Consider the following 57,671-nt stretch of genomic DNA (forward strand, 5'->3'; position numbering starts at 1 on the left):
TGCCTGCTGGCCGCCGCGATCACCTTCCCGCTCACCTGGGGCTGGTTCACCTTCACCTCGGACAGCGGCTCCGGCCCCGGCTACGAGATGCGGATCTGGGGCTTCAAGATCATCGGCTTCGACTCGCTGAACGTCCTGGGCTGGCTGATGTTCCACGGCCTGGACATCGCCGCCGTCCTCGTCATCCCCGGCGCCTCCTACTTCCTGTGGCGCCGGATGAAGGACCGCGGCGCCATCACCGGCCAGCGCTTCGCCTACGACCTGCTGCCGCTGATCTGCCTGATCGTGATCTCCGTGACCGGGCTGCTGCTCACCTTCTCGTCGATCTTCCTGCACGGCGGCGGCTACGAGTTCCTCGCGATCCTGCACATGGTGTCGGTGGTGTTCACCCTCATCTACATCCCGTTCGGGAAGTTCTTCCACATCGTCCAGCGCCCGGCCGCCGTCGGCATGCAGCTCTTCAAGTACACGGCCCGCCAGGACGAGCAGGTCTTCGCCTGCAAGCGCTGCGGCGAGCCGATCGACACCACCCCGTACGTCGAGAACCTGCGCGGCACCATGCAGGACCTGGGGCTCGACTTCAACGCCTTCGTCGAATACTGCCCGCGCTGCAAGCGGGTGCTGCGCGGCAACGCCTACCTGACCCACGTCAAGAAGGGCTTCAAGTGACCGCGACCGACCCCGCCAAGGCCGCGTCCCGGCCCGTGCACCTCTCCATCGACCCGTCGATCGCCCCGCCCGGCACCCGCAACTTCCGCGACGCGGGCGGCATCCCGGCCGACCGGTGGCACGCCGACCAGAACGGCGAGACCCTCGTCCCCACCCACTGCTGCTTCTGCGGCGTGCAGTGCGGGATGTACCTGCGCGTGGACAAGGGCGGCAAGGTCTTCGGCGTCGAGCCCCGCAACCACGACATCAACCGGATGCGGCTGTGCCCCAAGGGCATCAACGCCTACCAGCAGGTCAACCACCCCGACCGGCTGACCGCCCCGCTGATGCGCCGCTCGCGGGACGAGGAGTTCAAGGAGGCATCCTGGGAGGAGGCCCTCGACTTCACCGTCTCCGAGATCCGGCGCATCCAGGAGGCGTACGGCAACGACGCCTTCGGCCTGCTCGGCGGCGCCAGCCTGTTCTCCGAGAAGACCTACCTGGTCGGCAAGTTCGGCCGGGTCGCGCTCAAGACCCGGCACGTCGACTACAACGGCCGGCTCTGCATGGTCAGCGCGGCCGGCGCCAACAAGCTGGCCTTCGGCATCGACCGGGCCGCGAACCCCTTCTCCGACATCCTCCTCACCGACTGCTTGCTGATCGCCGGGTCGAACGTGGGGGAGTGCTTCCCGGTGATGACCCAGTACGTCTGGGGCGCCCGGGACCGGGGGGCTTCGCTGATCGTCATCGACCCCCGCGAGACGGCCATCGCCCGCACCGCCGACGTCCATGTGGCCCTCAAGCCCGGCACGGATTCCGCCTTCTTCAACGCCGTCCTGCACGTGGTCGTCGCCGAGGGCCTCACCGACGAGGCCTACCTCGCCGCCAACACCACCGGCTGGGACGAGGTCAAGAAGACCGTCCAGGACTACCCGCCCGCCCGCTCCGCCGCGATCTGCGGGATCCCCGAGGAGCAGATCGTCCAGGTGGCCCGGATGTTCGGCGGCGCCGACAAGGCCATGGCCTTCCATGCGCGCGGGGTGGAGCACCACTCCCAGGGCGTCGAGAACTGCCTGTCCGTCATCAACTTGTGCGTGGCCACCGGGAACCTCGGCAAGCCCGGTGCCGGCTACGGAACCATCACCGGCCAGGGCAACGGTCAGGGCGGCCGCGAGCACGGACAGAAAGCCGACCTCCTGCCCGGCGGCCGCTCCATCATGAACGAGGAACACCGCCGCCAGATCTGCCGGATCTGGGGCATCGAGGAGTCCGAACTGCCACCCGCCGGAACCTCCATGATGGAGATGGTCTGGCAGATGCAACGCCAGGAGATCCGCGGCCTCATCGGCATCTGCAACAACCCCTTCGTCTCGCTCCCCAACTACGGGTCGGTCAAGCAGGGCTACGACACCCTCGAATTCCACGCACAGTTCGACTTCTTCCTCTCCGAGACCGCGACCAACGCGCACGTGGTCTTCCCCGTCACCGTCTGGGCCGAGGACGAGGGCGTCATGGCCAACACCGAGGCACGCGTCGTCAAGCACAACAAGGCCCAGGAGCCACCCGCCGGAGTGCGCACCGACACCTGGGTGATGTGCGAGCTCGCCAAACGGCTCGGCGCCGGCGACAAGTTCGACTTCCCCGACTCCCGCGCGGTGTTCGAGGAGCTCCGCATCGCCTCCGCCGGAACGGTCAACGACTACTACGGCATCACCTACGAACGCCTGGAGGAGACCGGCGGCATCATGTGGCCCTGCCCCTCCACGGATCATCCGGGCACCCCCCGGCTGTTCGAGGGCGGCAAGACCTTCCACCCCGACGGGAAGGTCCACCTGCAGGTCGTGGAGTGGCACGCGCCCATGGACCCCTATACCGAGGAGTACCCCCTCTCCCTCACCACCGGCCGCACCGTCGCCCACTTCCTCTCCGGCAACCAGACCCGCCGCCTGGGCGCCCTCGTCGAACAGACCCCGCGCCCCTGGGTGGAGGTCCACCCCTCGCACGGCTTCCGCAGCGGAGACCCGGTCCGGGTCGTCACCCGCCGCGGCAGCGAGGTCTTCCCGGCCCTGGTCACCGAGGCGATCCGCCCCGACACCGTCTTCATCCCGTACCACTGGCCCGTACCGACGGCCGCGAACGCCCTGACCATCGACGCCCTCGACCCCCGCTCGAAGATCCCCGAGTACAAGGTCTGCGCCGCCCGGATCGAGGCCGCCGAGCGGGTCGACCAGGTCCCCGCGCCGCCCACCGCCCCGGGCCACGAGGCCTATCCGGAGGCCCAGGCCTCCCGCACCGACCCCCTGCCCCCCACGTCCCCGCAGGGCCGTGGCACGGCGGAGAGGAGCTGACCCGCCATGATGGGCCGCACCATCTTCATCGACCCGGGTCGCTGCATCGGCTGCCAGGCCTGCGTCTCCGCCTGCCGCGAATGCGACTCCCACCGCGGCAAGTCGATGATCCACCTGGACTACACCGAGCCCGGCATGTCCGTCGCCTCCCTTCCGACCGTCTGCATGCACTGCGAGGACCCGGTCGCGCCCTGCGCCGAGGTCTGCCCGGCCGACGCGATCCTGGTGACCGCCGACGGAGTCGTCCAACAGGCCGACACCACCCGCTGCATCGGCTGCGCCAACTGCGTCAACGCCTGCCCCTTCGGCGTACCGAAGATCGACCTCCAGGCGAAGCTGCAGATGAAGTGCAACCTCTGCTACGACCGCACCGCCTACGGACTGGCCCCCATGTGCGCCACCGTCTGCCCCACCGGCGCCCTCTTCTACGGAACCCTCGAAGAGCTCCAGGCCGAGCGCCCCGGCGTCCAGGTCGCCGACTCCTTCGTCTTCGGCGACGTCGTCGTCTCCACCGGCGTGGCGATGGTCGTCCCCGCCGACAAGGTCCAGTGGCCCGTCCCGGGCGGCCTCCCCATCGTCGAGGTGAACGGAGTCGATGTCCGATGAGCCTGACCGAGCAGCCCCCTCCCGCACCGGGTGAGGACGAGGCCGCCGACCAGCTGCGCGACCGGATCAGCGCCGACTCCCTCACCACCCGGCGCGACTACCTGAGGATCGTCGCCACCGTCTCCGGCGGCCTGGCCATCGGCGGAGTCGGCGTCGCCGCCGGCATCCTGCACCGGCACGGCGACAGCGAGACCCTGCCCCAGCCCAAGAAGGTCACCGACCAGCTGGCGCCGGGCGAGTCCGTGGCCTTCCGCTTCCCCGGCGACGAGGACCGGGCCCTGGCCGTACGGCTGGCCGACGGCTCCCTCGTCGGCTACTCCGCCGTCTGCACCCACCTGGCCTGCGCCGTGCTCTGGCGCGAGGACCGGGGCCTCGACGGGGAGCTGTACTGCCCCTGCCACGAGGGCGTCTTCGACGTCCGTACCGGCGAGGTGACCGCGGGCCCGCCGCCCCGCCCCCTCCCCATGGTCTTCCTGACCGAGCAGGCCGACGGCAGTGTCTGGGCCATCGCCACCGCCCGGTCGGGAGAGCCGGCCAAGGACGCCCTGTGCCGGCAGTTCGGCGATTCCCGCCCCGAGACGACCCGCCAGCTGGGCTGCCCCGGAGCGAATCGCGCCACCGCGAACGAAAGCGGGCGGACGTGAGCGACGCACAGCTGCCTCCGCGCCCCGACTACCAGCCGGGGAGCGCCCAGCCCCGGCTGAACCGGCCGGTGCGCGAGCGGTATCCGCAGATCCGCTCCACCAGCGGCTACGGGGACCCGCGGATCCGGCACACGGGCCCCGGCCCGGGCGCCGGCACCGAACAGGAGCCGGAGCGGTCCTCGAAGCTCAACGCCCGTCTGGCCCTGGCCCTCACCGTGCTCATCGGCCAGCTCTGGGCGCTGACCGTGACCGTCAACGAGTGGATGAAGGGCAACACCGGCACGGCCTGGTGGGGTGCGGGATTTCTGATCCTGTCCTTCCTCGTCGTGATCGGGCTGTGGCTCCTCGACCCGAAGGACCGGTGACCATGTCCATACCCACGCCCACCCCGTCGACGGTGCGCTCGCACCGTCTGGAGACCTACAAGCCCGGCGCCACCATCGGGGACTGGCGGCCCGAGGACGACGACTTCTGGCAGTCCACCGGCCGCAAGGTCGCCCAGCGCAACCTCTGGGTCTCGATCCCCGCGCTGATGCTCGGCTTCGTGGTCTGGCAGGTCTGGTCGGTCACCGTGGTCAAGCTGAACGACGTCGGCTTCGGCTTCTCCAAGTCGCAGCTGTTCTGGCTGACCGCCATCCCCGGCATCACCGGCGGCACCTTCCGGATCCTGTACACCTTCATCGGACCGATCTTCGGCGAGCGGAAGTTCACCGCCTTCAGCACGATCGTCCTGGTCGTGCCGATGCTCTGGCTGGGCTTCGCGCTCCAGGACACCGGCACCCCCTACTGGGAGCTGGCGCTGATCGCGGCCGTCTGCGGGATCGGCGGCGCGAACTTCGCCTCCTCGATGGCCAACATCGGCTTCTTCTTCCCCAAGCGGGAGAAGGGCAGCGCCAACGGCCTCAACGGCGGGCTCGGCAACCTCGGCGTGAGCGTGGTCCAGCTGGTCGCCCCGCTGGTGGTCACCGCGGCCGTCCTGGGCGCCCCGGCGGGCGGTCCCCAGCACGACGCCAAGGAGAACACCGACATCTGGCTGCAGAACGGCGCCTTCCTGTGGGTGCCGCTGCTGGTGATCATGGCGTTGCTCGCCTGGTTCCTGATGAACGACCTCAGGGTGGCCGCGGCCCCCTTCAGCCAGCAGAAGATCATCTTCAAGCGCAAGCACAACTGGCTGATGACCTGGCTCTACGTCGGCACCTTCGGGTCCTTCATCGGCTTCGCCGCGGGCCTGCCCCTGCTGATCAAGAACAACTTCGAGGCGCAGGGCTACCAGGCCACCACCTATGCCTGGATCGGCCCCTTCATCGGCGCGCTCATGCGCTGGGCCGGCGGCTGGCTCTCCGACAAGATCGGCGGAGCGAGGGTCACCCTGCTGTCGTTCGTCGGGATGGCCGCCGCCCTGGTCGTGGTGATCTTCGCGCTGCCCTCCGGCGGCGACCAGGGCAGCTTCTGGGCCTTCTTCATCGGCTTCCTGGTGGCCTTCGCCTTCTCCGGCCTCGGCAACGGCTCGACCTTCCGGCAGATCCCGGTGATCTTCCGGGACCAGCACATGCGGGAGGCCCAGGGCCTGGGCCCCGAAGCGCAGGCCGCCGCGCTGAAGCAGTCGGAGATGGAGGCGGGCGCCGTCACCGGCTTCTCCTCCGCCATCGCCGCCTACGGCTTCTTCTTCATCCCCGCGATGTTCGCGGCCATGGCGGTCACCCACGCCCTGTGGATGTTCATCGGCTTCTACGCCACCTGTCTGGCGGTGTGCTGGTGGTTCTACGCCCGCAAGGGCGCCGAGGCTCCCAGCTGAGCGGGGTCCGGGGCGGCCGCGGCCGTACCCTGGAGGCATGAGCACCGCCCCCGCCTCCGACCCGCAGCCCGAGCCTGCCGCGAAGCCCAAGCCCAGGCTGGTCTTCGACGACCCGCTGGACCAGCAGTCCTCGGACGACACCGACCGGGGCTGGGGCGAGCGGCCGCCCGCCGGCGGAAGCGCGGCCGACCTGGCCCGCTTCCTCGACGAGAAGCCCCCGCACCACATCTGAGCCGCCGGACCTCCCGGTCCGGCAGCCGGGGCTAGAAGCCGTCGCGCGAACCGGGTGCCCCGGAGCCGCCGCCCGCCGCGCGCTGCGCGACCAGGGCGTCCCGGATCTCCTTGAGAACCTCCAGCTCGGTGACCTCCAGGGTCTCCTGCACGCCCTCCTTGGCCTTGCGGCGGGCCTCCACCTTGGCGAGGTACTTCGCCATCGGCAGCACCATCAGGAAGTAGACGACCGCTGCGGTGATCAGGAAGGTCAGCGTGGCGTTGAGGACGGAACCCCAGAGGAGCTCCACGCCCGTGGGCTGGCCGTCCGGGCCGATGGTGCAGGGGTTCTTGATGCAGGTCTTGTAGACGTCCAGGTTCTTGGTGCCGATCGCGCCGATCACCGGGCCGATGATGCCCTTCACGAGCGAGTTCACGATGTTCGTGAACGCGGCGCCGATGACCACGGCGACCGCCAGGTCGACCACGTTGCCGCGCATCAGGAAGGCCTTGAAGCCCGCCAGGACGCTCTCCTTCTTCTTCTCGCTCACCACTGAGCCTTTCTTCACATGTGCAGAACACGGAGCCAACGGTTCCGAAAGCTACGGCAGTTTGGGCCCGGCGTGTCCAATCGAAGCCCACCTTGAGGCGACTTGACTGCTCGCGTGTGCGAATCAACACAGCGTCACCGCCAGCCGGGTCGTCGCGCCCGCGCCCACGAGTTCCCGTGCGGTGTCGCGGGGCACGGACAGGACCACCAGTGCCCCACCGTCCCCAACACCCTGGTCCGGATCGGGTACTTCGGCAACCCGGGCCCCCGCGGCCACCACCCTCGGCGGTTCGGCCCGCTCCGCCGCCACCACGTCGACCCGGTCCCCGGGCCGCAGCAGCCGCACCGTCGCCGCGTCCGCGATGCGCACCGGCGCCGACACCATGCGCACCGCCGCGGGCGGCGCCGCACCCCGGGCCACCCTCACCTCCGGCGGCGCGGCGCCCCGCGAGGCCTGTGCCTCCGTCCCGCCGACGGCCAGCGCCGCCGCGACCACGGCCAGCCCGGCCGAGGCGGCCCGCCGCCTGCGCCGCAGCGCCCTGCGCAGCCGGCCCCCGCCCCGCCCGACGCGCAGCGGGGGAAACGAGGGGACATGGCGCGCGGGGGGACACGTAGAGGAGAGCGCCGAAGAGGACGCGGACGTACGGGACATGAGGTCCACCACCAAACCGAGTGAGTCGCGATGCCCGGGCCCGACGCCCGGACACATCTCACGATCCGGCCTCCCGCGGAATCCCGCTCCGCCCTGTGGACGACCCCCGGCCTGTGGACAACCCCGTCACCCGCAGGAGTTACCGGGCGGCCCGGACCCGCCGCAGCGCGGCCACCGGGTCGGCGGCCCGCGCGATCGACCGGCCCACCACGACGTGCGAGGCCCCGGTCGCGAAGGCCGCCTCGGGCGTCCCCGGCCGGGCGTGCCCGCCCGCTTCGCCGTCGGGCCCCAACGTCACGCCCGGCGTGACGATCAGCCGGTCCGGCCCCAGCAGTTCGCGCAGCATCCCGGCCTCCCGCGGCGAAGCGATGACCCCGTCGCATCCCGCGCGCACCGCCAGCCGGGCCAGCCGCAGCACCTGCTCCTCGGTGTCCGCGTCGACGCCGATGTCGGCGAGGTCGCTCCCGGTCATGCTGGTCACCACCGTCAGCGCGAGCACCCGCAGCCGCGGGAACTCCCGGGCCGCCTCCACCGCCGCGGCCATGATCCCTGTACCGCCCATGGCGTGCACCGTCACCATGGACGCGCCCAGCGCGCCGGCGGCCCGCACGGCGCCGGCGACGGAGTTCGGGATCTCGAAGAGCTTCAGGTCGAGGAAGACCTCGTGCCCCCGCCCGACGAGATCCCGTGCGAGTCCGGGACCGGCGGCGGTCAGGAGCTCCAGGCCGACCTTGTAGAAGCCGCAGGCGTCGCCGAGGCGCTCGACGAGCGCCTCGGCGGCCGGCCGGTTGTCGAAGTCGAGGGCGACGATGACCCTGCGGTGCGCATCGGCGAGGGGGGAGTCCGTGTTCACTCCGCCATTGTCGAGGCGATCTCGATCCCGAGGGCCGTCAGCAGCCGGTCGGCGAGGTCCTCCGCGAAGGTCTCGGAGCCGGTGAGCGCGGCCCGGATCCCCTCGGGGTCGGCGCTCAGCCCGGCGGCGGACGCCCACGCGAGCGCCCCCGCCAGGGCCGGCTCGACGGGGTACCGGTCGAGCGGTATCTCGTAGTCCTCGGCAGTGTCCCGGTTCAGCAGCGCCGTCCAGCGCGCCCCGGCCGGGGTGACGGCCTCGACGAAGCCGACGTCGCTGTCGAGGTACGCCACCGTGAACACCGGGGCCCCGGTACGCCGCGCGAGGTGGGCGCCGCCGCCGGCCGGCCCGTCCGCGTAGTACACCGCCGCCCAGCCGTCGCCCAGTTCCGCATCACCGTCGACCTCGAAACCGACCTCCGCGCCGAACTCCCGAAGCTCCGCCACCGTGGAGTGTGCGACGGCCATCCCCCCAAAATTTCCCATGGCCGCAGGTTAGGGGGCGGCACCGACAACAACGGCGGCAGCGGCCGCTACGGCAGTTCGATGCCCAGGTCCCAGCCGTCGTGCGCGTGCGTGCACAGGCAGGCGCGGGATTCCGTCTCCGGGAGCGCGGCCACCGCGTCGAAGAGCACCTCGCGCAGCCGGCCGACGTTCTCGCCGAACACCTTCAGGACCTCCGTGTGGGACACGCCCTCACCGGTCTCGGCGCCCGCGTCCAGGTCCGTGACCAGCGCCATCGACGTGTAGCAGAGCCCCAGCTCGCGCGCGAGGACCGCCTCGGGGTGCCCCGTCATACCGACCACCGACCAGCCCGCCGCCGCGTGCCACCGCGATTCGGCGCGCGTCGAGAACCGCGGCCCCTCGATGACGACCATCGTGCCGCCGTCCACCGGCTCCCAGTCCCGCCCCCGCGCCGCCGCCAGCGCCACGGACCGCCCCACCGGGCAGTACGGGTCCGCGAAGGTGGTGTGCACGACGTTCGGAACGGACCCGTCCGGCAGCGGCTCCCCGTCGAAGAAGGTCTGGGCGCGGGACTTCGTACGGTCGACCAGCTGGTCGGGAACGAGCAGCGTGCCCGGTCCGTACTCGGCCCGCAGGCCGCCGACCGCGCACGGGCCCAGCACCTGGCGGACGCCGACCGAGCGCAGCGCCCACAGGTTGGCCCGGTAGTTGATCTTGTGGGGCGGGACGGTGTGGCTGCGCCCGTGCCGCGGCAGGAAGGCCACCTGGCGGCCGGCCAGCTCGCCCACGTACAGCGAGTCGCTCGGGGGCCCGTACGGGGTCTCCACCTGGATTTCGGAGACGTCCTCCAGGAAGGAGTAGAAGCCCGAGCCGCCGATGACACCGATCTCTGCGTTCACCATGCCGCCACCCTAACCGGGCATGCCAAAGGCCCCGCTGCCCGGTCAGGGCGGGCGGGGCCTCGGGAAGGAGCGGTCAGGCGGCCGACGTGGAGCTGCTGCCCGTGCTCGACGACGTCGAGGAGGACGAAGCGGCGGGAGCGGCAGCGGTCGACGTCGAGGACGACGAGGAGCTCGAGGCCGGCTTCGAGGCAGGGGTGCTGCTCGACGAAGCGCCACGGCTGTCGTTCCGGTAGAAACCGGAGCCCTTGAAGACGATGCCGACCGCGGAGAACACCTTCTTCAGGCGTCCGTCACAGCTCGGGCACACGGTCAGTGCGTCATCGGTGAACTTCTGCACGGCCTCAAGGCCCTCACCGCACTCGGTGCACTGGTACTGGTAGGTCGGCACGAATTTCCTCCTGGCACTCTCACTCAATGAGTGCTAACGACGCTCCATGGTGACGTATTCCGGGCGATCAGTCCACCGTCACCGGCACGCGGTGACCCATCCCACGCTCGTTCACCCGGGTACGGGAGGCGGGCGCGGCCGCCGGCGCGGTGGCCGGGGCGGAGGAGTTCACGATGCGGCTCGGGGCCTTCGGCGCCAGCTTCGCACGCAGGGCCACCAGCGTGACCAGCGCGAGCGCGGTCGCCGCCATGGGCACCAGGAAGCCGTACGAGGACCCGTGCGCGTCCGTCAGGCGGCCGGCCAGGGTCACGGCGCCGGCCTGCCCGAAGGCGACCGCTCCGGTGAGCCAGGTGAAGGCCTCGGTCCGGGACGCGGCGGGGATCAGCTGCTCGATCATCGTGTAGCCGGTGATCAGCGCAGGGGCGATGCACAGGCCGACGACCAGGCCGAGCGCGCCCAGCAGGACCGCGGAGTGCACGGCCCACAGGACCGAGGCCGCGGCGGTGAGGCCGACGTAGCCGAGCATCAGACGGCGGCGCGGGCCGATCTTCCAGGCGATGGCGCCCATCGCGATGCCGGCGATCATGTTGCCGGCCGCGAAGACGCCGTAGAGCAGGCCGTTGGCGCCCGGGTTGCCGATCTCCTCGGAGAAGGCGGCGAGCGAGACCTGCATGCCGCCGAAGACGGCGCCGATGCCGACGAAGGCGACGATCAGGACGCGCAGGCCCGGGAAGGACAGGGCGGAGGCGTGCTTCTCGCCGTTGGCCGCGCGGGCGACCGGCTTCGGCTGGGTGCCGCGCTGGGCGGCGAAGAGCAGGCCGCCGACGATCGTCAGCGTCGCCTCGGTGATGAGGCCGGCCGACGGGTGGATCGCGGTGCACAGGAAGGTCGCCAGCACCGGGCCCACCACGAAGGTGAACTCGTCGGTGACGGACTCGAACGCGGCCGCGGTCGGCAGCAGCGGGGAGCCCTCCAGCTTGGCGGCCCAGCGGGACCGGACCATGGGGCCGACCTGCGGGACGGAGGCACCGGCGGGGATCGCGGCGAGCGCGAGCGCCCACAGCGGCGCGCCGAGCAGGGCGAGCGCGGTCAGGGCGCTCACGGCGGCGGCGTGTGCGAGGACGACCGGCACCAGGACGCGGCTCTGGCCGATCCGGTCGGCGAGCTTGCCCATCTGCGGGGCGAAGATCGCCATGGAGACGCCGGTGACGGCGGCGACGATGCCGGCGCTGCCGAAGGATCCGGTGGTGTGCTGGACGAGAAGGACGATGCTGATCGTCAGCATCGCGAAGGGCTGCCGGGCCGCGAAGCCGGGGAGCAGGAAGCTGAGGGCGCCGGGCGTGCGCAGGAGCTGCCCGTAGCCGGGGCGGGCGGACGAGTCGGTCGTGACCGCGGATGTCACGGCCTTGCCTTTCCGCTGCCTGGTAGAGCGTCCCCGTCTGCGGACGGTGCTTCGCCTTGTGAGCGGCCGCACCCGTACATGTGGGAGCCCCGAGAGCTGTCCTCTTGCGCAGAACCGAGTGATACCTGGGCGCCCACTGCGGGAGGGTGCCACGGCCGCTTTGCGGTCGCGCCAGCTCTGCGTCAGGCAGAGTTGGTTCGATCTGTTGTGCCTTCATCATACAGGGAGGGGCACTAGCACGCCCTGTGATTACGGTGACAGGGGGTGTCTTCACCTGCGATTAACGGGAGCTTCGCATTTGAGGCCTGTGTAAATGCGGGCAAAATCGGGCAGACGCCACCGAAAATGGCCGAATTAGAACGCCGCTCTAACGCATTCCGGCCAATCGGTGGCCGATTTCCCCCCGCCTCGCCCTGCCCGAATCCGTCACCTGTGCAGCCGGGTGGACCCGTTCCCGCCCGTCCCCAGCCAACCCGCCAGCTTGCCGCCCCGGGCCACCGCCCGCAGCCGCGCCTCGGCCGCGTCCCGCACCTGGTCCGTGGCCACCACCAGCAGGTCGTCCCCGCGCCGCAGCACGGTCGACGGCGCCGGTACGAAGCTCTTCGCGTCCCGGACCACCAGCGTCACCGAGGCCCCCGGTGGCAGCCGCAGCTCGCTCACCTCGACGCCGTGCATGCGCGAGGCCGGCGGGATGGAGAAGGAGAGCAGGTGCCCGCGCAGCTTCTCCAGCGGCGCCGACTCGATGCCGAGGTCGGAGGCGGTCTCGGCCGAGTCCCCGAGCCTCAGCTTGCGCGCGAGCCAGGGCAGGGTCGGCCCCTGCACCAGGGTGTAGACGACGACCAGCACGAAGACGATGTTGAAGACGCGGTCGCTGCCCTCGATCCCGGACACCATCGGGATGGTCGCCAGGATGATGGGCACGGCTCCGCGCAGGCCCGCCCACGACATCAGGACCTGCTCCCGCCACGGGATCCGGAAGGGCAGCAGGCTGACGAAGACCTCCAGCGGCCGCGCCAGCATCGTGAGGACCAGCCCGATGACCACGGCGGGCCAGAAGTCCTGGCCCAGCTCGTGCGGGGTGACCAGCAGGCCCAGCAGCACGAACATGCCGATCTGGGCGATCCAGCCGAGCCCGTCGGCGAAGCCCCGGGTGGCCGGCCAGTGCGGGAGCTTCGCGTTCCCGAGCACCATCGCCGCCAGGTACACGGCGAGGAAGCCGGAGCCGTGCGCGAGCGCGCCGGCCGCGTACGCCACCACGGCGATGGCCATCACGGCGATCGGGTAGAGGCCCGAGGCGGGCAGCGCCACGTGCCGCAGGCCGTACGCCCCGAGGAAGCCGACCGTCAGGCCGATCGCGGCGCCGATGGCCAGTTCCAGGGCGATCTTGCCGAGCAGGACGTACCAGTCGTCCACCGGGCCGACGGCCGCGAAGGCGACGACGAGGATGACGACGGGTGCGTCGTTGAAGCCGGACTCCGCCTCCAGCACGCCCGTGATCCGGGCGGGGAGCGGGACCTTGCGCAGCACGGAGAAGACGGCCGCGGCGTCGGTCGAGGAGACGACGGCGCCGATCAGCAGGGCCTGGCGCCATTCCAGTCCGACCAGGTAGTGCGCCCCCGCCGCCGTCACGCCCACGCTCACCGCGACGCCCACCAGTGACAGCACGATCGCCGCCGGCAGGGCCGGCTTGATCTCTTTCCACTTGGTGCCCAGACCGCCCTCGGCGAGGATCACGACGAGTGCGGCATAACCGATGACCTGGGTCAGCTCGGCGTTGTCGAATACGACGTTGCCGATGCCGTCCTGGCCTATCGCGATGCCTATGCCGAGGTAGATGAGCAGGCTGGGGAGGCCGCTGCGTGAAGAGATGCGTACCGCCGCGACGGCGACGAGCAGCACGAGCGAGCAGACCAGCAGAAGCTCATTGAGCGTGTGGACGGTCAGCGGGCGGCCCTCCTCAACGCGCCTGGCGGATCGTTCCTCCCGGCGACAAGTTCGGCAAGTACTTCGTTACCTTACCTAATATTTGACGCTCCCTTTACGCGATAACCACATTGTGAAACGCCTGTTCGCCCCTGTCCTTCGGACCTCGACCCCTGGCGGATCAACGAAGGCGGTCCTGCGCCTATGGTTGCTCCCAGCACTCCCAGGACCACCCTGCCCCTCTAAGGACAGCGATGCCCGCCAACGAATCCGCTCCTCCCGTCAAGAAGAAGGGACGACGCGCCCGTCTGATCGTGCTCGTCCTGGTCCTGGCGCTCTTCGCGGGCCTCGGCTACGGGGCGTACTGGGGCGTGGACAGCGTGCGCGCCTCCTTCCCCCAGACGACCGGCTCCCTCAAGGTGCCGGGCCTGACCGGGACCGTCGAGGTCAAACGCGACGGCCACGGCATTCCCCAGCTCTACGCCGACAACGACGACGACCTCTTCCGCGCGCAGGGCTTCGTGCACGCGCAGGACCGGTTCTGGGAGATGGACGTCCGCCGTCACATGACGTCGGGACGCCTCTCGGAGATGTTCGGCGCCGGCCAGGTCGAGACCGACGCCTTCCTGCGCACGCTGGGCTGGCGCCAGGTCGCGCAGGCCGAGTACGACACCAAGCTGTCGGCCGAGACGAAGAAGTACCTCCAGGCCTACGCCGACGGGGTCAACGCGTACCTGAAGGGGAAGTCCGGCAAGGACCTCTCCGTCGAGCACGCCGCCCTCAAGCTCAACGGCGACTACCAGCCGGAGCAGTGGTCGCCGGTGGACTCGGTGGCCTGGCTCAAGGCGATGGCGTGGGACCTGCGCGGCAACATGCAGGACGAGATCGACCGCGCGCTGATGTCGAGCAAGCTCTCTCAGGCGCAGATCGACGAGCTCTACCCGCCGTACCCCTTCGACCGGAACAAGCCGATCGTCGAGGGCGGCAAGACCGACGGCGGCAAGTACACGCCCCAGGCCGGCGGCACCGGCACCGGCTCGACGGGCACCGGCTCCGGCAGCGGCAGCGCCGTCGGATCCCAGGCCTCCGTGAACACCGGCCCCGGCACCCCCACCGTCACCGGCCTCGCCGACAACGCCACCGCCCAGGGCGCGACCGTGGGCCTGCGCACCCAGCTGACCTCCCTCGCCGAGACCCTGGACGAGATCCCCGCGATCCTCGGCCCCAACGGCAGCGGCATCGGCTCGAACTCCTGGGTCGTCTCGGGCAGGTACACGACCACCGGCAAGCCGCTCCTCGCGAACGACCCGCACCTGTCCCCGCAGCTGCCGTCGGTCTGGTACCAGATGGGCCTGCACTGCCGCACCGCCTCGGCCCAGTGCCAGTACGACGTGGCCGGCTACACCTTCTCCGGGATGCCCGGCGTGGTCATCGGCCACAACGCCGACATCGCCTGGGGCATGACCAACCTCGGCGCCGACGTCACCGACCTCTACCTGGAGCAGGTCAAGCCCGAGGGCTACGTCTACGACGGCAAGGTGCTCCCCTTCACCATCCGTGAAGAAGAGATCAAGATCGCGGGCAGCAAGAGCAAGAAGATCACCGTCCGCACCACCAACAACGGCCCGCTGATCTCCGACCGCAGCGACGAGCTCGGCACGGTCGGCGCCCGCGCCCCCGTCGCCAGCTCGGCCCCCGACCGCGGTGACGGCTACGCCGTCGCCCTGCGCTGGACCGCCCTGGACCCGGGCAAGTCCATGGACGCGGTCTTCAGGCTCGACAGGGCCAAGACCTTCGACGACTTCCGCAAGGCGGCCGCCGACTTCGAGGTCCCCTCGCAGAACCTGATCTACGCCGACAACAAGCCCCCGAACGGCAACATCGGCTACCAGGCCCCGGGCCGCATCCCCGTCCGCAACCAGGGCGACGGCCGCATGCCCGCGCCCGGCTGGGACTCCAAGTACGCCTGGAAGGGCGGCAAGGACGGCAATACCGGCTACATCCCGCAGAACGAGCTGCCCTGGGACCTCAACCCCTCCCGCGGCTACATCGTCACCGCCAACCAGGCGGTCGCGGAGCCGGGGACGGGCGCGGGCAAGTACCCGAACCTGCTGACCACCGACTGGGGCTACGGCGCCCGCAGCCAGCGGATCAACGACCTCATCGAGGCGAAGATCAAGGACAGCGGCAAGATCTCGACCGACGACATGCGGACCATGCAGATGGACAACAGCAGCGAGATCGCCGCGCTGCTGACCCCGATGCTGGCCAAGATCGAGGTCTCGGACCCGGACGTGCGCTCCGCGCAGAAGCTCCTCGACGGCTGGAACTACACCCAGGAGCCCGACTCCGCGGCCGCCGCCTACTTCAACGCGGTCTGGCGCAACATCCTCAAGCTGTCCTTCGGCGACAAGATGCCGAAGGAGCTGCGGATCGAGGGCAGCTGCATGAACGTGCGCGGCACCGGCAACGGCCCGACCGACGACCTGGCCGAGGTGGTCCGCGAATGCGGCACCCGCGGCTCGGACTCGGCGCAGCCCGACGGCGGCGACCGCTGGTTCGAGGTGGTCCGCCGCCTGGCCAAGGACGAGAAGTCGGCCTGGTGGAAGTCGCCCGCCGCCCGCAACCAGCCGGAGACCACCACCCGCGACGAGCTGTTCGCGCGGGCCATGAAGGACGCCCGCTGGGAGCTGACCGCCAAGCTCGGCAAGGACCAGTCCACCTGGAGCTGGGGCCGGCTGCACCAGCTGACGCTGAAGAACCAGACGATCGGCACCGAGGGCCCCGGCTTCATGCAGTGGCTCCTCAACCGCGGCCCCTGGAACCTGGGCGGCGGCGAGGCCACCGTCAACGCGACCGGCTGGAACGCCACCAGCGGCTACGGGGTCACCTGGGTGCCGTCGATGCGGATGGTCGTCAACCTCAACGACCTCGACAAGTCCCGCTGGATCAACCTGACGGGCGCCTCGGGGCACGCGTACAACTCGCACTACACGGACCAGACGACGCTCTGGGCCAAGGGCGACCTGCTGGACTGGCCCTTCGGCAAGGAGGCTGTGGACAAGGCCACGGTCGACACCCTGACGCTGAAGCCTTAGAAGCGCACCACCCCGGACGGGGTGGCCACCGCCTGGACGGGGTGGTCGTGCGGCTCCTCCGGGACCCGCGCGACCACCTCGTCGTCGTAGAGGAGCACGACCAGCGCGGGATGCGCCCCGGCGCGCTCCAGCCGCTCCAGGACCCGGTCGTAGGAGCCCCCGCCGCGGCCGAGCCGCATCCCGCGCGCGTCCACCGCCAGTCCGGGCAGCAGTACGGCGTCGGCGCCCGTCACCGCGTCCGGGCCGAGCGCCGGGCCGGTCGGCTCCAGCAGCCGCATCTTCCCCGGGTGCGCGGCCTCCGCGAGGCTCTGCGGGCCTTCGTACGCCGCCCAGTCGAGGTCGTTGTCGGGCAGCAGCAGGGGCAGCAGCACCTGCTTGCCGGCCGCGCGCAGGGCGTCGAGCAGGGCGCGGGTGCCGGGTTCCGTGCCGACGGAGACGTACGCCGCCACCGTCCGCGCATCAGCCAGTTCGGGCAGTTCAAAAGCCCTGACGGCGAGCGCGGTGGCCGCCGTACGACACGTGTCGGGGGACAAGGCGCGGCGGGCGGCGAGGAGTTCCCGGCGCAGGTGGGCCTTGGCGGAGGAGGCGGGGTGCCGGTTCTCGGTCACGGTAGGTTTCAATATCCCTTCGAATTTGGTACATAACTGGATCTACCTACCGCGATCTGGCCTGGCGTTCGGCGGGACCCACTATCGTTCGGGGCATGACTATGTTGCACCCCGTGATCAAGAAGGCCGTGATTCCGGCCGCGGGCCTCGGCACTCGGTTCCTTCCCGCGACCAAGGCGACCCCGAAGGAAATGCTCCCGGTTGTGGACAAGCCGGCCATCCAATACGTGGTCGAGGAGGCCGTGGCGGCAGGGCTCGACGATGTCCTCATGATCACTGGGCGTAACAAGCGTGCCCTGGAAGACCACTTCGACCGGAACTACGAGCTGGAGTCGGCCCTCATCGCCAAGGGCGACGACGACCGGCTGAAGAAGGTCCAGGAATCCAGCGACCTCGCGACCATGCACTACGTCCGCCAGGGCGACCCGCGGGGCCTCGGCCACGCCGTGCTGTGCGCCGAGCCGCACGTCGGCCGCGAGCCCTTCGCCGTGCTCCTCGGCGACGACCTGATCGACCCCCGCGACCCGCTGCTCCGCCAGATGTCCGACATCTACGCCCGCACCGGCGGCACCGTCATCGCCCTCATGGAGGTGGACCCGGCCAACGTGCACCTCTACGGCTGCGCCGCCATCGAGGCCACCGACGAGGAGGACGTGGTCCGGATCACCGGCCTCGTCGAGAAGCCGGACCCCGCGGACGCCCCCAGCAACTACGCGGTCATCGGCCGCTACGTCCTCAACCCCGCGATCTTCGACATACTGCGGGAGACCGAGCCGGGCCGCGGTGGGGAGATCCAGCTCACCGACGCCCTGCAGAAGCTGGCCGCCGACGAGACCATCGGCGGTCCGGTGCACGGCGTGGTCTTCCGGGGCCGCCGCTACGACACCGGGGACCGCGGCGACTACCTGCGGGCCATCGTCCGTCTCGCGTGCGAGCGCGAGGACCTGGGCCCGGAGTTCCGCACCTGGCTTCACCGTTACGTCACGGAGGAGATGTAGGACCTTGACCAGTTCCGCACCGCAGGACACGGGCCACCACCGTCTGTGGTCGGTGGACGAGCACCTCGCGGACGTACTCGCCACCGTCCGGCCGCTGGAGCCCATCGAGCTCCAGCTGCTGGACGCCCAGGGCTGTGTCCTGGTCGAGGACGTCACCGTGCCCGTCGCACTCCCGCCCTTCGACAACAGCTCGATGGACGGCTACGCCGTCCGTACGGCGGACGTCCAGGGCGCGAGCGAGGAGTTCCCCGCGGTGCTGACGGTCATCGGGGACGTCGCGGCGGGCAGCGGTGAGCTGCCCACCGTCGGCCCCGGCCAGGCCGCCCGCATCATGACCGGCGCCCCGCTGCCGCCCGGCGCCGAAGCCGTCGTCCCGGTCGAGTGGACCGACGGCGGTACGGGCGGGGGCGCGGCCTCCGGGATGACCCCGGCCAGCGCCGCCCCCGAGGGCGCGGCCGGCGAGGTGCGGGTGCACCGGGCCGCCGAGGCGCGGGCGCACGTCCGCGCGCGCGGCAGCGACGTACAGGCCGGCGACCTGGCCCTGGCGGCCGGTACGGTCCTCGGCCCGCCGCAGATCGCCCTGCTGGCCGCCATCGGGCGCGGCACCGTCCGGGTGCGGCCGCGCCCGCGCGTGGTCGTCCTGTCCACCGGCAGCGAGCTCGTCCAGCCCGGCGAGGCGCTGGCCGCCGGGACGATCTACGACTCCAACAGCTTCGCGCTGGCCGCGGCCGCCCGGGACGCCGGCGCCATCGCCTACCGGGTCGGCGCCGTCGCGGACGATGCCGACACCCTGCGCGCCACCATCGAGGACCAGCTGATCCGGGCCGACCTGCTCGTCACCACGGGCGGGGTCAGCGTCGGCGCGTACGACGTGGTCAAGGAGGCGCTGACGTCGGTCGCCGGCGGCGACGACGTCGAGGGCGGCGCCGGGATCGACTTCCGCAAGCTCGCCATGCAGCCCGGCAAGCCGCAGGGCTTCGGCACGATCGGCCCGGACCACACCCCGCTGCTGGCGCTCCCCGGCAACCCGGTGTCCTCGTACGTCTCCTTCGAGCTGTTCGTGCGCCCCGCGATCCGCGCGCTCATGGGCCTGCCGGAGTCCGAGGTGGGCCGGCCGAGCGTCCGGGCGGTGCTGAAGGCGGACAAGGCGCTGGGCTCCCCGGCGGGCCGCCGCCAGTTCCTGCGCGGCAAGTACGACGCGGAGAGCGGCACGGTCAGCCCGGTCGGCGGAGCGGGCTCCCACCTGATCGCCGCACTGGCCCACGCCGACTCGCTGATGGTCGTACCGGAGGACGTCACTTCGGTGGAGCCGGGGACCGAGCTGGAAGTGGTCCTGCTCGGCTGACACCCCGCGGGTGCGGGTAGCGTGTGTCGCACCACACAGGCCCCGGGCGGGCCCAGAGCGGAGCGGCACAGCAATGAGTACCCAGAGCAGGCTGACGCACATCGACGAGGCCGGCGCGGCCCGCATGGTCGACGTCTCCGAGAAGGACGTCACCACCCGCACGGCGCGCGCCAGCGGGCGGGTCCTCGTCTCCCCCCGGGTGATCGAGCTGCTGCGCGGCGAGGGCGTCCCCAAGGGCGACGCCCTCGCCACCGCGCGGATCGCCGGGATCATGGGCGCGAAGAAGACCCCCGACCTGATCCCGCTCTGCCACCCGCTGGCCGTCTCGGGCGTGAAGGTCGACCTGTCGGTCGCCGACGACGCCGTGGAGATCCTCGCCACCGTGAAGACGACCGACCGTACGGGCGTCGAGATGGAGGCGCTGACCGCCGTCGCGGTCGCCGGGCTCACCGTGATCGACATGGTCAAGGCCGTCGACAAGGGCGCGGTCATCACGGACGTGCGGGTGGAGGAGAAGACCGGCGGCAAGTCCGGCGACTGGGCGCGCTCGTGAACGCCCCGCGCGGTGGCGAGGTCCACAGCCACAGCCACGGACCGGCGGCCGAGCAGGCCGGGGCCCCCGTGGCGCCCTCGCTGCGCGGACTGGTGGTCACGGCCTCGAACCGGGCCTCGCAGGGCGTGTACGCCGACAAGGGCGGACCGCTGCTCGCCGAGGCCCTGGAGAAGCTCGGCTTCGCGGTGGACGGCCCGAAGGTCGTCCCGGACGGCGATCCCGTCGAGCAGGCGCTGCGCGAGGGCGTGGCCGCCGGGTACGACGTCATCCTGACCACCGGCGGCACCGGCATCTCGCCGACCGACCGGACCCCGGACGCCACCGCGAAGGTGCTGGACTACGAGATCCCCGGCATCCCGCAGGCCATCCGCGCCGAGGGCCTGGCGAAGGTGCCGACCGCGGCCCTGTCCCGGGGCCTGGCGGGCGTGGCCGGGCACACCCTGATCGTCAACCTGCCGGGCTCGACGGGCGGGGTGCGCGACGGTCTCGCCGTCCTGTCCCGCCTCCTGCCGCACGCCGTGGACCAGATCCGGGGCGGAGACCATCCCAGACCCGCGGAAGCATCCGGGAGCGCGAGCTGAACGGCCCCTCCTGGCCGGTCGTCCTGACGGACGGCGATGTCACGCTCCGGCCGATAAAACTGCGGGACCAGAAGGCCTGGCGCGAGGTCAACCGGCGCAACCGCGAATGGCTCCGGCCGTGGGAGGCGACGATTCCGCCGCCCGCGCCCTGGGGTCCGGTGATCCAGCGGCCGACGTACCGCCAGATGGTGCGCCATCTGCGCGCGGAGGCGAACGCGGGCCGGATGCTGCCCTTCGTCATCGAGTACCAGGGCCGGCTGGTGGGCCAGCTGACGGTCGCCGGGATCACCTGGGGCTCGATGTGCGCGGGCCACATCGGCTACTGGGTGGACCGGGACGTGGCGGGCCGCGGCGTGATGCCGACGGCGGTCGCGCTCGCCGTGGACCACTGCTTCGGGAAGGTCGGGCTGCACCGCATCGAGGTGTGCATCCGCCCGGAGAACGGGCCGAGCCGCCGCGTCGTGGAGAAGCTGGGCCTGCGGGAGGAGGGGCTGCGGCCGCGCTACCTGCACATCGACGGGGCCTGGCGCGACCACCTCGTCTACGCGGTCACGGTGGAGGAGGTGCCGGAGGGGCTGCTGCGCCGCTGGCACCGGGCGCGCCATGCGCAGGCCCCGCCGCCCAAACAATAAAAGCGAATATCCGTTCGAATTGCGATGCCCGGGCAACCGATTCGTCCATAACCTGATCCGAAGAATCACAAAAAAAGTCCGTGATATCAGCGAGATCGTGCGACACACCGGCCCAATTGGCCGATCCCCCCGCCCGCGCCCCTCTACGGTGTGAGGTGTGAGCAGCAGCGGCCTCATCTACGCAGTCATTGTCGGGGCCTGGGCCGCCTACTTGGTGCCCATGTGGCTCCGGAGGCAGGACGAGCTGAACGAAGCTCGTCCGACGGAACGCTTCTCCACTGCCATTCGGCTGCTTTCCGGCCGGGCGGGAATGGAGCGCCGTTACGCCAAGGGACTCCGTGAGCGCGGTGGTGAAGAGGCGGAGCCCCAGCCCCACGCGGACCCGGACGCCGCGACGGAAACGGTCAATTCCGTGGACGCCGACGCCCGGGCCGTTGCCGTGCCCCCGACCAGGGCGGAGCACAGATCGGCCGCGGCCGAACGGGTCCGGCGGGAGCAGCGCCTCCAGGTGCTCGCGCGCCGCCGGCGCACCACCGCACTCCTCTTCCTGCTCTTCACCCTGGGCGCGGTCGTCGCCGCCGTCGGCGGGCTGAGCTTCCTGTGGGCCCCGGCGGTGCCCGCCCTCCTGCTGAGCACGTACATCGTGCACCTGCGGGTCCAGGAGCGGCGCCGCTACGAGTTCACGATGGACCGGCGGCGTGCCGAGGCGGCCGCGCGGCACCTGCGGGAGAACCGCCCGCGCCGCCGCGAGTCCGAGGCCGCCGCGGGCGCCGAACCGGACCCCGCGCCACCGGTCTCCCCGCAGGAGGCCGGCCGGCGCGCGCTCGTGGAGCAGACCGACCACGCCGAGTGGGTGGACCAGCAGCGCGAGCGCGACCGCGGCCCGGCCCGCGGTGACAGCTGGGAGCCGGTCCCGGTCCCGCTGCCGACGTACGTGACGGCCCCGGTCGCCCCCCGCGCCACCGGTCCTGCGACCCCGGACGCCTGGAGCGCGGCCCGTTCGAGCACGGCCGAGCCGACGGAACCGCGCCTGCGCGCCCAGCCCGGCCCGGCCAAGCCGGACCAGAAGACCCCGAGCACCCCGCGCCCGCGGGGCCGCGACCTCGGCCGCACCCCGCTCTTCGACCAGTACGAGGGCGAGGACCGCCCGCGGGCCGCGAACGAGTGATCGGTGACCTGCGCGGACGCTCCCGGATACCCGTTTTGGAGCACCCGCGCGGGGATGCTAATGTTTCACACGTCGCAAGGGCCTGTGGCGCAGTCTGGTAGCGCACCTCGTTCGCATCGAGGGGGTCTGGGGTTCAAATCCCCACAGGTCCACAAACGACAGTTCGCGAGTAGCTCTCGTGGACGTCATGAGATCCCGTCCGGTCGGAAGACCGGGCGGGATCTCGGCGTTTCCGGGGTGCGTTCGAGGTGGTGCCCGAACTCGGGCGCAGCCTCCGCCGGTTGCCCGGCGGAGGATCGTCCCTCGCGGGTCAGCGGGCGACCTTCTCGGCCAGGTATTGCTCCCAGGTCCGCTTGCCCACCGCCCGGTCGGGTGCGGTCAGGGCGCCGGAACGGAAGCCCGCCCCGATCTTCCCCGGGATGAAGACCGGCAGGACCCGACGGCGCTTGCCGGCCGCCCGCAGCCAGTCCTCGGCCAGCCGGGCGGCCGAGTACACCGTGGGCCCGGCAAGGTCCGGCACCCGCCCCCAGCCTCCGGCCGGGGGCGCCCCCTTGTCCGGGTCGCCCACCGCCAACTCGACCAGCCGGTCCGCCACATCGCCCTGGCACACGGGCTGGCAATCGGTGCCGGTCGGCACGAGGACCACCGGCAGCTTCGACAGGACCCCGAAGGCCATGTTCAGCAGCTCGGGGAACTGGGTGGCCCGCAGAGTGGTCCAGCCGATCCCCGAGGCCGCCAGCAGCCGCTCGCACTCCAGCTTGATCCGGTAATAGGGGTAGGGGATGCGGTCTATGCCGACGATCGAGATGTTGACGATGTGCTCGACCCCGGAGCGCCTCGCGGCCTCCAGCAAGTGGTGGAGGGCGGGGACGTCGTTCTTGAAGTGCCGGATGTCGCTCGCGCAGTGGATGACCGTGCGGACCCCGGCGAACGCCTCGTCCAGCCCGGTGCCGGTCGTCAGGTCGCCGGTGAACCAGGCCACCCCCGGGTCGTCCGGCAGCGTGGCCCCGCGGGTGAGGGCCCGGACCGGCAGCCCGGTGCGGCGCGCCCGGTCCAGCACCTCGCGGCCGAGCACACCGGTCGCACCGGTCACCATGATCGCGTCGTTCTCCATCAGCCACAGCCCTTCTCGTATTGCCGTCACCGATGAAGAACCGACGACTCACGGGTTCTGTGACAGCTCCGCCGGCTGCTGCGCCAGAAAGGCGAGTTTGTCCGGGTTCCGGACGATGCGGACGCCGGTGATCCCGGCCTCGCCGACCTCCAGCGCTCCGAACGAGGTCAGCTCGCCGTCCTCCCAGCCGAGCACCACCAGACCGCCGTTCGCCTCGACGATCTCGATCCGCACCCCGTTCGCCCACCGGGCGAACAGACCCGCCAGGAACCGGGCCACCATCTCCCGGCCGGTGATCGGCCGCCGCGCCGCACCCACCTTGCCGCCGCCGTCCGACCACGCGACCACCTGGTCGGCGAGCAGCGCCTCCAGCTGGGGCATCGCCCCCTGCGCCGCCGCCTCCAGGAACCGGGTCAGCAGTTCGCCGCTCAGCTCCTGCGAGGAGGCGAACCTCGGCCGTTCGTCCGCCAGATGCTGCTTGGCCCTGCGGTACAGCTGCCGCGCGTTCGCCTCCGAGCAGTCGAGCACGGCCGCGATGTCCCGATGGCTGTAGTCGAAGGCGTCGCGGAGCACCACGGTCGCCCGCTCCGGCGGCGTCAGCCGCTCCATCATCACCAGCACCGCCAGCGACACCGCGTCCCGCTGCTCCGCCGTCTCCATGGGCCCGAGCGCCCCGCCGTCGGTCCGTACGGGCTCCGGCAGCCACGGCCCGACGTACTCCTCGCGCTGGGCCCGCGCCGAAGTCAGCCGGTTCAGACACAGGTTGGTGAGCACCTTCGCCAGCCACGGCGCCGGCGCCACGACCTGGCCCGGCTCGGTCCCGTGCCACCGCAGGTAGGCGTCCTGCACGGCGTCCTCCGCCTCCGTCGCCGACCCGAGCATCCGGTACGCCAGCGAGAACAGCCGGGGACGGTGCGCCTCGAACTCCTGTGCCTTGTGCATGGATCACACGCTAGACGAGCCGTGGCGAGAGCCGGCGCCGGGCCGGGACCCTGTCAGGCCAGTGGGGCGGCGGTGAGTTCGATGACCTCTGCGGGGCCCGCCCGGAAGGCGGGGCTCGCGGCGTCGGCTTCGATCATGTGCGGGGTGGCGTCGTGCGCGGCGAGGGCCGACTTCGACGACCAGCGCTCGATGAGGACGAAGCGGTCCGGGTCGCCGGTCACCCGGTGCAGGTCGTACTGCAGGCAGCCGTCCTCGGCGCGGACGATCGGTGCGAGACGTTCGTACGCCTCGACCTGCTCCCGGCCGCGGCCCGGCAGCGTGGTGATCAGGATGACGAGTTGTATGGGGTGTGACATGCGGCGAAGCGTAGGGCGGCACGTCCGGGGGCGGGAAGCGCTTTTCGGCGCCGCAGGTCTCCGGACACGGCGAAGGTCCCGCCCGGTCGGGACCGGGCGGGACCTTCTGCGTTCGGGTCAGTTCACCGAGTCGAGCTTCGCGCGCTGCTCCGGGGTCAGGTCGAGCTCCACCGCGCCGAGGTTCTCCTCCAGCTGGGCCACCGAGGAGGCGCCGACCAGGGGGAGGACCGGGATGTCGCCGCCCATCAGCCAGGACAGCACCACCTGGTTGACGGTGGCGCCGGTCTCGGCGGCGACCTCGCGGACCGCCTTGAGGCGGGGCTCGGTGCCCGCGTGCTCGAAGCCGGGGCCGAGCGGCTTGTCGTCGCGGACGTAGGCGCCGGAGATCAGCGGGGAGTACGAGACCTGCGTGAGCGACGGGTTGTCCCGCAGGTAGCTGAGCAGGTCGCCGCTGACCAGGCCCTGGTTGCCGTCGGGCGAGCGCAGGCTGGGGATGTCGGTGCGCTGGCGGAGGTAGCTGTGGTGGTGCTGGAGCACCTCGTAGCCCGGGACGCCGGCCGCGGCGGCCAGGGTGCGGGCCTTCTCCACGCGCCAGGCCCAGTGGTTGCTGGCGCCGAGCAGGCCGGCCGTGCCGTCCGCGACGACCTCGGCGAAGCCCCGTACGGTCTCCTCCAGCGGGGTGTGCTCGTCCATGATGTGCGCGTACAGCAGGTGGATGCGCTCGATGCCGAGGCGCTCGCGGCTGCGCTCCGCCGACTCGCGGATGACCTTGGCGGAGAGGCCCTCCACGTCGAGGCTGAAGCCGCTGGTGGGCTGGTTGGGGCGGGCGCCGAGCTTGGTGGCCACCGTGATCTCGTCGCCGATGCCGCGGCTGCGCAGCCAGCGGCCGACGAGCTCCTCGCTCTCGCCGCCCTGAGTGCCGTTCACCCAGAAGGCGTAGTTGTTGGAGGTGTCGATGAAGTTGCCGCCGGCCTCGACGAAGCGGTCGAGGATCGCGTACGAGGTGGCCTCGTCGACGGTGGTGCCGAAGGTCATCGTGCCGAGGCTCAGCACGCTCACTTCGCGGCGCGTTTCGGGGGCGGTGCCGATGACGCGGAATTTCACGGTGGTGCCTTTCGATTCAGGGGTGGGAAACGGGGTCGTGCCGGTCGGTGGGCTGCGGGAGGTCTGCCAGCAGCTCCGCTACCACGGCGTCCAGGTGCGGTACCAGGTAGAAGTGGCCGCCGGCGAAGGAGCGCAGCCGGAAGGGGCCCGTGGTGTGGTTCCGCCAGGCCCCGGCCTGGGGGGCGTCCACCCGGGGGTCGACGTCGCCGATCAGGGCGGTGATCGGGCAGGCGAGGGGCTCGGCGCCGGTGAACCGGTAGGTCTCGGTGGCCACGTAGTCGCTGCGCACGGCGGGCAGGATCGCGGCCAGCAGCTCCGGGTTGTCGAGCATCCGGGTGTCGGTGCCGCCCAGCAGCTTCATGTCGGCGACGAGCGTCTCGTCGTCGGCGAGGTGTACGGAGCCGGGCGCGGGCACCGAGGGGGCGCGGCGGCCGGAGACGGCGAGCGCGGCGGGCGGGCGGCCCGCGTCGCGCAGCCGGCAGGCCACCTCGAAGGCGAGCGAGGAGCCCATGCTGTGCCCGAAGATCGTGAACGGGCGGTCGAGGAAGGTCCCCCGGAGGAGCTCGGCCGCGATGAGGTCGGCCAGCTCGTGCAGGGACTCCACGCACGGTTCGCCGAAGCGCTCCTGGCGGCCCGGGTACTGGACCACCAGGACCTCGGCGTGGGGGGCGAGGGCGGCCGAGAACGGGAAGAAGTACGAGGCGTTGCCGCCCGCGTGCGGGAAGCACAGCACCCGCGGGGCGTCGGCGGGCGCGGTGTGGAACCGGCGCAGCCACGGGGTGCCGGTCGGCGCGACCGGGCTCACCCGGCCGCCCCGGCTCATACGGCCCGCCGGACGCGGCCGTTGCCGCCGCGCGCGGGGCGGGCGGTGATCGGGATGTGCTTGTAGCCGGAGACGAAGTTGGAGCGCAGCCGCTCGGGGCGGCCGGCCGGCGCGAAGTCCTCGAAGCGGGTGAACAGCTCGTGGAAGAGGGTCTTCAGGCTGACGCGGGCGACGCTGTGCCCGATGCAGTAGTGCGGGCCGATGCCGAAGGCGAGGTGCTTGTTGGGCTTGCGGCGGATGTCGAACTCGGAGCCGCGCGCGAAGACGCGGTCGTCGCGGTTGGCGGAGCCCAGCCAGACCACGACCGCGTCGCCGGCCTTGATCAGCGTATTGCGGATCTCGATGTCGCGGGTGGCGTAGCGCAGGAAGTGGTTGACGGGGGAGGCCCAGCGCAGGGCCTCCTCCAGGCCGGTGGAGTCGAGCTTCGGGTGGGCGGCCCAGTCCTGGAGCACCCCGCTGTCGATGAACTCGGCCATGACGAAGTTGGGTGCGTGCGGGGTGGTGACGTTGGCGCCGAGCAGCAGGCTGTAGCAGTTCGCGACGATCTCGTCGGCCGCCATGTGGCGGCCCTCGAACTCGGTGGAGATCAGCACGCTCAGCAGGTCGTCGCCGAGGTTGTTGCGGCGGAAGCGGACCAGGTCCTGGAAGTAGGCGAACAGCTCGCGGTGGGCGTTCTCCAGGGTGGCCTCGCGGCCGCCCGGGTCCTGGTACTCGGGGTCGTCGGCGGCGATGCACACGGTGGTGAGCCGGTTGAGCCAGGCCCAGTCCGCGGTGGGCAGCCCCATCATGGTGCCGGTGACGGACATCGGCATCGCCAGCATGGCCTGGGCGAAGTCGAAGGTGCCGCCGTCGCCGAGCGGCTCGATGAGCGGGACCACCAGGCCGCGGATCATCTCCCGCTGCTGGTCGACCGACTTGATGGCCAGGGCCTTCTTCAGGCGGCCCTGCATCGCGGTGTGGCGGGGCGGGTCGGTGGCCGCGAGCTGCTTGCCGCTGGCGGGGTCGTCCAGGCCCAGCAGGTCGAGCATCGTGCCGCGCTCGGAGGTGAAGGTGGCGGTGTCGCGCAGGACCTGGTCGGAGTCGTCGAAGCGGACGACGTTCCAGAACCAGCGCTCGTCGTCGACGTGGTGGCGGGTCAGGGTGTCCAGGGCCCGCATCCGGCGCCAGACGGGATGCGGGTCGCCGTCGCTGTAGAGGCCGGGGTCGACGAGGTCGAGGGTGGCGGCGGAGCCGGTGGCGGCCGCGTGCATCGGGCACCCCGGCGGGGGTGCGGCGGACTGTACTGCGGGATCGGACATGGCGTGGACGGTCAAGGCCCGTCTTCCTTTCGCCGGGGTGGGCGTGGGAGCGGCGCCGTGTTCGCGGCCTGTGGCCTGTGGCCTCCGGCCCGGGACACGGGAGGAGGGGGCCAGGTGAGGCGAACGGTGAGGGACCCTCGGGCGTCCGGGTATCCGGGGATACGAACCGGAGCGGGGGCCATCGCGGCGCTTGACGGGGAACCAGCCGGTCTGCGCGGGGCGGGGCGGGGCGGTGTGCCGTGCGGTGGCCTGGGGGGCCGGGCACGGGGGGCGTTGCCCGCACAACGTACATGACGGCAAGGGGAAGGTGAAGCGGCCTTCGTCACAGGGGGGTTGTCGGGACGGCCGTGCGGCCGGCTGCCGGGGCTCCGCCCCGGACCCCGCGCCTCAAACGCCGGCGGGGCTGGATATGTGCCCGGCGGGGCTGGATGTGGCGGGGCTGTGGGGTGCCGTGCGGCTCAGAGATCGGGGCTCCGCCCCGGGCCCCGCGCCTCAAACGCCGGCGAGGCTGGGTCTTGCCCGGCGGGGCTGGGTTCGCTAGTCCGGGCCGTCCTCCAGGAAGTCGCTCTTCGCGATCAGGTAGGCCAGTTGGGCTCGGCTGCGGCTGCCGAAGAGTTCGGCGGCCCAGCGCATGTGGTTGGCGACGCTGCGGGTGCTCATGCCGAGGCGGGAGGCGATGGCCTCGTCCGTGTAGCCGTTGACCATGTGGCGCAGGATCGCGCGGCGGATGTCGTCGGTGAGCAGGGGAGGCAGCCTGCTGCTCGGGAAGTTGCGCAGCGGCGAGGCGCGCTGCCAGGCGTGGTCGAAGATGCCGACCAGGTAGCGGACCACGCCGGGGTGCTCGATGACCAGGGCGATCTCGCTGCGCACCGAGCTGGGGTCGGGGACGAAGGCGATCTTGCGGTCGCAGACGATCAGCCGGTCGAACACCTCGTCCAGGGTGCGCACCTCGCCGCCGGCCTGGGAGATCTGTTCCACGTACGCCAGCGTGGGCTGGTGCGAGCGGATGGTGTGCTGGTAGATGGTGCGCTGCCGGATGCCGCGGCCCAGCGCGGCGAGGTCGCTGGCCAGTGCCTTGTCGAGGAGCTCCTGCGGGCGGCCGCCGCCGGGCTGGGCGGTCAGCAGTTCCTCCTGGCAGGCGTGGACGGCCGCGGAAAGGGTCGCGCTGATGGCGCCCGCGCCCTGGACCGCCCGGATCAGGTGGGAGTTCCCCTGGCCGTAACTGTCCAAATAGATCTCCTGCGCGCGGGAGATCGACGTGCGGACGGCGGCCAGTGCGTTCTTCTTCTCCTCGATGTCCTGTTCCAGGCGGTCCATACGGGCTCCGGCGGCCAGCCGGGGCGGTATGGGCGCAAGGGTGCCGTTCGGCAGCAGCTGGACTAGTCCCAGGTCAAGCAGGCATTGCGGACATTCGCCGGACGTCGCCCGGCCCTGCAGGGAGTCCGAGTAGTACTGGAGCCCGTCTGCGCAGATCTCAACCTTGCGCTCTTCTGCGTTTATGTCCGTTGCCGTGCACATTTTTCCACCCTGCTGGTTTCCGCATTGCACGATCATCCTGCCTGATTTCCGCTGACTGAAGGGCAATGGCCACGCATGATTTCGGCGGGGAACCACGACAGGTCTATACCTCGCAGATCCATCGATCCAGGAAGCAAGGTACGAAAATGATCAAGAACGCTCTCGGTCTCGCCCTCGGCGCGCTTGCCCTTGCCGCCGTCGCCGCGGCAGGCGTCGTCACCGACTCCACCACCCCCCGGACGGTCACCGTGGCGGGAGACTCCCAGTGGGGCGCCCCCGTCCCGCGCGCCACCGTGGCGGACGACTCCCAGTGGGGCTGATCCCCCTCACGCTCACCACCCCTGACCGCCAGGGGTGCCCGGCACGCACCGGCCGGCCGACCCCCGCCTGAGGGGCCGGCGATCCGCGGGGCGGGCCACTCACCAACGCTCCCGCAGATCTCGGAGGTCCATTCGTGCTGCCCGAAGCACCGCACGGAACGTCGCACAGCGGTCACACCTGGTATCCGGCCACCCGGGTGCAGCAAGGCATCTGGGTCCTGGACCGGGACGACCTGCTCAGGCCCACCCAGCTGGTGCCCACGGTCGTGGAGTTCACCGGCCCGGTGGACCACGGGCTGCTGGTTTCCGCGGTCGGGCGGTCCCTTGAGCGGCACCCCTCGCTGCGGGCGCGCTTCCGGCTCGACGTGAAGCGGCGCCAGGTCGAGTACCGGACCGACGGCCCGCCGGCCGAGGCCGGCTTCCTCGACGCGGCCGCCGAGGGCTGGAGCGAGGACGAAGTCGACCGCCTGGTGAGGGCGTTGTGCGTCACGCCCTTCGATCTGGCAACGGACGCGCCCGCCCGGGCCGAGATCATCCGGACCGGACCGGAGCGCACCCTCCTCGTGCTGAACGCGCACCACATCGTCGTCGACGGGGTCTCGCGCACGATGCTCCTGGAGGAGATCCGCGACATCTACCGGGCCGGCCTCGAAGGCGTCGAACCGGTACTGAGCGATCCGCCGCACCCGGCTGCCGTCGTCGCCGACCGCACCCCCGAGGAGGTCGCGGAGCAGGTACGGGAGGTCGTCGACCGGCTGCGCGGTGCGCCCGCGGACGTCGTACTGCCCTTCACCCGCCTCGCCCACGAGGGGGAGGAGGCCTCGCTGCTCGGCGCGACCCTGGCCCTGTCCCTCGACGAGGAGACCACGGCGCGGGTCATGGAAGTGGCCGGCCAGGAGGGCTGCACCCCCTTCATGCTGGGCGTCGCCCTGCTCGCCGGCACCCTTGCTCGCACCGGCCCCCAGCGCGACTTCCTCATCGCCTTTGCCTGGCCCGGCCGCGACGACCCCGCCACCGCCGACGTCATCGGGATGTTCATGACGACCGTCGTGCTGCGGGCCTCGCTGGAGCCGGGGGACACCTGGCGCGACCTGCTGGGCGGCGTACGGATCAGCGGCATGGAGGCCTTCGTCGACAGCGACGTCCCCCTCGACGCCGTCTCCGCCGCCCTCAACCCGGACCGGGGCGGCCTGTGGCCGCCGCTGTCGCCGGTCCTGGTCAACCTCGACGAGGCCCCGCGGTCCCTGGAGCTGGCCCCGGGCGTACCGGCCCGACTGCGCCCGCTCGACCCGATGTTCATCAAGTACGACCTGGCCATGTTCGTCCGGCTGGAGGACACCGCCGAGGGGCGGCGCCTGGCGCTGTCCCTGGACTACCCGGTCAACGTCTTCGGCCACACCGACGTCTCGCGCTTCCTCAACGCTCTGCGGCACAGCGCCGCGGACCTCGCCACCTTCCCGGAGAATCCCGTGCTCGAAGAGTCCGTAACCGCCACCGCCATCGCCACCCCGGACGTGGAAGACCCCGCCGCGCGCCTCGAACTCGTCCGCTCCATCTGGCGCGAGGTCCTGGAGACCGACGAGGTCGACGACGACGCCAGCTTCTTCGAGTCCGGCGGCGACTCCCTGCTCCTGGTGCTCCTCGTCGAGCGCCTCGGCCAGGTCTCCGGCCGCGAGGTCCGCACCATGGACCTGTTCCGCAACCCGACCGTCAGCGGCCAGGCCGAGCTCATCGCGGGCGCAGCCCAGCCCGCCGCGGCCGCCGCCGGCACCGACCGGGCCGCCCTGCTGAACGCCGCCCGCTCCCAGGGTGCCGAGGCCGCCCGATGACGCCCGGGACGCTGGCCGCCGAGATCCTCGACCTCTCGGACGGGCCCGACGTACTCGACGCGTTCGACACGGAGAGCTTCATCTCCCTCGGCGGCGACTCCCTGCGCGCCATGCGCCTGGCCGCCGTCCTCGAAGAGCGCCTCGCGCTGCGCGTCTCGATCCTGGAGCTGCTCGGCGGCTCCCCGCTCGCCGATGTACTGGCCGCCGCCGTGCCCGCCGCCCCCGCGGCGCCCGAGCCCGCGCAGGCCGGGGCCGCCGGCGCCGAGCAGGCGCTCACCCCCGCCCAGCGCGGGATGTGGCTGATGGAGCGGGTCGCCGGGGGTTCCCCGTACAACCTGGTCTTCCGCTGCTTCATCGAGGACGGCCGGCTGGACCGCGGCCTGTTCACCAAGGCCCTCGCCGCCACCGCCGCCCGCCACGAGGGGCTGCGCAGCGTCTTCCGCGAGGCCGCCGACGACGTGGTCCAGGAGATCCTGCCCGCCTACACGCCCGAGCTCGCCGAGTTCACGTACGACGGGCCGGCCGAGGCCTTCGAGGGGTACGTCCGCCGGGACAGCGCCGAGCTCGGCCGCCTCCCCTTCGACCTGGCGGCCGAACCCGCCTACCGCTTCGCCCACTACGGCTCCGGCGCGCAGGGCGACGAGCGCTGCGCCGTCGTCCTGATCGCGCACCACATGGTGCTCGACGGGTTCGCCGTCGGCTACCTGCTGCGCGAGGTCTTCGAGACGTACGCCGAGCTCAGCGACGAGCAGCAGCACGCCGACCGGGCCCCCCGCGACCCCGGCACCCCCCTGTCGGCGCTCACCCGCCGCCAGGAGGAGACCCGGTCCCGCGGCGCCTGGGACGAGCAGGCCGAGTTCTGGAAGCAGCACCTCGACGGTGTCCCCTCCATCCTCGAACTGCCCGCCGACCGGCAGCGCCCCGCGATCCAGGACGGTGCGGGCGACCGGCTCGGCCTGGATCTCGGCCCGGCCACCACCGAGCTCGTCACCCGGCAGGCCCGCGGGCTCGGCATCACCCCGTACTCCTTCCTGCTCGGCGCCTTCGGCCTGGCGCTGAGCCGCCTCAGCGGCAGCCGCAAGCTGCTGGTGGGCGTGCCGCTGCTGGGCCGCGGCGCCTCCGAGCTCCAGCGGCTGATCGCCGTCGCCGGCAACCTCGTACCGGTTCGCATCGACGTGGACGACGACGCTCCGGTCGGCGACTACCTGCGCGCCGTGCACCACAGCCTCGGCACCGCCATCGAGGCCGGCGACCTGCCCTTCGAGGAGCTCGTCGCGCGCCTCGGCACCGAGCGCAGCCTCGGCTGCCACCCGCTGGTCCAGGTCTGCTTCGGCATGCACGACCAGCTCGTACCGCGCGAACTGACCGCCGGAGCACTGCGGGTACGGGTGGAGGAGGGCCACGGCGGCGGTTCGCAGTTCGACCTCACCATGCTCATCGGCCACGCCGACCCCTCGCTGGCCGGGCACGTCGAGTACGCGACCAGCGTCTGGAACGAGACCGAGGCGCAGTCCTTCGTGTCCGACTTCCGCGCCGCCGTCGAGGAGCTCGCCGCCTCGCCCGAGGCGCGGCTGGAGGACATCCGCTGCATCTCCCACGAGGGCCGCGCGCTCCTCGACGAGATCAACGAGAGCGGCCGGGACTTCCCCGCCACCTCCCTCGACGCCCTCTTCCGCGAGGTGGCCGCCCGCCGCCCGGGCGACGTCGCCGTCCGCGACGCCTCGCACACCCTGACCTACGGGCAGCTCGCCGCGGCCGCCGCCGAACAGGCCCGGCTGCTGCGCGCGGCCGGAGTCGGCCCGGGCGACCGGGTGCTCGTCGGCGTCGAGCGGTCGGTCGCCGAGGCCGTCGCCGTACTCGGCGTGCAGTGGGCGGGAGCCGCGTACGTCGGCATCGACCCGGCCCTGCCCGACACCCACCTCGCCCGGATCCTGGAGCGGGCCACGCCCGCCGCCGCGCTGACCGGCCCCGTCGACGCGCCGACCGCGCACCGCTTCGCCGAGCTGGGCGCCCCCGCCGTGGCCACCTGGGAGCCGGACTGGCAGCCGGCCGCTCCGGACTCCGTGCCGACGCCTCCCGAGGACCCCTCGCGCCTCGCCTACGTCGCCTTCACCTCGGGCTCGACCGGGCAGCCCAAGGGCGTCTGCGTACCGCACCGCGCGGTGATCCGCCTGGTCCACGAGGCGGGCTACGTCCGGCTCGGCGCGGGCGAGCGGATGCTGCGGCTCTCCCCGCTCTCCTTCGACGCCTCCACCCTGGAGCTGTGGGGCGCGCTGCTGACCGGCGCCTCCCTGGAGGTCCACCCGGCGGGCCTGGCCTCGCCCACCGAGCTCGGCGCGTTCCTGAAGGAGCGCCGGATCACCGTGGCCTGGCTGACCGCCGGACTGTTCCGGCTGGTCGAGGAGTTCGCACCGGACTCCCTGGGCGGACTGCGCCAGCTGCTCACCGGCGGCGACGTGGTCCCGCACGAGCACACCGCCCGCGTGCTCTCCCGCCACCCCGACATCATCATCACCAACGGGTACGGGCCGACCGAGAACACCACCTTCACCACCACCCACTCGGTGGCGCGCGCCTCGGACGTGGACGGTCCGCTGCCCATCGGCCGCCCGGTGCCCGGCACCCGCGTGTACGTACTGGACGCGCGCCGCCGCCAGCTCCCGCCCGGCGCGGTCGGCGAGCTGTACACCGGCGGCGAGGGCCTGGCCGACGGCTACCTCGGCGACGAGGCCGAGACGGCCCGCGCGTTCGGGCTGCTCTCGCCGGACGTCGACGAGCGCCTCTACCGCACCGGCGACCTGGTACGGATCGACACCCGCGGCCGGATCCGCTTCCTGGGCCGCGCCGACGACCAGGTCAAGCTCCGCGGCTACCGGGTGGAGCTGAGCGCGATCAGCGACGTGCTCGCCGAGCACCCCGAGGTGCAGGACGCCGTCGTCCTCGTCACCGACGGGGACAGCGCCGAGAAGCGCCTCGTCGCCGCGGTGGTCCTCACCGACGGCGCGGCGGCGGACGCGGTCGCCCTGCGCGACCTGCTCAAGGAGCGGCTGCCGTCCTACATGGTGCCGACCCTGTGGGCCGTGGTGGACCGGCTGCCGGTGACCGCCAACGGCAAGGTGGACCGGCGCGCGCTCGCCGCGGTGGCCGGTCCGGCGCGGCGCGCGGCCGCCAAGGCGACCCCGGCAGACTCGGCCGCTCCGGTCGCTCCTGCTGCGGAGGCCGTCGCCGAGCCGGCCGCCGAGACGGTCGCCGCGGCCGCCGGCCCCGGCCTCGACGAGCGCATCGCCGAGCTGTTCGCCGAGGTCATCGAAGGCCCGGAGCCGGTCACCGGCGTCACCGCCGAGACCGACTTCTTCATGGTCGGCGGCAACTCCCTCGGCGCCGTACGGCTGATGCGCAAGATCAAGCAGGAACTGGGCGCGTCCGTCCGGCTGCGGGACTTCCTGCTGTCGCCCACGCCCGCCGGGCTGCGCGCGCTCATCGAGAAGGCGGCGCTCTGATGGTTCCGACCGCCCCGACCGCCCCGACTGCGGCTCCGGTCCCGCCGCCGTCCCTCGCGGACGGCGTGCGGGCCCCGGAGTGGGACGAAGGACTGGACTGCTGGGTCGTGGCGGACCCCCGCCTGGCCCAGCAGGTCCTCAACCACCCCGGTTTCGCCTCCGGGACCTTCGAGCGCTCCTTCCAGCTCTACATGACGGACGCGGCCCGCGCCGAGTACCGGGAGCTCACCGAGTTCCTGCGGCTGTGGTTCGTGCAGGCCGACGCCCCCGAGCACATGGCGCTGCGCCGCCCCGTCCAGCGGATGCTGTCCGCCTCCTACGTGCGCTCCCTCGCTCCCAGGATCGAGGAGATCACCGACGAGTGCCTCGACGACCTCGCGGCCGGGCGTCCGTACGACGTCATGCCGCCGGTCGCCGACGGGATCTCGGGCAAGGTGATGGCCCACGTGGTCGGGCTGGACCTGCCGCCCGTCGTCCTCCACCGGTGGTCGCGGACGCTGTCGCTGTTCATCGGCGCCATGTACCGGCGCGACCACGCGCTGGCCGCCCACCAGGTCATGGTGGAGATGTCCGAGGCGCTGGCCGGCGCCCGGGCGCTGGAGGGCTTCCCGGTCGACACCGAGGAGGACCGGGCGCGGACCACCGCGACCTGGGCCATGTGCCTCTTCGGCGGCCTGGAGACCACGGCGTCCCTGCTCGGCTCCACCGTCCTCACCGCGCTCGGCGACCGCGCGCTGTGGGACGCGGTGTGCCGGGAGGTGCCGGGCGCGGTGGAGGACCTCGTCGAATCCGTCCTGGTGAGCCGGCCCCCGCTGCGCCACCTGGGGCGGGTGGCCGCGTACGACCAGGAGTTCGCCGGCGTGCGGCTCAGCGAGGGCGACCTGGTGCTGGTCAGCCTCACCGGCGAGAACCCCCTGAACGACGCCGAGGAGGCGCCGGCCGCCGTCTGCCCGGTCACGGGTGCGAGCGCCGCGGCCGCCGCCGGTACGGATACGGGCGTCAAGGCGGCCGGCGGCGGGTCGGAGCGGCACCTGATCTTCGGACACGGACCGCACTACTGCGTCGGCGCCCCGCTGGCCCGTCTGGAGGCGGCCATCCTGCTGCGCCGCCTCGCCCGGCGGTTCCCGCACGCCCGACTGGCCGAGGAAGCCGCCGTATGGGGGCCCAACCTCAGCTACGTGGGCCTCGACCACCTGTACGTCGAACTGGCCGGAGACGCCTGATGCACTCCTCTCCCGCAACCCCCGTGACTCCCATGGCTCCTGTGACCGAGAACGCGGTCGCCGTCGTCGGCATGGCCTGCCGGCTGCCCGGCGCGCCCGACGTCCGCGCGTTCTGGCCGATGCTCCGCGCCGGCCGGGACGGCATCAGCCGCCCCGCCCGCGAGGAACTGCTCGCGCTCGGCGTGGACCCGGAGTACGTGGGCCGGGAGAACTTCGTCGCCGCCATGGGAGTCATCGAGGACTCCCGCCGCTTCGACTGGCGCCACTTCCGGTACAGCCGGGCGGAGGCGGCGGCGATGGACCCGCAGCAGCGGGTCTTCCTGGAGTGCGCGGCGACGGCCGTCGACGACGCGGGCATCGACCCGGCCCGGTTCCGCGGCAGGGTCGGCGTCTACGCCGGGGCCGACCGTTCGGGAGCGGGCGGAAACGATGCCGCGCTGAGCGAACTGGCCCGGTACATCGGGCGGGAGAAGGACTTCGTCGCGACCCGCGTGGCCTACAAGCTGGGGCTGCGCGGGCCCGCGATCACCGTCCAGACGGCCTGCTCGACCTCGCTGACCGCCGTGCACCTCGCGGTGCGCGCGCTGCTGGGCGGCGAGTGCGACGCCGCCCTGGCCGGCGGGGTCACGGTGATGCCGCGCGGCGAGTGGGGCTACCTGTTCGAGCCGGGCGGCATCCTCGCGGCGGACGGTCACTGCCGTCCCTTCGACGCGCTCGCGGGCGGGACCGTGCCCAGCGAAGGCGTCGGCGTGGTCGTCCTCAAGCGGCTCGCGGACGCGGTACGGGACGGCGACCGGATCTCCGCGGTCATCGCCGGCACCGCCGTGAACAACGACGGCGCGGACAAGATGGCCTACACCGCGCCGTCCGCGAGCGGGCAGAGCGAGGTGATCCGCGCGGCGCTGGAGACGGCGGGGCTGGCTCCCACCGCGATCGGCCACGTGGAGGCGCACGGCACCGCCACCCGGCTGGGCGACCCCATCGAGGTCCAGGCGCTGAGCGAGGTCTTCGGCGCCGCCTCGGCCGAGACCGGCTGGTGCGCGCTCGGCGCGGTCAAGGGCAACATCGGCCACACCGGGGCGGCGGCCGGCGTCACCGGGCTGATCAAGACGGCGCTGATGCTGGAGCACGGGGAGCTCGTCCCGACCGTGCACTACACCAGCCCCAACCCGCTGCTGGAGCTGGACCGTTCCCCCTTCCGCGTCGCCACCGCGCACCGGCCGTGGCCGGTCCGGGAGGACGGGGCGCCGCGTGCGGCCGCCGTCAGCTCCTTCGGCGTCGGTGGGACCAACGCGCACGCCGTCCTGACCCAGGCCCCCGACCGCGCCGTGCGACCGGCCGGGGCCCGGGTCCGGTCGGCCGCGTACGCCGGACCGCACCTGCTGCCGCTGTCGGCCGCGACCCCGGAGGCGCTCGCCCGCCTGGGCCAGGACCTCGCCGAACGGTTCGCCCGGCCCGCCGCAGCCGCAACCGTGGCGCCCGGGGCCGCGCAGGCAGCCGCCGCGCCCGAGGCCGCCGAGGCCGCGCGCACCCTGGCCGGGCGCCGCGTGCACAAGCACCGGCAGGCCGTGGTCGTCCAGGACGGCGCCGCGCACGCCGCCCAGGCGCTGCGGGCCGCGGCCGGACAGGCCGCCACCGCCACCGCCACCGCCGCACGGCGGACCCTCGGCAAGGTCGCCTTCCTCTTCCCCGGCCAGGGCACCCTCAAGGAGGCCGCGGGCGAGGCGGCGTACCGGCTGCTGCCCGGATTCCGCGCCGCCTTCGAGGAGGTCCGCAAGGTCGCGTCCGACGACTGCGGCGTCGACCTCACCCCCCTGATCACCCCGGGCGGGCCGGACGCCGCGGAGGACTGGTTCGCCGACACCGTCCACCAGCAACTGGGCCTGTTCGCCCTCGGGTTCGCCTTCGGCACGCAACTGCGGGAGTGGGGCGTCAAGCCCGCCGCCATGCTCGGCAACAGCATCGGCGAGTACGCGGCCGCCGCCCTCGCCGAGGTGTGGACCCTCCCGGACGCGGTCGGCGTGGTCCACCTGCGGGCCCGCGCGATGCGCGACGCCGCACCGGGCCGCATGGCCGTCGTCGGAGCCCCGGCCGAAGAGGTCGAGCCCCGGCTGCCAGCGGACTGCGGCGTCACCGTCGCCGTACGCGGCAACGGAACGGTCGTCCTGTCCGGCAGCGAACCGGCCATGAACTCACTCCTCGCGGGGGAGGCCCTCCAAGGGCTGCGCGTCACCCCCGTACACACCCGGCGGGCCTTCCACTCGCCGGCCATGAACCCGGCAGCCGAGGCGGTGCGGGCACATCTGTCGTCGATGCCCTCCCGCCCGCCACGGCTGCCGTACATCTCCAACACCACCGGCGACTGGGCCGACCCGGACACGGCGGGCGCGCCGGAGACCTGGGCCGCGCACCTGCGCGAGCCGGTGCTGCTCGACACGGGCACCGCCACGCTGCTGGCCTCCGGCTGCACCACCTACGTGGAGCTCGGACCCGGCGGGTCGATGACGGGCTCGCTGCGCGGCGCCCCCGGCTGGAACACCGCCCACACCACCGTGCGCCTCGCCCCCGGCGGCCGGACCGACGCCGACACCGGGCTGCTCGAAGCGCTCGGCACGCTCTGGGAACTCGGCGTGGACCGGGCCCTGGAGACCGTGCACGAGACGCGGTACGCCGACGAGGAGGACCGCCCGGTGCGCTGCTCCCTGCCGGGCCACCCGTTCCTGGGCGAAGACCCCGAATTCCCCGTGGAGGCGGCCGCCGCTCCTGCGGCCCCGGCCCCGGCCCGTACGGTCGCACCCGCCCCGGCGGTGGCGCCCGTACCGGCCGCGGCGACCGGAACCGGGCCGCTGCGGGCCGTCCTCGAAGAGCTGTGGTGCCAGACCCTCGGGGTCGCCGCCGTCACGGACGACGACGACTTCTTCACCCTCGGCGGGGAGTCCCTCCTCGCGCTCGCGCTGACCACCGCCGTACGGGAGCGCACCGGGGCCGAGGTGTCGGTCACCGAGTTCACCCTGACGGGCACCTTCGGCGGGCTGACCGGAATCGTCGAGCGGCAGCTGCCCGCCGCACCCGCCGCCGGCGCCGTGACCACCGCGCCCCGCCCGGCCGGCCCGGTCACCCTGCGGGCGGGGGACGGCCGCCCCGTCTTCCTCGTCTCCGACGCGAGCGGCAACGCCCTGCCCTACCGGGCCCTGGCCGCACTGATCGCACCGGACGGCGACCGCCCGGTACTCGCCCTGGAACAGTCCGCGCGCGGCGGGCGCGGCGGCCCGCGCTCCATCGGGGCCATCGCCGCCGCCCACGTCAGCACGCTGCTGCAGGCCCAGCCGACCGGCCCCCTCACCCTCGGCGGCTGGTCCTTCGGCGCCGTCGTCGCCCACGAGACGGCCCGCCAACTCGCTCTCCAGGGGCGGGAGGTGGACCTCCTCATCGCGCTGGACGGCTACGCGCCCGACACCGGGCGGCTGCCCGTCGCCGCGGCCCCCGACTTCCTGCTCGGCGGGGCGCGGGCCGGGCTCGACGCCCTGCTCCAGGTCGGCCCGCTGGCCGCACTGCACCGCCGCAGCCCCGAGCTGCGCCGCCGGTTCCTCGCCGGCCAGGCCGCCGTACTCGGCTACCGGCCCCGCGCCGTCGCCTGCCCCGCCGTGCTCTTCAAGGCGGACAGCGACCCGGCACGGGCCGCCCGGCTGGAGACCCGGCTGGCCGCGCTCTACCCGGCGGGCCTGCGCGTGCGGCCGGTGGGCGGAAACCACTGGTCGATGCTGACGCCGCCGCACGTCGGCCGACTCGCCGAGCACATCAGTGAAGCACTGCCGGCCGAGATCCGGTCCGCAACGCACAAGGAGAGGAAGCACCCATGACGGTCTCGGAGAAGCCGCCCGGCACGGAGGCGGCCCCGGAGGAGCCGGTGGCCGCCCAGGAGAAGCCGCTGCTGCGCAACAAGGACTTCCAGTTCCTGTGGACCAGCGAGGCGTTCGCCGCGATGGCCAAGGAGACGGCGGAGGTCGCCTACCCGCTGCTCATCCTGGCCACCACCGGCTCCGCCTTCTACGCGGGCGCGGTCGGCTCGGCCCAGCTGATCACCACCAGCGTCATGTCCATCGTCGGCGGCACCCTCGCCGACCGGATGGACCGCCGGCTGCTGCTGATCGCCTGCAACCTCGTCCGCGTGGCGCTGCTCGGCCTGTTCTGCCTGATCATCTTCGCCGACCAGGTGAACTACCCCGTCGTCTTCGGCATCGCCGTCGGATCCGCCGTGTGCCTGGGCATCTCCAACCCGACCGGGCTCGCCGTCATCAAGCAGCTCGTACCGCCCTCCCAGCTCACCCAGGCGACCGCCCAGAACCAGATCCGCTACTTCGCGGCGACCATGGGCGGCCCGCCGATCGGCGGCTCCCTCTTCGGCATCGCCCGGGCGTTCCCCTTCCTGACCGCCGCGATCGGCTTCCTCGTCTCCACCGTGCTGATGCTCTTCATCCGCAAGCCGCTCAAGGTGGAGCAGGCCGCCCCCGGGGAGAAGCGCAACACCGCCGAGGGCTTCCGCATCCTGGCCAAGCAGCCCGTCCTGCGCCTCCTGATCCTCTGGATCATGGGCTCGAACATGGCGTTCACCCACTCCGGTGTCTTCCTGGCGCTGATCGCCACCGCCGAGAGCCGCGGCGCCTCCTCCACCTTCACCGGCATGCTGCTGTCCATCGCGGGCATCGGCGGCCTGGTCGGCTCCCTCATCGCCGGCCCGGTCATGAAGAAGTTCCGCCCCTCCACGCTCTTCCTGGCCGCCGCCTGGATCGGCCCGCTCGCCGCGATCCTGCTGGCGAACGTCTCCGGCCTGATCCCGCTCGGCCTGATCGTCGCCTGCGTCTTCCTGCGCGGCCCGATCACCAGCGCGCTGTTCCTCGCCTACCTCGCGGCGATGGTCCCCGACAAGGTGCAGGGCCGCGTACTGGGCGCCGTGATGTTCATGTCGATGATCGCCGCCCCGGTCGGCGTCTTCCTGATCGGCACCATCTTCGACCAGGCGGGTCCGGTCTGGGTGTTCACCACCATGGCCGTGATCTCCGGCCTGGCCGCCCTGCCCACCCTCAGCCCGCGCATCCGCAAGCTCGCACCCCCGGAGGCGTACACGGACACCGCGGACACCGCCGACACCGCGGACCGGGCCGACGCCTCCGACGCCCCCGGCACCCAGACCAAGTAAGGAGTCTCCCGATGACGAACGAGCTGCCCGTCACCCTCGAACAGCTTCCCCCCGAGTTCTTCACCGCCCCCGAGGGCGGGGACCTCCACGCCGGCAACACCCGGCTGCGCGGCTCCGGCTGCCCCGTCCAGGCCATCAACTACCCGGTGGGCGGCGAGGGTTACGTCGTCGCCGACTACGAGACCGCCCTCAAGGGGTTCAGCGACCCCCGGCTGTCCAAGCGCATCGACAACGCCCCCGCCTGGTTCCGCGACCTGGTCAAGGACGCCAGCCCCGTCCTCATCAGCAACATGCTGACCGCGGACCCGCCGGAGCACACCCGCCTGCGCAAGCTCGTCAGCCGCGCCTTCGTACCGCGCCGCATGGAGGTGCTGCGCCCCCGCATCCAGCAGATCACCGACGAGCTCATCGACGCCTTCCCGGCGGAGGGCGAGGTGAACCTGATGGAGTTCGCGTTCTCCCTGCCCATGCGGGTCATCTGCGAGTTCCTCGGGGTCCCGGTCGCCGACCGGCCGCAGCTGCACTCCTGGGGCAACTGGCTCAGCGGGGCCCCGTACCCCGACGCCGAGTCCAACGAGAAGCTCAAGGACGCCAGCGAGAACATCGAGCGCTACCTCCTCGACCTGCTCGCCGACCGCCGCGCCAACCTCGGCGACGACCTGGTCAGCATCCTGCTCCGGGCCGCCGACGAAGAGGGCCGCTTCACCAACGACGAGCTGGTCTCCACCCTCGTCCTGCTGATCATCGCGGGCCACAAGACCACCGCCAACCTCATAGGCAACGGCACCCAGGCCCTCCTCACCCACCCCGACCAGTTCGAACTGCTCCTCAACAAGCCGGAGCTGGCCGACTCGGCGGTCGAGGAGTTCCTGCGCTTCGAGTCCCCCGTCTACCGCGGCACCCTGCGCGTCGCCGCCGAGGACATGGAGCTAGGCGGCTGCCCCATCCCCAAGGAGAGCTTCGTCCACCTCCTGATGGGCTCGGCCAACCGCGACCCCGAGGCCTTCGAGAACCCCGACGAGCTGGACATCACCCGCACCGCCAACCGCCACCTGGCCTTCGGCCAGGGCCCGCACTTCTGCGTCGGCGCGCCGCTGTCCCGGGTCGAGGGCCAGATCGCCTTCACCACCCTGCTCCGCCGCCTGCCGGGGCTGCGCCTCGCCGTCCCCGCGGAGGAGCTCGAGTGGCTCTTCGACAACTCCACCAGCCGCGGACTGGTGTCCCTGCCCGTCCGGTACGACGCCCGCCTCGCCGCCGACACCCCCCAGGATGCGTGACATGTCCGACCGCACCACACTGGTCTGCCTGCCCTTCGCCGGCGCCGGCGCCTCCTTCTACCGGCCGTGGCAGCGCCTGGCCGACCAGCACGCGCTGGACATCCTCCCGCTCCAGCTCCCCGGCCGGGAGCGGCTGATCGACGAGGAGCCGTACCGCGACGCGGCCACCGCCGCCGACGGCCTGCTGGCCGACCTGCTCGCCGCCTTCGCCGACTCGCCGCAGCCGCACCGGATCGCCCTCTTCGGCCACAGCCTGGGCGCCGTCCTCGCCTACGAGCTCGCCCGCCGGCTCGCCGAGACCCCCGGGGTCACCCTCGTGGGCCTGTTCGCCAGCGGCTCCCCGCACCCGGCCGAACAGCGCGACCGCCGGGCCACCGGCCTCGACGACGACGCCTTCCTGGAACGTGTCAACGAGTTCGCCGGATACACCCACGAGGCCCTCCAGGACCCCGAGATGCGCGAGCTGATCCTGCCCACCCTGCGGGCGGACGTGGAGATGCACGAGTCCTACGTGCCCGCCGGCGGCGAACCGCTCCCGGTCCCCGTCACCTGCCTGCGCGGCGCCGACGACACCCTGGTCAGCCGTACCGAGGCCGCCGCCTGGGAGCGTACGACCGACAGCGCCTTCCGCGCGGTCGAACTGCCCGGCGGACACATGTACCTCACCGAGTCCGCGCCGGAGCTCCTGGCGATCGTCGCCGAGGACCTGGCCCGCGTACGGGAGGAACAGTGCGTCTGACCGGAAAGACCGTCCTGGTCACGGGCGCCGCCCGCGGCCTCGGGCGGGCCACCGCCGCAGCCTGCGCCGCCGAGGGCGCCGACCTGGTCCTGCTGGACCTGTGCGGCGACCTCGACGGGGTCCCCTACCCGCTGGGCACGCAGGGCCAGTTGGAGCACACGGCGACGCTGTGCCGGGAGGCCGGCGCCGCCGTGCTCACCGCGCCCTGCGACGTACGGGACCTGTCCTCGGTGGAGGCCGCCGTGGCGCTCGCCGAGGAGCGGTTCGGGCAGATCGACGCCGTCGTCAACAACGCCGGGATCGCCGCCCCTTCGGGCAAGCCCGCCCACGAGATCGCCGAGGACGAGTGGGCGCTGATGATCGACGTCGACCTGTCCGGGGCCTGGCGGGTGATCCGTACCGTCGGCCGGGCGATGAGCGCACGCCGGTCCGGCAGCATCGTCAACATCTCGTCGACGGCCGGCCTGGTCGGCTACCGCCACTTCGCCGGGTACGTCGCCGCCAAGCACGGCCTGATCGGCCTGACCAAGGCCGCCGCCCTGGACTACGCGCCCACCAAGGTCCGGGTCAACGCCGTGTGCCCCGGCTCGGTGCGCGACGACTCCTCCGCCGAGGGCCGGATGCTCGCCGAGATCGCCCGCGCCCTGGAGGTGCAGGTCGGCGAGCACGAGCAGACCTTCACCGAGGCCCAGCCGATGAACGCGCTGATCGAGCCGGAGGACGTGGCCGCGGCCGTGGTCTACCTGGTCTCGGACGACTCCCGCCAGGTGACCGGCTCGGTCCTGACCGTGGACGGCGGGTTCACCGCGCGCTGAACGGGCGTGGAACCGGAAGAAGGTGACCGTTGTGAGAGAGGGAGGACACCCCGTGGTGGGTGAGCAGTGCCACGCCGTACAGATCCGGCTGAGCGGGCCCGAGGCCGATGCGGAGCGGCTGGCCGCCCGCCTGGCAGCCATCGGTCCCTGGCGGCTTTGGGTGGACGACATACCGGCCGGCTCCGAGGACCCGGAGGCGGCCCGGCGGCGGGACGCGGAGCTGAACCGGGCGACGGAGACGGTGCGGTGCGTGCTGCTCCGCCACCGGGACGGCATCGCCGACCTGGTGGTCGTCGCCCACCGCTCCGCACTGGACCGGGTGGGTCTGGGCCGGCTGGCCGCCGTTGTCGCTCCCGCTGGGGTGGCTGCGGCCGGGGGGTCCGGTGCGGCGCCGTTGCCGGGGGCGCTGCCCCCGGACCCCCGCGCCTCAAACGACGGCGAGGCTGATTTCGCCTCCGGCGGCGCCTCAAACGCCGGCGGGGCTGGAATTGGGGCTGGAGTTGTCTCCGGCGGGGCTGCGGTGGCGCCGCCCGACTGGGGTGGTGGGGTGCGTGGGGACGGTGGCTGGGATTCCGGGTCGTTCGACCTGGACGCCGCCGACGCCGGCGACACCGATGGGTGGCTGGCCGCGCTCGCGCTCGCCCTCCAGCGGTACGCGGGCCACGGGGCCCCCGACAGCGCCGTCGTCGCCACCGACCTGCGCGGCGCGCTCGAACTCGCCCTGCCCGCCGAAGCCCCCCTCGCGGACCTGCGGACCGCCGTCGCCACCGCGGCCGCCGTGGACCGGCCCGTGACGGCCGGGCTGATCGAGCCGACCGCCGCCGACGGCCTTGAAGCGGACGGATACCTGCCCTGCCTGGCGCCGCCGTTCCCGCTGACGCTGGCCCTGCTGCCGCTGGCTTCCGGCGGGGCACGGCTCTGGTACTCCGCCCGGCGGAGCCACTTCTCGGCGCAGACCGCCGCCGCGTTCGTGACACATCTGGCCCACCTGTACGGGCAGTTCGCGGACGCCCCGCACACCCCGGCCGCCGACGCCGAAACGCTCGACGCCGCCGAGCGCGAGCGCGTCGCCCGGCTCGGGCGCCCCGCGCAGCCGCTGACCGGCGAACCGGCGCGGCTCACCGACGCGTTCGCCCGTAGCGTCGCCGCCACCCCCGACGCCACCGCCGTCAGCGACGGGGACACCTCCCTCACCTACCGCGAGCTCGACGCCCGGGCGGACCGGCTCGCCCACGGCCTGCTCGCCCGCGGCGTCACCCCGGGGGACCGCGTCGGCATCTGCCTGGAGCGGACCACCGAGCTCGTCGTGGCCATGATCGGCGTGCTCAAGGCGGGCGCGGCCTACGTGCCCACCGACCCGGCCTACCCCGCCGACCGGCTCGTCCACACCGCCCAGGACGCGGGCCTCGCCCTCGTGATCACCCGCGCCCCCGAGTACCCGGGCGGGGCCGGCACCGCCGTCACCCCCGACGAGCTGACAGCCGCCGCTCCCGCCCGCGCGCTTCCGGAGGCCGGCAGCCCGGACGACCCCGCCTACGTCATCTACACCTCCGGCTCCACCGGCCGCCCCAAGGGCGTCGTCGTCCCGCACCGCAACGTCGTCGCCCTCATCGACGCCACCCGCGAGGAGTACGGTCTCGGCCCGGACGACACCTGGAGCTTCTTCCACTCCGGCGCCTTCGACTTCTCCGTCTGGGAGATCTGGGGCTGCCTGCTCACCGGCGGCCGCCTCGTGGTCGTCCCGTACCTCGTCTCCCGCGACCCCGAGGAGTTCCGGGACCTGCTGCTCCGCGACCGGGTCACCGTGCTCAGCCAGACCCCCTCCGCGTTCTCCCAGCTCCTGGAGACCGACCACGCGCCGCTCCCTGTACGCCTCGTGGTCTTCGGCGGCGAACCGCTCGACGCCCGGATGCTGCTGCGCTGGTTCGACCACCACCCCGAGAGCGACTGCCGCCTGGTCAACATGTTCGGCATCACCGAGACGACCGTGCACGTCACCGCCCAGACGGTGACCCGCGCCCTCGCCCTCGACGGCTCCCGCTCCGTCGGTCCGGCCCTCCCCGGCTGGCACCTGTACGTGATCGACGCGCGCGGCCGCCTCGTCCCGCCCGGGGTGACCGGCGAGATCTGCGTCGGCGGCGCCGGCGTGGCCCTCGGCTACCTGGGACAGCCCGAACTCACCGCCGCCCGCTTCACGCAGGACCCGTACGCCGGGGGACGCCGCTACCACAGCGGTGACCTGGGGCGGCTGCGCCCCGACGGCACCCTGGAACACCTCGGCCGGATCGACAGCCAGGTCAAGATCCGCGGCTTCCGCATCGAGCTCGACGAGATCCGCTCGGTGCTCCTGGAGGACCCGGACGTCCGCGCGGCCGCCGTGATCGTCCGCCGCGAGGACCCGGCCGACCCGGCGTCCGCCCGGCTCGACGCCTACGTGGTGCCGGCCGACCTGGACACCACCGGGGTCCGCAAGCGGGCCGCCGGGGTCCTGCCCGGGTACATGCTCCCGGCGACCGTCACCGCCCTCGACACCCTCCCGCTCACCACCAACGGCAAGCTCGACGCCGCCCGCCTCCCGCTGCCCGTGCGCACCGCCGCCCCGGCGCCGGTGGCCGAGGCAGAGGGCGGGGACGACCGCGCCGCCGTCCTCCGGGAGATCTGGACGACGGTCCTCGGGACCCCGGTCGGGCTCGACGACGACTTCTTCGAGCTCGGCGGCAACTCCCTCTTCGCCGTGCGCATCAGCGCCGCGCTGCGCGCCCGCGGCCTGCCCGCGATCCCGCTCCGCGACCTGTTCCGGACGCCCACCATCCGGGCCCTGGCCGGGACCGGCGACCATGGATGAGTACGTCCTGGACGCCGCGGAACCCCGGACCGGCCCGGTCCCGCAGGGCCGCGAGGTCGTCCTGTGGTGGCTCGACACCACCCGGGAAGTCGTCGGCGGCCACCGCGTGGAGAGCGCGGACGACCTGCTCAGCGAGGCGGAGCGGGCCCGGGCGGCGCGACTGCGCCGCCCGGGCGACCGGCACCGCTACCGCGCCGCCCACATCGGGCTGCGGCTGGTCCTCGGCGGCTACACCGGCCTGGACCCGCGGTCCGTGCCGGTCACCCGCGAGGACTGCCCCTGCTGCGGGGAGCCGCACGGCCGTCCCGCCGTGGCGGGCGGCGGCCCGCACTTCTCCCTGTCGCACAGCGACGACCTGGCGCTGATCGCCGTCTCCGGCGTGCCGGTCGGCGCCGACGTGGAGGGAGTCCCCAAGCCGGGCATCGCCGAGGAACTGCTCCCCTCCCTGCACCCGCAGGAGAACACCGCCCTGCGCGCCCTCCCCGGCGCGCGGCGGCCCACGGCGCTGGCCCGCCTCTGGACCCGCAAGGAGGCCTACCTCAAGGGCACGGGCGTCGGCCTCGCCTACGGCTTCGCCGAGCCGTACGTCGGCATCTCGGACACCCCGGCCGCGATCGGCGGCTGGACCGTCCACGACGTACAGGCCCCGCCGGCCTACGCGGCGGCCATCGCCCTGAGCGCTGCCTGAGGCGCTAGCGGAGCGGTTTCGTCATGCAGCGGCTCGAGTCGTAGGAGCGGTAGTGGCCGAACTTGGCCGCCGGGGCCGTCAGCGTGTAGCCCGAGGAGAGGTACAGGGCGATCGCCTCCGGCTGCTGGTCGCCCGTTTCCAGGACCATGCGGGTGCGGCCCGCCTCGCGGGCGTCCGATTCCAGGGTCGCCAGGATGCGGCGGGCCAGGCCCAGGCCGCGGGCCTCCGGGACCACGTACATGCGCTTCAGCTCGGCGTCGCCGTCCGAGTAGCCCGCGTCGTTCTCCTCCTGGCTGCGCCAGCCGCCGCTCGCGACCGGGGAGCCCGCGGCGTCGTACGCCAGCAGGTAGAGGCCCCGCGGCGGGGCGAACATGGCGGGGTCGAGGGGGGTGACGTCGCCCTCGCCGTCGTACCGCTCCTGGTACTCCAGCTGGACCTGGTCGCTGAGCTTGACCGCGTCCGGGTGGTCGTACGGCACGGGGCGGATGTTTATACCGTGAGACATCCGAATAGCGTACGGAACCATCCCGCTATCGTGCAGGGATGCTCACCGTGACCTCCGTGAATGTGAATGGGATCCGCGCCGCCGCCAAGAAGGGCTTCGTGGAGTGGCTCGCCGGATCCGACGCCGATGTCGTCTGCCTGCAGGAAGTACGGGCGGAGGAGGCGCAGATTCCGGCCGAGGCGCGGACCCCCGAGGGCTGGCACACCGTGTTCGCGCCGGCTGCCGCCAAGGGCCGGGCCGGGGTCGCGCTGTACGCGCGGCGGGAGCCCGAGGCCGTGCGGGTCGGGTTCGGGAGTGACGAGTTCGACGCGAGCGGGCGCTACATCGAGATCGACCTGCCCGGTGTGACCGTCGCCAGCCTCTACCTGCCCTCCGGCGAGGCCGGGACCGAGAAGCAGGACGAGAAGTACCGGTTCATGGGGGAGTTCCACACCTACCTCCAGGAGCTGAAGGCGCGGGCCGCCGCCGACGGGCGCGAGGTCGTGGTCTGCGGTGACTGGAACATCTGCCACCAGGAAGCCGACCTCAAGAACTGGAAGACCAACAGGAAGAACGCCGGGTTCCTGCCCGAGGAGCGGGAGTGGCTCGGCACGGTGTACACCGACGCCGGCTACGTCGACGTCGTGCGCGCGCTGCACCCCGACACCGAGGGGCCGTACTCCTGGTGGTCCTACCGCGGGCGGGCCTTCGACAACGACGCCGGCTGGCGGATCGACCTCCAGGTGGCGACCCCCGGGCTGGCCGCGAAGGCCGTGAAGGCGTTCGTCGAGCGGGCCGAGACGCACCCCGAGCGCTGGTCCGACCACGCGCCCGTGACCGTCGTCTACGAGCTCGGTTCCTGAGCCGGGGACGAAGCCAGCAGGCGGTCCATCGCCATCGTCAGCTCGGCCTCGACCACGCTCTTCGCGAGGGGGCGCAGGCGCGGGAGGGCGTCCGGCGACATGTGGGTCGATATCAGCTCGGTGAAGAGGGCCGCCATCGCGTCCGCGTGCTCGCGGACGCGGCGGCCCGTCTCCAGGACCGCCGAGAGCGGAACGCCCTCGCGGACCAGGGCCGAGGAGACGTCGAGCAGCCGCCGGCTGACGTGCACGATCTCGTCGCCGTCGGTGGCGAGGTAGCCCAGGTCGAGCGAGGCCGCCAGGTTCTCCGGGGTGACCTCGCCCTCGAAGTAGTCGGCCAGCGCTTCGGGGGTGAGCCGGACCGGGGTCTCCTCCGACCAGCCGATGCCGAGCAGCTCGCCGAGCTGGCTGACGTCGCGGCCGCTCTCGAAGGCGGCGGTCAGCTCCGCGATGCCGCCCAGGGTGTGGCCGCGCTCCAGCAGGGCGGCGATGGTGCGCAGCCGGGCCAGGTGGTGGTCGTCGTACCAGGCGATGCGGCCCTCGCGGCGCGGCGGCGGGAGCAGTTTGCGCTCGCGGTAGAAGCGCAGGGTGCGGACCGGGATGCCGGCCGCCTCGGCCAGTTCCTCCGTGCGGTACTCGCGCACTGTCTTCGCTTCTTCCGTCTCATCCTTCGCCACAGTCGCAGCCTATGGCGTACCGACAGTAACTTTCCGGGCGCGACCCCTACCCATGAGTACGGGGGCTGCTCTACCCTCCCGATTGTGCCAGTGATTGCTGGCAGTGTTTATCTGGGTCTGGGCTGGGCTGTGGAAGAAGCGGAAGGCGGCAGGCATGGGTGGCAGTGACATCTCCCCACGCGAGCACGTACGCGTGGCGGTGATCGGGTCCGGATTCGGCGGCCTCGGGGCGGCCGTGCGGCTGCGTCGCGAGGGGATCACGGACTTCGTCGTGCTGGAGCGGGCCGACTCGGTCGGCGGGACCTGGCGCGACAACAGCTATCCGGGGTGCGCGTGCGACGTTCCCTCGCACCTCTATTCGTTCTCGTTCGCGCCCAATCCCGACTGGCCCCGGACCTTCTCGGGCCAGCCCGCCATCCGCGCGTACCTGGAGCACGTCGCCGACACCTTCGGGCTGCGCCGCCACATCCGGCTCGACTCCGAGGTCCGGATGATGCGCTGGGACGCGGACGCGCTGCGCTGGGAGATCGAGACCTCCTCCGGCGACCTGACCGCCGATGTGGTGGTGTCGGCGACCGGGCCGCTGTCCGACCCGAAGATGCCGGAGGTCCCAGGACTGTCGGGCTTCCCCGGCAAGGTCTTCCACTCCGCGCGCTGGGACCACGACTACGACCTGCGCGGCAAGCGCGTGGCCATGATCGGCACCGGCGCCTCCGCCATCCAGATCGTGCCCGCCATCGCCCCCGAGGTGGAGCGGCTGACGCTCTTCCAGCGGACCGCGCCGTGGGTCATGCCCCGCACCGACCGGGCCATCACCGCCGTGGAGCGCTGGCTGCACCGCCAGCTGCCCTTCACCCGGGCGGCGCGGCGCGGTCTGCTGTGGGGGATCCGGGAGCTCCAGGTCAGCGCCTTCACCAAGCGGCCGAACCAGCTCGGGCTGATCGAGTCCCTGGCCAAGGCCAACATGGCCCGCTCCATCAAGGACCCGGCGCTGCGGGCCAAGCTGACGCCCTCGTACCGGATCGGCTGCAAGCGGATCCTGCTGTCGAGCGAGTACTACCCGGCGCTGGCCCGGCCCAATGTGGACCTGGTCGCCTCCGGGCTGAAGGAGATCCGGGGGTCGGTGCTCGTCGCCGCCGACGGGACGGAGACCGAGGTCGACGCGATCATCTTCGGCACCGGCTTCCACGTCACGGACATGCCGATCGCCGACCGGGTGGTGGGCGCGGACGGCAAGACCCTCGCGGACGCGTGGAAGGACGGGATGCAGGCGCTGCGCGGGGCCACCGCGGCCGGCTTCCCCAACTGGATGACGATCATCGGGCCGAACACCGGGCTGGGGAACAGCTCGATGATCCTGATGATCGAGTCGCAGCTCAACTACATGGCGGACTACCTGCGGCAGCTCGGCATGCTGGGCGGGCGGGTCGCGCTCGCCGCGCGGCCCTCGGCCGTGAACCAGTGGAACCGGCAGGTGCAGGCTCGGATGGAGCGGACCGTGTGGAACACGGGGGGCTGCACCAGCTGGTACCTGGACGCCCAGGGGCGCAACACCACCGTGTGGCCGGGGACGACCGGGGAGTTCCGCCGGGAGACGCGGACCGTGGACCTTGGCGAGTACGAGGTCGTACGGGTGCCGGTGCCGGTGCCGGTGCTTGCGGGTGTGGCTGCGGCTCCGGCCAAGTCCGGCAAGCCGGGGCGGCCCCGGGCGGGCTCCGGGGGGTCCGGTGCGGCGCCGCTGCCGGGGGCTCTGCCCCCGGGCCCCCGCGCCTCAAACGCCGGCGGGGCTGGATTTGCCTCCGGCGGCGCCTCAAACGCCGGCGGGGCTGGAGTTGGCTCCGGCCGGGCGGAAGTTGCCTCGGGTGAGGGTGAGGTTGCCGTCGGCGGGGCTGGAGTTGCCTCGGGTGAGGGTGAGGTTGCCGTCGGCGGGGCTGGAGTTGCCTCGGGCGAGGGTGGAGTTGCCCCTGGCCGGGCTGGATTTGCCTCCGGCGGGGCGGGAGTTGCCCCCGGCGAGGCTGAAACCGAGGGTGCGGCATGAGTCGCGTAGGGCATGTCACCGTCGGGCGGTACGCGCCGCCCGTTGCGCGGCGGGAGCTCGTTGCCGTTTCCGCCGACGGGGCGCGGCTGCACGTCGAGGTGCACGGGGAGGACGGGGCGCCGGCCGTGGTGCTGGCGCACGGCTGGACCTGTTCCACCGCCTTCTGGGCCGCCCAGGTACGGGAGCTGGCCAAGGACCACCGGGTCATCGCCTACGACCAGCGCGGCCACGGGCGCAGCCCCGCCGCCCGCGCGCACAGTACCGCCGCCCTCGCTGACGACCTGGTGGCCGTGCTCGGCGCCACCCTCGCCCCCGCGGAACGGGCCGTCGTCGCCGGGCACTCCATGGGCGGGATGACGATCATGGCGGCCTCCGGGCGGCCGGAGTTCGCCGAGCACGCCGCCGCCGCGCTGCTGTGCAGCACCGGCAGCGCCCGGCTGGTCGCGGAGGCGCAGGTCCTGCCGCTGCGCGCCGGGCGCGCGCGGACCCGTATCACCGGCGCGGTCCTCGGTTCCCGCGCCCCGCTCGGGCCGGTCACGCCCGCCGCCCGGAAGGTCCTGAAGTACGCCACCATGGGCCCCGGCTCCGCTCCCGACAAGGTGGAGGCGTGCGCCCGTATCGTGCACGCCTGCCCCACGGGCGTACGGCACGCCTGGTCCCAGGTGCTGGCCGGGCTGGACCTGGACGCCGACGTGTCCCGGCTCACCGTGCCCACCGCCGTCATCGGTGGAACGAAGGACCGGCTGACGCCCGTCGTGCACGCCCGCGGGCTCGCGGCCGCGCTCCCGAAGTGCGTGGGGCTCACCGAGCTCACCGGCATGGGGCACATGACGCCGATCGAGGCCCCGGAGGCCGTGACCAACGCCGTGCGCGAGCTGACCGCGCAGTTCCTGGATCAGCCCAGCCTCGAACAGAAGAAGGAGGAGTCGCTGTGAGTGCTCGCAGGAGTCTGGAAGGCCAGGTCGCCGTCGTCACCGGCGCCGCCCGAGGGGTCGGCGAACTGCTCGCCCGCAAGCTGTCGGCGCGCGGCGCGAAGGTCGCCCTGGTGGGGCTGGAGCCGGAGGCGCTCAAGGAGGTTTCCGAGCGGCTGCACACCGACAGCGACCACTGGTACGCCGACGTCACCGATCACGAGGCCATGGCCCGCGTGGCGCAGGAGGTCAAGCAGCGCTTCGGCAAGGTCGACATCGTCGTCGCCAACGCGGGCGTGGCCGCCGGCGGGCCGTTCGCCGACTCGGACCCCGACGCGTGGCGCCGGGTGATCGAGGTCAACCTCATCGGCGGCGCCGTCACCGCCCGCGCCTTCCTCCCCGTCCTGATGGAGAGCCGCGGCTACTTCCTCCAGATCGCCTCGCTCGCCGCGATCACCCCGGCGCCGATGATGACCGCGTACTGCGCCTCCAAGTCGGGCGTCGAGGCCTTCGCCCACTGCCTGCGCGCCGAGGTCGGCTACAAGGGCGTCAAGGTCGGCGTCGGCTACCTCTCCTGGACCGACACCGACATGGTGCGGGGCGCCGACCAGGACGAGGTCATGCGGGAGCTGCGCCAGCGGCTGCCGTGGCCCTCGAACCGCACCTACCCGCTGGGGCCGGCCGTCGACCGGATCGTCGCCGGCATCGAGCGGCGCTCGGCGCACGTGTACGCGCAGTGGTGGCTGCGGGGCATGCAGGGGGTCCGCGGCTACCTCCCCGGGATCATCTCGACCGTCGGACAGCGCGAGATGAAGCGGTTCGAACCGCGACTGGCCAGTGTTTCCAAGGGTCTTGTGGGAGCCGGCGGGGCCGCGGACGAGAAGGAGCGCACGCAGAGTCACTAGCCGAAATGCGAGCCATGTCCGGTCATGCCAGTCTGGTCGAGGCCCCACCACCAACACCCCTCATGGAGTGAAGAGCATGGGTATCAAGGACCAGTTCCAGGACAAGGCGAAGCAGCTCGCGGACCAGGCCAGGGCCAAGGCCCAAGGCGCGCAGGACGAGGCTTCCGAACGTTCCTCGCAGGCCGAACAGGACGCGAAGTCGCAAGCCGAGAAGGCCCGTGACACCTTTGACGACCGCTTCGAAGACTGACCTCGCGCAACAGGGCACCGAGCACTGAGCAGTAGTGAGTGAGGGGCGCGATCCGTACGTTCCACGGATCGCGCCCCTTACGCATGCTCACTCCCGAGGCGGCAGCTTCGGGCGGCGGCGGTCCGGGACGTCCGTGTAGCCGGGCGGCACCGCGGCCGGGTCCTGCTCCAGCAGTTCCAGCGCCAGGTACACGGCATCGTCCAGCTGGGCGTGCCGCCCCTCCGCCCAGTCGAGCGGGGTGCGCAGGATCTCCAGGTCCGGCTCCACGCCGTGGTTCTCCACCGACCACCCGTACTCCGGGAACCACGCCGCGTTCATCGGCACCGTGATCACCGTGCCGTCGCCGAGGGTGTGCCGGCCGGTCATGCCGACCACCCCGCCCCAGGTCCGCTGTCCGACCACCGGGCCGAGCCCCAGCAGCTTGAAGGCCGCCGTGATCATGTCCCCGTCCGAGGAGGTCGCCTCGTCGGCCAGCGCGACGATCGGACCCCGGGGCGCGTTCGAGGCGTACGAGACCGGCTGGGCGTTGCGCGTCAGGTCCCAGCCGAGGATCGAGCGGGTCAGCTTCTCCACCACCAGCTCGCTGATGTGCCCGCCCGCGTTGCCGCGTACGTCCACGATCAGCGCGGGCCGGGACATCTCCATCCGCAGGTCGCGGTTGAACTGCGCCCAGCCCGAGCCGCCCATGTCGGGGATGTGCAGGTAGCCGCACCGGCCGCCGCTGACCTCCCGGACCACCTCGCGCCGTTTGGACACCCAGTCCTGGTAGCGCAGCGGCCGCTCGTCGACCAGCGGCACGATCGCGACCCGCCGGGAGCGGCCCTCGCCCTCCGCGGGCTGGAAGGTCAGCTCGACGGTGGTGCCCCCGGCCGCCGCGAGCAGCGGGTACGGGCCGGTCACCGGGTCCACCGGGCGCCCGTCGACGTGGGTGAGCACCGCGCCGTCGCGGATGCCGGTGCCGGCGAGCGGGGAGCGGGCCTTGGAGTCGGAGGACTCGCCGGGCAGGATCCGCTTGACCACCCAGCCCTCCTCCCGGTGCACGAGGTTGGCGCCGAGCAGCCCGATGGCCCGCTGGTAGTGCGGCGGGCCCTCGTTGCGGCGCGCGGGGGAGACGTAGGCGTGCGAGGTGCCGAGTTCGCCGAGCACCTCGCGCAGCAGGTCGGCGAACTCGTCGGGGGAGGCGACCCGTTCGACGAGGGGGCGGTACTGGCGCAGCACCCCGTCCCAGTCGATGCCGCACATCTTCGGCTCCCAGAAGTACGCGCGGATGAGCCGCCCGGCCTCCTCGAAGGCCTGGCGCCACTCGGCCGCCGGGTCCACCTCGTGCAGGATGCGCCGCAGGTCCAGGTAGACGGTCGAGTCGCTGTCGCCCGACTCGGTCGCCGGGACCGCCCGCAGGTCCCCGTCGTCGTTGATGACGAGCCGGGTGCCGTCGCCGCTGACCGCGAACCAGTCGAGCCCGGAGGCCAGTTCGGTCTTGCGGGCCTTGGTGAGGTCGAAGTGCTCCAGCGTCGGCTTGCCGCTGATGTCGGCCGGGTTGGCGAAGGTCTCGCCGAGCGCGCCGGAGATCGGCCAGCGCAGCCAGACCAGCCCGCCGCCGCTCACCGGGTAGAGCGCCGAGTACTTGGACGCGGTCACGGGGAACGGGGTGACCCGGCTCTCCAGACCCTCCACCTCCACGATCACCGCGCCGTCGGCGGAGTCCCCCTCCGCCGGGTCGAGCCCGCCCGCCGCGGGCCGCCCCTCGGCGGACAGCGCGAAGGGCGAGGGGGTGGCCGAGGACAGCGGCACCAGGTACGGGCGGCAGCCCAGCGGGAAGGACAGGTCGCCGGTGTGCACGTCGTAGACCGGGTCGAAACCGCGCCACGAGAGGAAGGCGAGGTAGCGGCCGTCCCGGGTGAAGACGGGATTCTCGTCCTCGAAGCGGCCGTTGGTGACGTCCACGACGAGGCGGGCCCCGGGTCCCGAGATCCGCGCCATCTTGATCTGCCGCAGGGAGCGCCCGATCCCCGGGTGCGACCAGGTCAGCCAGGCCCCGTCCGGCGAGAACGCCAGGTCGGTCACCGGCCCGTTGATGGACCGGATCAGCTCGGTGACCTCGCCGTTGGACTCCTCGGTCGCGTCGATGAGCAGCAGCCGCCCGTCGTTGGAGGCGATGGCCAGGCGCTCGCCGTCCGGATCCGACAGCAGTTCCAGTACGCGCCCCAGCTCGCCGGAGGCCAGCCGGCGCGGCTCCCGCTCCCCGGAGGCCCGCGGGAGGTAGGCGATCTCGATCGCGTCCTCGCCCTCGGCGTCGGTGACGTAGGCGACCTGCCCGCCGGAGCCCAGCATCTCGGGCAGCCGCACCCGGACGCCGGGGGTGTCGGCGATGGTGCGGGCCGGTCCGTCGCGGTGGGTCAGCCAGTACAGGCTGCCGCGCACCACGACCGCGCTGGCCCGCCCGGTGGCGTCGACGGAGAGGGAGTCCACGTGGCTGGCGGCCGGCACCTGGTACGTACGGCGGCCCGCCCGCGGGCCGCCCAGGCGCACCGGGAGCTTGCGCGGGACGGCGTCCGGGGCCAGGGATTCGACGAGCCAGAGGTCCCCGGCGCACTGGTAGACGATCCGGGAGCCGTCGCTGGAGGCGTGCCGGGCGTAGAACTCCTCGTGGTCGGTGTGGCGGCGCAGGTCGGTGCCGTCGGGCAGGCAGGAGTACAGGTTGCCGATGCCCTCGTGGTCGGAGAGGAAGGCGATGCGGCCGTCGACGAACATGGGGGAGTCGAGGTGGCCCTCCACGTCCGCCAGCAGCCGTTTGCCGTGCAGCCACAGCCGGCCGGTGGCGCCGCCCCGGTAGCGCTTCCAGGCGGCGGGCTCGTGCGGGGGCTTGCCGGTGAGCAGCAGGCTGCGGTGCTCCCCGTCGACGTCGGCGACCTGGATGTCGGAGACCGGGCCCCAGGGCAGGCGGCCGCCGGGGCTGCCGTCGACGGGCAGCTTGTAGGCCCAGGAGTAGTAGGAGAACGGCTGCCCGTGCGAGGAGACCGCCAGGATGTTGCCGTCCGGGTCCCAGCCGCAGACCCGGGTGTCGGTGGAGCCCCAGTGGCTGAGCCGGCGGGCCGGCCCGCCGTCCACGGGGGCGAGGTGGATCTCGGGGTCGAGGCTGCGCCAAGTGGTGAAGGCGATGTGCCGGCCGTCGGGGGAGAAGCGGGGGTGCCCGACCCGGGTCCGGTCGACGGTGATCCGCCAGGCCCGGCCGGGGGTCTGTCCGTCGGGGACCAGCGGGGCGACCCAGAGGTCGTCCTCGGTGGCGAAGCACAGCAGGTCGTCGTGCAGGTGCGGGAACCGGAGGTACGCGACGTCGTGACTCACCCCCCAATGCTTTCCGCGCGAAGGGGGCCTGGCAACTCGTACAGGTGATCCATGCCACTCTCCAAAGCGAAACGGAACGGTTTCGTTTCGCTCGGGGCGGGGGTATGGTCTTAAGCGTACGGAACAGTTTCGTTCGTTCGGATGGGAGGCGCGGAGATGACCGAGGCGATGTCGGCCCGGCGCAGCCGGATCACCCCCGAGCGGGAAGCCGAACTCCACGGGGCGGTCCTCGACCTGCTCCGTGAGGT

49 protein-coding genes, 1 tRNA gene and 1 pseudogene (2 of these 51 running past the window's edge) are annotated in these 57,671 nt (G+C 72.5%); 32 read left to right on the forward strand and 19 right to left on the reverse strand.

The window, feature by feature from the left end:
* The 7 genes in view from ACFWBN_RS19025 to ACFWBN_RS19055 are tightly spaced (at most 37 nt apart) and all read left to right on the forward strand, a layout consistent with a single transcriptional unit that may run on beyond the window.
* Positions 1-669: the 3' portion of an MFS transporter gene (locus ACFWBN_RS19025; RefSeq protein ID WP_385178027.1), read on the forward strand. Its footprint begins 447 nt before the window's first position; the window shows 669 of its 1,116 coding nt (coding positions 448-1,116); its start codon lies beyond the left edge, outside the window; it ends in the stop codon at positions 667-669.
* Positions 666-2,996 carry a molybdopterin oxidoreductase family protein gene (locus tag ACFWBN_RS19030; protein WP_385178028.1) on the forward strand — a complete coding sequence of 777 codons (2,331 nt, stop codon included), beginning with the start codon at positions 666-668 and terminating at the stop codon, positions 2,994-2,996. Before ACFWBN_RS19025 ends, ACFWBN_RS19030 begins: the two co-directional genes overlap by 4 nt.
* 6 nt (positions 2,997-3,002) lie before the next feature.
* Entirely contained in the window at positions 3,003-3,602 is a 600-nt protein-coding gene (locus tag ACFWBN_RS19035; protein ID WP_385178029.1) for a 4Fe-4S dicluster domain-containing protein, read from the forward strand.
* The gene (locus tag ACFWBN_RS19040) at positions 3,599-4,246 is read left to right on the forward strand and encodes a ubiquinol-cytochrome c reductase iron-sulfur subunit (protein WP_385178030.1); all 648 of its coding nucleotides are present in this window, start codon (positions 3,599-3,601) and stop codon (positions 4,244-4,246) included. The genes ACFWBN_RS19035 and ACFWBN_RS19040 overlap by 4 nt, the downstream gene beginning before the upstream one ends.
* Entirely contained in the window at positions 4,243-4,611 is a 369-nt protein-coding gene (locus ACFWBN_RS19045) for a hypothetical protein (RefSeq protein WP_385178031.1), read from the forward strand. The genes ACFWBN_RS19040 and ACFWBN_RS19045 overlap by 4 nt, the downstream gene beginning before the upstream one ends.
* Before the next feature lie 2 nt (positions 4,612-4,613).
* Positions 4,614-6,041, forward strand: a complete 1,428-nt coding sequence (locus ACFWBN_RS19050; protein WP_385178032.1) for a NarK family nitrate/nitrite MFS transporter — start codon at positions 4,614-4,616, stop codon at positions 6,039-6,041.
* Positions 6,042-6,078: 37 nt separating this feature from the next.
* Entirely contained in the window at positions 6,079-6,273 is a 195-nt protein-coding gene (locus ACFWBN_RS19055) for a hypothetical protein (protein ID WP_385178033.1), read from the forward strand.
* A 31-nt stretch (positions 6,274-6,304) separates the two neighbouring features.
* Here the strand turns inward: ACFWBN_RS19055 and mscL are convergent, their stop codons facing one another.
* The 8 genes from mscL to ACFWBN_RS19095 all read right to left on the reverse strand — a co-directional run bounded on the left by mscL (position 6,305) and on the right by ACFWBN_RS19095 (position 13,358).
* Entirely contained in the window at positions 6,305-6,805 is a 501-nt protein-coding gene (mscL, locus tag ACFWBN_RS19060) for a large conductance mechanosensitive channel protein MscL (RefSeq protein WP_385178091.1), read from the reverse strand.
* A gap of 120 nt (positions 6,806-6,925) precedes the next feature.
* Positions 6,926-7,453, reverse strand: a complete 528-nt coding sequence (locus ACFWBN_RS19065) for a hypothetical protein (protein ID WP_385178034.1) — start codon at positions 7,451-7,453, stop codon at positions 6,926-6,928.
* Between the two features lie 139 nt (positions 7,454-7,592).
* A complete protein-coding gene (gene pyrF, locus ACFWBN_RS19070; protein WP_385178035.1) occupies positions 7,593-8,306 on the reverse strand; it encodes an orotidine-5'-phosphate decarboxylase in 714 nt (237 codons plus the stop codon).
* Entirely contained in the window at positions 8,303-8,770 is a 468-nt protein-coding gene (locus tag ACFWBN_RS19075) for a hypothetical protein (RefSeq protein WP_385178036.1), read from the reverse strand. The genes pyrF and ACFWBN_RS19075 overlap by 4 nt, the downstream gene beginning before the upstream one ends.
* Positions 8,771-8,835: 65 nt before the next feature.
* Entirely contained in the window at positions 8,836-9,669 is an 834-nt protein-coding gene (locus tag ACFWBN_RS19080; RefSeq protein ID WP_385178037.1) for an S-methyl-5'-thioadenosine phosphorylase, read from the reverse strand.
* Between the two features lie 73 nt (positions 9,670-9,742).
* Entirely contained in the window at positions 9,743-10,057 is a 315-nt protein-coding gene (locus ACFWBN_RS19085) for an FmdB family zinc ribbon protein (RefSeq protein WP_385178038.1), read from the reverse strand.
* A 67-nt stretch (positions 10,058-10,124) separates the two neighbouring features.
* Positions 10,125-11,459 carry an MFS transporter gene (locus tag ACFWBN_RS19090; RefSeq protein WP_385178039.1) on the reverse strand — a complete coding sequence of 445 codons (1,335 nt, stop codon included), beginning with the start codon at positions 11,457-11,459 and terminating at the stop codon, positions 10,125-10,127.
* A gap of 426 nt (positions 11,460-11,885) precedes the next feature.
* Positions 11,886-13,358, reverse strand: a complete 1,473-nt coding sequence (locus ACFWBN_RS19095; RefSeq protein ID WP_385178040.1) for a potassium/proton antiporter — start codon at positions 13,356-13,358, stop codon at positions 11,886-11,888.
* A gap of 278 nt (positions 13,359-13,636) precedes the next feature.
* Between ACFWBN_RS19095 and ACFWBN_RS19100 the strand changes: the two genes are divergently transcribed.
* Positions 13,637-16,480, forward strand: a complete 2,844-nt coding sequence (locus ACFWBN_RS19100; protein ID WP_385178041.1) for a penicillin acylase family protein — start codon at positions 13,637-13,639, stop codon at positions 16,478-16,480.
* On the opposite strand, the gene ACFWBN_RS19105 is transcribed toward ACFWBN_RS19100, so the two are convergent.
* Positions 16,477-17,088, reverse strand: a complete 612-nt coding sequence (locus ACFWBN_RS19105; RefSeq protein ID WP_385178042.1) for a 5-formyltetrahydrofolate cyclo-ligase — start codon at positions 17,086-17,088, stop codon at positions 16,477-16,479. The two genes, ACFWBN_RS19100 and ACFWBN_RS19105, sit on opposite strands and share 4 nt — an antisense overlap.
* A gap of 95 nt (positions 17,089-17,183) precedes the next feature.
* Here ACFWBN_RS19105 and galU point away from each other — a divergent pair, with 95 nt between their 5' ends.
* From galU to ACFWBN_RS19140, 7 genes are all read left to right on the forward strand, one after another.
* Positions 17,184-18,086, forward strand: coding sequence for a UTP--glucose-1-phosphate uridylyltransferase GalU (gene galU / locus ACFWBN_RS19110; protein WP_385178043.1), 903 nt, complete (start codon positions 17,184-17,186; stop codon positions 18,084-18,086).
* A gap of 4 nt (positions 18,087-18,090) precedes the next feature.
* A complete protein-coding gene (gene glp / locus ACFWBN_RS19115; RefSeq protein WP_385178044.1) occupies positions 18,091-19,431 on the forward strand; it encodes a gephyrin-like molybdotransferase Glp in 1,341 nt (446 codons plus the stop codon).
* A 73-nt stretch (positions 19,432-19,504) separates the two neighbouring features.
* On the forward strand, positions 19,505-19,984 hold the full coding sequence (gene moaC, locus ACFWBN_RS19120; RefSeq protein WP_215015680.1) for a cyclic pyranopterin monophosphate synthase MoaC: 480 nt from the start codon (positions 19,505-19,507) through the stop codon (positions 19,982-19,984).
* A 68-nt stretch (positions 19,985-20,052) separates the two neighbouring features.
* Positions 20,053-20,565 carry a molybdenum cofactor biosynthesis protein B gene (locus tag ACFWBN_RS19125; RefSeq protein WP_385178092.1) on the forward strand — a complete coding sequence of 171 codons (513 nt, stop codon included), beginning with the start codon at positions 20,053-20,055 and terminating at the stop codon, positions 20,563-20,565.
* Entirely contained in the window at positions 20,562-21,197 is a 636-nt protein-coding gene (locus tag ACFWBN_RS19130) for a GNAT family N-acetyltransferase (RefSeq protein ID WP_385178093.1), read from the forward strand. Before ACFWBN_RS19125 ends, ACFWBN_RS19130 begins: the two co-directional genes overlap by 4 nt.
* A gap of 157 nt (positions 21,198-21,354) precedes the next feature.
* Entirely contained in the window at positions 21,355-22,365 is a 1,011-nt protein-coding gene (locus ACFWBN_RS19135; protein ID WP_385178045.1) for a hypothetical protein, read from the forward strand.
* 78 nt (positions 22,366-22,443) lie between these two features.
* Positions 22,444-22,517, forward strand: a tRNA-Ala gene (locus ACFWBN_RS19140).
* Positions 22,518-22,675: 158 nt separating this feature from the next.
* Here ACFWBN_RS19140 and ACFWBN_RS19145 read toward each other — a convergent pair.
* The 7 genes from ACFWBN_RS19145 to ACFWBN_RS19175 form a co-directional block, all read right to left on the reverse strand.
* Positions 22,676-23,509, reverse strand: a complete 834-nt coding sequence (locus tag ACFWBN_RS19145) for an SDR family oxidoreductase (RefSeq protein ID WP_385178046.1) — start codon at positions 23,507-23,509, stop codon at positions 22,676-22,678.
* A gap of 18 nt (positions 23,510-23,527) precedes the next feature.
* Positions 23,528-24,421: an RNA polymerase sigma-70 factor gene (locus tag ACFWBN_RS19150; protein WP_385178047.1), complete on the reverse strand. Its 894-nt coding sequence runs from the start codon at positions 24,419-24,421 to the stop codon at positions 23,528-23,530.
* Between the two features lie 53 nt (positions 24,422-24,474).
* Positions 24,475-24,777, reverse strand: a complete 303-nt coding sequence (locus ACFWBN_RS19155; RefSeq protein ID WP_385178048.1) for a putative quinol monooxygenase — start codon at positions 24,775-24,777, stop codon at positions 24,475-24,477.
* A gap of 117 nt (positions 24,778-24,894) precedes the next feature.
* Positions 24,895-25,881, reverse strand: coding sequence for an aldo/keto reductase (locus tag ACFWBN_RS19160; protein ID WP_385178049.1), 987 nt, complete (start codon positions 25,879-25,881; stop codon positions 24,895-24,897).
* Between the two features lie 16 nt (positions 25,882-25,897).
* A complete protein-coding gene (locus tag ACFWBN_RS19165; RefSeq protein WP_385178050.1) occupies positions 25,898-26,686 on the reverse strand; it encodes a thioesterase II family protein in 789 nt (262 codons plus the stop codon).
* 14 nt (positions 26,687-26,700) lie between these two features.
* Positions 26,701-28,002, reverse strand: a complete 1,302-nt coding sequence (locus ACFWBN_RS19170; protein ID WP_385178051.1) for a cytochrome P450 — start codon at positions 28,000-28,002, stop codon at positions 26,701-26,703.
* A gap of 537 nt (positions 28,003-28,539) precedes the next feature.
* Positions 28,540-29,319 carry a LuxR C-terminal-related transcriptional regulator gene (locus ACFWBN_RS19175; RefSeq protein WP_385178052.1) on the reverse strand — a complete coding sequence of 260 codons (780 nt, stop codon included), beginning with the start codon at positions 29,317-29,319 and terminating at the stop codon, positions 28,540-28,542.
* Positions 29,320-29,666: 347 nt separating this feature from the next.
* On the opposite strand from ACFWBN_RS19175, the gene ACFWBN_RS19180 reads away from it, so the two are divergent.
* The 11 genes from ACFWBN_RS19180 to ACFWBN_RS19230 all read left to right on the forward strand — a co-directional run bounded on the left by ACFWBN_RS19180 (position 29,667) and on the right by ACFWBN_RS19230 (position 47,953).
* Positions 29,667-29,840, forward strand: a complete 174-nt coding sequence (locus tag ACFWBN_RS19180; RefSeq protein ID WP_385178053.1) for a hypothetical protein — start codon at positions 29,667-29,669, stop codon at positions 29,838-29,840.
* Between the two features lie 134 nt (positions 29,841-29,974).
* The gene (locus ACFWBN_RS19185; RefSeq protein WP_385178054.1) at positions 29,975-31,669 is read left to right on the forward strand and encodes a condensation domain-containing protein; all 1,695 of its coding nucleotides are present in this window, start codon (positions 29,975-29,977) and stop codon (positions 31,667-31,669) included.
* Positions 31,666-35,169, forward strand: a complete 3,504-nt coding sequence (locus ACFWBN_RS19190; protein WP_385178055.1) for an amino acid adenylation domain-containing protein — start codon at positions 31,666-31,668, stop codon at positions 35,167-35,169. Before ACFWBN_RS19185 ends, ACFWBN_RS19190 begins: the two co-directional genes overlap by 4 nt.
* Complete coding sequence (locus ACFWBN_RS19195) at positions 35,169-36,392, forward strand: cytochrome P450 (protein ID WP_385178056.1); 1,224 nt, start codon at positions 35,169-35,171, stop codon at positions 36,390-36,392. The genes ACFWBN_RS19190 and ACFWBN_RS19195 overlap by 1 nt, the downstream gene beginning before the upstream one ends.
* Before the next feature lie 41 nt (positions 36,393-36,433).
* Positions 36,434-40,252, forward strand: coding sequence for a type I polyketide synthase (locus tag ACFWBN_RS19200; protein ID WP_385178057.1), 3,819 nt, complete (start codon positions 36,434-36,436; stop codon positions 40,250-40,252).
* On the forward strand, positions 40,249-41,589 hold the full coding sequence (locus ACFWBN_RS19205; RefSeq protein ID WP_385178058.1) for an MFS transporter: 1,341 nt from the start codon (positions 40,249-40,251) through the stop codon (positions 41,587-41,589). The genes ACFWBN_RS19200 and ACFWBN_RS19205 overlap by 4 nt, the downstream gene beginning before the upstream one ends.
* Positions 41,590-41,600: 11 nt before the next feature.
* Positions 41,601-42,866: a cytochrome P450 gene (locus ACFWBN_RS19210; protein WP_385178059.1), complete on the forward strand. Its 1,266-nt coding sequence runs from the start codon at positions 41,601-41,603 to the stop codon at positions 42,864-42,866.
* A 1-nt stretch (position 42,867) separates the two neighbouring features.
* Positions 42,868-43,605, forward strand: a complete 738-nt coding sequence (locus ACFWBN_RS19215; RefSeq protein WP_385178060.1) for a thioesterase II family protein — start codon at positions 42,868-42,870, stop codon at positions 43,603-43,605.
* The gene (locus ACFWBN_RS19220) at positions 43,596-44,420 is read left to right on the forward strand and encodes an SDR family oxidoreductase (RefSeq protein WP_385178061.1); all 825 of its coding nucleotides are present in this window, start codon (positions 43,596-43,598) and stop codon (positions 44,418-44,420) included. Before ACFWBN_RS19215 ends, ACFWBN_RS19220 begins: the two co-directional genes overlap by 10 nt.
* Before the next feature lie 52 nt (positions 44,421-44,472).
* Positions 44,473-47,265, forward strand: coding sequence for an amino acid adenylation domain-containing protein (locus tag ACFWBN_RS19225; protein WP_385178062.1), 2,793 nt, complete (start codon positions 44,473-44,475; stop codon positions 47,263-47,265).
* Complete coding sequence (locus ACFWBN_RS19230) at positions 47,258-47,953, forward strand: 4'-phosphopantetheinyl transferase family protein (protein ID WP_385178063.1); 696 nt, start codon at positions 47,258-47,260, stop codon at positions 47,951-47,953. Before ACFWBN_RS19225 ends, ACFWBN_RS19230 begins: the two co-directional genes overlap by 8 nt.
* Before the next feature lie 4 nt (positions 47,954-47,957).
* Here the strand turns inward: ACFWBN_RS19230 and ACFWBN_RS19235 are convergent, their stop codons facing one another.
* Positions 47,958-48,458 (reverse strand): GNAT family N-acetyltransferase, encoded by a 501-nt coding sequence (locus ACFWBN_RS19235; protein ID WP_385178064.1) that lies wholly within the window; start codon positions 48,456-48,458, stop codon positions 47,958-47,960.
* Between the two features lie 38 nt (positions 48,459-48,496).
* Between ACFWBN_RS19235 and ACFWBN_RS19240 the strand changes: the two genes are divergently transcribed.
* Positions 48,497-49,300, forward strand: a complete 804-nt coding sequence (locus tag ACFWBN_RS19240; RefSeq protein ID WP_385178065.1) for an exodeoxyribonuclease III — start codon at positions 48,497-48,499, stop codon at positions 49,298-49,300.
* Here the strand turns inward: ACFWBN_RS19240 and ACFWBN_RS19245 are convergent.
* Positions 49,282-49,974, reverse strand: coding sequence for a MerR family transcriptional regulator (locus tag ACFWBN_RS19245; protein ID WP_385178066.1), 693 nt, complete (start codon positions 49,972-49,974; stop codon positions 49,282-49,284). The two genes, ACFWBN_RS19240 and ACFWBN_RS19245, sit on opposite strands and share 19 nt — an antisense overlap.
* A 169-nt stretch (positions 49,975-50,143) precedes the next feature.
* Between ACFWBN_RS19245 and ACFWBN_RS19250 the strand changes: the two are divergent.
* The 4 genes and pseudogenes from ACFWBN_RS19250 to ACFWBN_RS19265 form a co-directional block, all read left to right on the forward strand.
* Positions 50,144-51,613, forward strand: a pseudogene (locus ACFWBN_RS19250) (flavin-containing monooxygenase); the annotation flags it as partial.
* Between the two features lie 395 nt (positions 51,614-52,008).
* Positions 52,009-52,947 (forward strand): alpha/beta fold hydrolase, encoded by a 939-nt coding sequence (locus ACFWBN_RS19255; RefSeq protein WP_385178067.1) that lies wholly within the window; start codon positions 52,009-52,011, stop codon positions 52,945-52,947.
* Positions 52,944-53,828: an SDR family oxidoreductase gene (locus tag ACFWBN_RS19260; RefSeq protein ID WP_385178068.1), complete on the forward strand. Its 885-nt coding sequence runs from the start codon at positions 52,944-52,946 to the stop codon at positions 53,826-53,828. Before ACFWBN_RS19255 ends, ACFWBN_RS19260 begins: the two co-directional genes overlap by 4 nt.
* 76 nt (positions 53,829-53,904) lie before the next feature.
* Positions 53,905-54,078, forward strand: a complete 174-nt coding sequence (locus ACFWBN_RS19265; protein ID WP_385178069.1) for a hypothetical protein — start codon at positions 53,905-53,907, stop codon at positions 54,076-54,078.
* An 87-nt stretch (positions 54,079-54,165) separates the two neighbouring features.
* Here the strand turns inward: ACFWBN_RS19265 and ACFWBN_RS19270 are convergent, their stop codons facing one another.
* Positions 54,166-57,423, reverse strand: a complete 3,258-nt coding sequence (locus ACFWBN_RS19270; protein WP_385178070.1) for a S41 family peptidase — start codon at positions 57,421-57,423, stop codon at positions 54,166-54,168.
* A 156-nt stretch (positions 57,424-57,579) separates the two neighbouring features.
* Between ACFWBN_RS19270 and ACFWBN_RS19275 the strand changes: the two genes are divergently transcribed.
* Positions 57,580-57,671, forward strand: partial view of a TetR/AcrR family transcriptional regulator gene (locus tag ACFWBN_RS19275; RefSeq protein WP_385178071.1) — the 5' portion only. 499 nt of this gene lie beyond the right edge of the window; only the first 92 of its 591 coding nucleotides appear in the window; it begins with the start codon at positions 57,580-57,582; its stop codon lies off the right edge, out of view.

The sequence above is a fragment of the Streptomyces sp. NPDC059989 genome (assembly GCF_042736975.1).
Taxonomy (GTDB): domain Bacteria; phylum Actinomycetota; class Actinomycetes; order Streptomycetales; family Streptomycetaceae; genus Streptomyces.

Coding starts and splice junctions, on each gene's coding strand:
- ACFWBN_RS19170 (WP_385178051.1), bottom strand. CDS start 28,002: ATGTCCGATCCCGCAGTACAGTCCGCCGCACCCCCGCCGGGGTGCCCG.
- ACFWBN_RS19035 (WP_385178029.1), top strand. CDS start 3,003: ATGATGGGCCGCACCATCTTCATCGACCCGGGTCGCTGCATCGGCTGC.
- ACFWBN_RS19265 (WP_385178069.1), top strand. CDS start 53,905: ATGGGTATCAAGGACCAGTTCCAGGACAAGGCGAAGCAGCTCGCGGAC.
- ACFWBN_RS19150 (WP_385178047.1), bottom strand. CDS start 24,421: ATGCACAAGGCACAGGAGTTCGAGGCGCACCGTCCCCGGCTGTTCTCG.
- ACFWBN_RS19050 (WP_385178032.1), top strand. CDS start 4,614: ATGTCCATACCCACGCCCACCCCGTCGACGGTGCGCTCGCACCGTCTG.
- ACFWBN_RS19235 (WP_385178064.1), bottom strand. CDS start 48,458: ATGTCTCACGGTATAAACATCCGCCCCGTGCCGTACGACCACCCGGAC.
- ACFWBN_RS19195 (WP_385178056.1), top strand. CDS start 35,169: ATGGTTCCGACCGCCCCGACCGCCCCGACTGCGGCTCCGGTCCCGCCG.
- ACFWBN_RS19230 (WP_385178063.1), top strand. CDS start 47,258: ATGGATGAGTACGTCCTGGACGCCGCGGAACCCCGGACCGGCCCGGTC.
- ACFWBN_RS19175 (WP_385178052.1), bottom strand. CDS start 29,319: ATGGACCGCCTGGAACAGGACATCGAGGAGAAGAAGAACGCACTGGCC.
- ACFWBN_RS19065 (WP_385178034.1), bottom strand. CDS start 7,453: ATGTCCCGTACGTCCGCGTCCTCTTCGGCGCTCTCCTCTACGTGTCCC.
- ACFWBN_RS19100 (WP_385178041.1), top strand. CDS start 13,637: ATGCCCGCCAACGAATCCGCTCCTCCCGTCAAGAAGAAGGGACGACGC.
- ACFWBN_RS19210 (WP_385178059.1), top strand. CDS start 41,601: ATGACGAACGAGCTGCCCGTCACCCTCGAACAGCTTCCCCCCGAGTTC.
- ACFWBN_RS19190 (WP_385178055.1), top strand. CDS start 31,666: ATGACGCCCGGGACGCTGGCCGCCGAGATCCTCGACCTCTCGGACGGG.
- moaC (WP_215015680.1), top strand. CDS start 19,505: ATGAGTACCCAGAGCAGGCTGACGCACATCGACGAGGCCGGCGCGGCC.
- ACFWBN_RS19055 (WP_385178033.1), top strand. CDS start 6,079: ATGAGCACCGCCCCCGCCTCCGACCCGCAGCCCGAGCCTGCCGCGAAG.
- ACFWBN_RS19040 (WP_385178030.1), top strand. CDS start 3,599: ATGAGCCTGACCGAGCAGCCCCCTCCCGCACCGGGTGAGGACGAGGCC.
- ACFWBN_RS19075 (WP_385178036.1), bottom strand. CDS start 8,770: ATGGCCGTCGCACACTCCACGGTGGCGGAGCTTCGGGAGTTCGGCGCG.
- ACFWBN_RS19205 (WP_385178058.1), top strand. CDS start 40,249: ATGACGGTCTCGGAGAAGCCGCCCGGCACGGAGGCGGCCCCGGAGGAG.
- ACFWBN_RS19255 (WP_385178067.1), top strand. CDS start 52,009: ATGAGTCGCGTAGGGCATGTCACCGTCGGGCGGTACGCGCCGCCCGTT.
- ACFWBN_RS19080 (WP_385178037.1), bottom strand. CDS start 9,669: ATGGTGAACGCAGAGATCGGTGTCATCGGCGGCTCGGGCTTCTACTCC.
- ACFWBN_RS19240 (WP_385178065.1), top strand. CDS start 48,497: ATGCTCACCGTGACCTCCGTGAATGTGAATGGGATCCGCGCCGCCGCC.
- galU (WP_385178043.1), top strand. CDS start 17,184: ATGACTATGTTGCACCCCGTGATCAAGAAGGCCGTGATTCCGGCCGCG.
- ACFWBN_RS19155 (WP_385178048.1), bottom strand. CDS start 24,777: ATGTCACACCCCATACAACTCGTCATCCTGATCACCACGCTGCCGGGC.
- ACFWBN_RS19180 (WP_385178053.1), top strand. CDS start 29,667: ATGATCAAGAACGCTCTCGGTCTCGCCCTCGGCGCGCTTGCCCTTGCC.
- ACFWBN_RS19215 (WP_385178060.1), top strand. CDS start 42,868: ATGTCCGACCGCACCACACTGGTCTGCCTGCCCTTCGCCGGCGCCGGC.